Origin of the sequence: Cytobacillus sp. FSL R7-0696, from assembly GCF_038006865.1 — a bacterium.
Lineage (GTDB): Bacteria > Bacillota > Bacilli > Bacillales > Cytobacillaceae > Cytobacillus > Cytobacillus kochii.
Window position 1 is genome coordinate 2,880,637 of the sequence record NZ_JBBOWA010000001.1, and the last position, 57,671, is coordinate 2,938,307.

The window sequence follows — 57,671 nt, forward strand, 5'->3', positions numbered from 1 at the left end:
ATAATTTCTTATATCCATACTAGTCATTATGCGTTCGGTTCGTAATGATCGACCAGCTGCAGCAATAAATACTTTCTGAAGGGGACCATGTTTTTTTTCAAAGGATTGTTTAATAACAATAACTGTTTCTGCAACCGATTGGATATTGTGAATTTGTCCATCCATCATTGCCCTATCATCATGTTCCTTTACAAAATAATCAACACAATTATACTCCCCTTCTTCAAAAAGAATAAAGAGACCAATGACTGACCTTGTTCCTATATCTAAGACAAAAAATTGTTTTTTCTCACCCAAAAGAATCACATCCTTTTGAATCAATTTGCTTTATTGCTTAAAAGCGTCTAATTAATAAAGATAAAATTAGTGACAGAAGCGTATATTTCATATATAATAACAACAATTATAAAAAATGTATTATAATTATCACCAAAACAAATAAGTGATATCTGAATGAAGCAAGAAAGTATTGTACTCATCTTCGCTTTTTCGGAATTGAGCTTTAATGTAATAACAATTGAGAGGATGGGACTATTATGGGTAAAGAACTAGAGCAATTGCGTAACCGAGTGGATGAAATTAACCTTCAGTTGCTTTCTTTAATTAATGAGAGAGCAGAACTTGTACAAGAAATCGGAAGGGTAAAGGAAACACAAGGAGTCTATCGTTATGATCCTGTCCGTGAAAGAGCGATGTTGGATCTAATCAAAGAGAATAATAATGGACCTTTTGAGAACTCAACAATTGAGCATATGTTCAAGGAAATTTTTAAAGCTGGTTTAGAATTACAAAAGGATGACCATCGCAAAGCATTATTAGTATCCCGTAAGAAAAAATCTGAAAATACAATTGTTGATATAAATGGAGAGCAGATCGGTAACGGACAGCCACATCTTGTCTTTGGGCCATGTGCAGTAGAATCATATGAGCAAGTGGCATCAGTTGCTGAAGCTGTGAAAGCTAAAGGCTTGAAGTTGTTACGAGGCGGCGCATTTAAGCCTAGAACTTCTCCTTATGATTTCCAAGGTTTGGGTGTTGAAGGCTTGAAAATCTTAAAACGTGTAGCAGATGAATATGGTTTAGCTGTTATTTCAGAAATCGTAAGCCCAAATGATATGGAAACTGCAGTGCAGTATTTAGACGTTATTCAAATTGGAGCTAGAAATATGCAGAACTTTGAATTGCTAAAAGCGGCAGGACAAATCAATAAGCCTGTACTCTTAAAGCGTGGTATGTCTGCAACGATTGAAGAATTCATTAATGCAGCTGAATACATCATGGCACAAGGAAATGGCCAAATTATTCTTTGTGAACGAGGCATAAGAACATATGAAAAAGCAACAAGAAATACGTTAGATATTACGGCTGTTCCAATTTTAAAACAAGAAACACATTTACCAGTTATGGTTGATGTCACTCATTCAACTGGAAGAAAAGATTTATTACTTCCAGCTGCAAAAGCAGCACTTGCAATTGGTGCTGATGGGGTTATGGCAGAAGTACATCCAGATCCTGCAGTGGCGTTATCTGATTCCGCTCAGCAAATGGATTTAAATCAATTTGATCAATTCATGAACGCACTTAAACTTCCTTCACAAATTCAAGTGTAATGGTATAATAAAGCTGATTTAAGGGGAATGGTAACCTTCCCTCTTGAATCGGCTTTTTTTATATCTTTTTAAAAAAATTTGTAGTAAGCTGGTTGTGGTTTCTAATCTTTATTTTTAAGATTATGTGAGGAATTGAACAATAGGAAAGAACTTTGGGATAACAGTTATGTAGGTTAGATTCTAACTATTTTTTGACTTTTTCATAAATATTTCAGCATGAAGTTGCGAGGGATGAGAAAAGTATCGTATGATTATACATAATTACAATTCTTGCTGAACAAATAAGGTTTGTAGAAGAATGACATACATAAATACATTTTATTAATATAGAAAAAGTAGAAGGAGTGTGTGACATGAATATTACGATTTATGATGTAGCACGCGAAGCAAATGTTTCAATGGCTACTGTTTCAAGGGTTGTCAATGGGAATCCTAATGTCAAACCGACAACAAGAAAAAAAGTATTAGAGGTAATTGAACGTTTAGGCTATCGCCCTAATGCTGTTGCAAGGGGACTTGCTAGTAAAAAAACTACGACAGTAGGGGTGATATTACCCGATGTATCGAGTACTTTTGTCGCGGAATTAGCTAGAGGAATCGAAGATATCGCAACAATGTATAAGTATAATATTATTTTAAGTAACTCAGATCAAAATATGGACAAGGAGTTACATCTATTAAACACGATGTTAGGAAAACAAGTGGACGGGATTGTTTTTATGGGTGGTAATATAGAGGAAGCACATGTGACGGAATTTGAGAAATCTCCTGTACCTATTGTACTTGCTGGTTCTATTGAAAAGTCGCAAACCATCCCTTCTGTTAACATTGATTATGAACAAGCAGCTTATGATGCCACGGAAGCCTTTATTCAAAAAGGTCACGAAAAAATTGCCTTGCTGATTGGCCCTTTAAGAGAACCAATCAATGCAGAGAAAAAATTAGAAGGCTATAAGAGAGCTCTTCAAGACGCGAGTATTCCTTATCATGAAGAATGGGTAATTGAAGGCGACTACACATATGACTCAGGATTGGAAGCATTTGAACGTTTGTTAGAGTTAGATAGCAAGCCAACTGCTATATTTGCTGGTTCAGATGAAATGGCATTAGGCATCGTTCATGGCGCACAAGATAAAGGGTATCACGTACCTCAGGATGTAGAAGTGATTAGCTCTGATAGCACAAGATTAGCTTTAATGGTGAGACCACAACTTACATCTGTTGTACAACCGCTATATGACATAGGTGCAGTTGCAATGAGATTATTGACGAAGTATATGAATAAGGAAGAAGTCACAGATCACACAGTAGTACTTCCGCACCGAATTGAACAGCGTAACTCAACAAAATAATCATCCGACCGATATGAGAAAAAGAGGGAAAGACATGTAAAGTGAGTTTACCGTATTTACAAGGTAATTCTCACTTTTTACATGTTAAGGTAAGAAAAAATGGTCAAGTGAGAAGATAAGTTTCTTTACAGCTAATAAGGAATAACTTGTCTTCACCTCTTGCAAGACTCGCCAATAGGCGAGTTTTCTAATTTCGTCATTAGGGAGAGAGAGAATGAGAAAGTTAGACAAGTTAACACCAGTTGGTTTAATGGTCGGTGTAATCATGATTATCTTTGGAATTGTTGCTTCCGGTGGGTGGACTGGGATTAAGTATTTTTTTGATTTCTCATCCATCTTTATTGTCATTGGTGGGATAGTTGCAGGTCTTTTTATATCCTTCCAAATGAAGGATCTACGAAAGACTTTTATAGTAATGAAAAAAGGCTTTTCTAAAGAAGAGAGGTCAATAGAGAGTCTGATTGAGACTTTTGTTAAGTTAGCAGACCGTGCTAGAAGAGAAGGTATATTATCTTTAGAATTAGAAGTTGTAAATGAACCAAATCCTTTCATCCGTAAAGGTGTGTTGTTGGCGGTTGATGGAATTGAACCAGAAATGATTAGAGATATACTTAATGCCGATATTGATGCAATGGAAGAGCGCCATCGAAAAGGAAGGAATATTATTGAAAAAGCAGGGGATTATGCACCTGCTTGGGGAATGATTGGTACATTAATTGGACTAGTCCTTATGTTGAAAAATATGGACGACCCTTCAGAACTTGGTTCCGGAATGGCAATTGCTCTTTTAACGACTTTATATGGCTCTTTACTAGCAAACCTTTTTTTCAATCCTTTAGCTGCGAAACTTGAATCACAAACGGATGATGAAATTTTTTATAAACAGGTTGTGATTGAAGGGGTAATTGGTGTTCAAACGGGACAGAACCCAACGATTTTACGAGAGAAATTAAGTGTTTACTTGTCCGAAACCGAGAAAAAAGCTATCGAGGAGCGACTAGAGCTAACGGAGGACTTTGAACATGAGGCGCAATAACCGCCGATCTAAAAGAGATAGGAACAATAAAAAGGGTGCTCCCCTTTGGATGGTGACCTATTCAGACCTTGTTACGCTCGTTCTCGTTTTTTTCATCCTTCTGTTTTCGATGTCACAAGTGGATATGACGAAGTTTAAGGCTGTCTCAGATTCATTTAATAAAGTAGGGATATTCCAATCTAGCTCATCAATATTACCTGATGATGGACGTGAATCTGTGCCAGATGAAACAGAGACAGGTACACCACATTCACTTGATTCACTTGTTCAGGAAGTGGAGAGTTATCTAAAATCTAATGGGTTGGAAAATGTGATCACAGCCAATCGAAATGAAAGAGGTGTTGTGCTCGTTCTGCAAGAGCAAGTATTGTTTGAAACGGGCCAAGCCGATCTTATTGAAGATTCATTTGGTTTTCTCGAAAGCTTAGGGGTCATGCTCAAAGAAATGCCTAATCTTATCCGAGTCGAGGGCCATACAGATAATCGCCCAATTGAGACTTATCGCTACCCATCAAATTGGGAGTTATCTTCAGCTCGAGCAAGTAGTGTTATTCGTTATTTAGTGGAGAATAATGAAATAGAACCGTCTCGTTTTACTGCAGTAGGATACGGTGAAACAAGGCCGATTGCCGCAAACAATAGCTCAGAAAATTGGGAGAAAAATCGCAGAGTAGAGGTTATTATTCTTGATCCTGAGTATAAACACAATGAAGCTATGGAATCATCTAATTGATTCTATAGCTTTTTTCACTTTTTTGGTCCCAGAAAAAGCTGTGAATACTCATTATCCTTTAATATTTAACTGATTTTTTCAACCTATAGACTGACTTTTAAACAACGGTCATTTTGTATAATGAAAGAAACGGTAAGGAGGATAAACGTATGCAAATAAAAGAGCTGACAATATATATAGGTAATTACAATGAAACGAGAAAATTTTATGAAGAAGTGATGGGTCTAAATGTATATAAAGAATCTAAACAACAGATTACATTTCAGGTTGGTACAAGTCTGTTAACCATTCAAGAGGAGATTGAACAGGCATCTTTTTATCATTTTGCTATTAATATTCCACCTAACTTACTTCAATCAGCGAAAGTTTGGTTAAGTAATAGAGTTAAATTGGCAATGGAGGAGGGAAAAGATGAGGTAGACTTTAAGGAAGCGAAAGCAAAAGCGATCTATTTCGAGGATCCATCCGGTAATATCGTTGAATTGATTGCAAGAAAAACGTCCGCAGTAGCTAGTGAATCACATTTTCATAAGGCTCATTTTTTAAATATAAGTGAGGTAGGTATCGCTACAAACCATATAATAGAGCTTGCTCAGCAATTACAAGATAAAGGAATACCAGTGAGAAACAACGAATCAATTAAACACGAGAAATATTTAAACTTTTTCGGAGAATATGAAGATGGAGTTTATATTATTGTTGCTCCTGTTGGTAGAAGGTGGATTTTCTCAAATAAATACGCTAAAGAAGCACCAATCGTTATTCGAACAGATAGAGGGACTATTCAATCCTAGGAAATGGAGGTAATTATGAGGAAAGTAGAAGTACTTAATTATGATAGACAATGGTCTACGGCCTTTGAAGTAGAGGCACAGAAGTTAAAACGAGTCTTTAAAGATAATATGATAGTCATTTTTCATATCGGTAGCACCTCAGTACCAGGCCTTAAAGCCAAGCCGATTATTGATATATTACCGGTTGTCAAAGATATTGCAGAGGTTGATGATTACTTAATTGAAATGAATGCATTAGGGTATGAAGCAAGAGGAGAGAATGGTATAAGAGGAAGAAGATATTTTCAAAAAGGACATGATAATCGTACGCATCATCTTCATTTTTTTGCAAAAGACAATAAGGAGATTATTAGACATCTTGCCTTTCGTGATTATTTACGGACTCATCCATTAGAAGCTGAAAGATATGGTGCCTTAAAAGAATCGTTGGCCATCAAGCACTCGACAGATATCCATGCCTATATTGAAGGAAAAAATGCTTATGTGAAAAAAGTTGAACAGAAGGCATTGGTATGGTTTGAACGGTTCGGGAATCTTCACCAACATCGGTTTTGAATATATCTTTCTGGATGGCTTTGTATTTTCACCATCCAGAAGAGACATATTGGTCTGTCACAAATTTTTTAAACGTTTTTGTAATGGGTGACATATAACGGCTTTCTAACCAGGCAATACCAATCATACGGAAGCAATGTGGTCGGCTAATTGGAATTTGTATAATCTTACTTTTGTTGATACCTTTCAAATCAGGTAAAACTGAAACCCCAAGCTCTGCAGCAACTAACCCCGCGACTGTATCTGCCTCATCACCTTCAAACGTAATTTTTGGCGTGATGCCTGCATCTAAAAAGAGCCCCTCAACGGTCTCTCTTAAAGAATATCCTTTCTTTAAATGAATGATTGGTTCATATTTTAGTTCTTCGAGTGTAATAGAGTTTTTCTTTGCTAGCCGATGGTTTTTAGGTACGACAGCAAAAAGTTCTTCTTCCCATAACTTCATCCAGCCTACCTGATCATTTTTTTCATTAGGTGCAATAAAACATAAATCAATTTGCCCATTATAGAGTTGTTCTAACATGACATGTGAAGCTCCCTGACTAAGTCGGAAATGTGTCTCAGGGTAAGAATCACGGAATTGTGAAATCATATCGGGGATAATGTTGGTACTTAATGTGTGGAGAAAGCCAAGAGAAATCGTTCCAGTATGCGGTTGAATAAGGTCTTGAATTTCTTGCTTAGCTTCTACATACTCTTGAATCATTTTCTCTACTCTTCGTAAAAAGATAACCCCATAAGCATTAAGGTGAATAGCACGCCCCTGTCTTTCAAATAATGGCACACCTAATTCATCCTCTAGCCTCGCAATGGAACGACTTAATGCAGACTGAGAAATCAATAGTTTCTCTGCTGATTGTGTCATATGTTCCGTTTCCGCAAGAGTTCGAAAATAAAGCAATTGTTGAATATCCATAGACTCACTCTTTTCCATTACAATAATACATTGTTTTTATTATTATAATGCATTATACAAATCGATTCAAAGGTGGTACGATGTTTAATATTAAAGAATATGTTACAAGACAAGAACTATTCTAAAAGAAAGAAGAGAACATGAATTGATGAACGGCATACAACAAGGTAGCAATCTTTTCAAAAAAGTGAATATCGCATTTTTTGCTGCGGGGTTTAATACTTTTGCCATACTCTATTGCATGCAACCATTACTGCCGGAGTTTTCGAAAATTTTTTCTATTACCCCAGCAGAAGCAAGTCTCTCCCTCTCCCTGACAACAGTAGTTTTAGCGATTAGTATGTTATTTTTTGGGTCTATATCAGAGGTGTGGGGAAGAAAACCGATTATGGTTTATTCCATGTTCATTTCCTCATTTCTGTGTATTTTGACGGCATTTAGTCCTTCTTTTGAGATATTACTTATTTATCGTGTGCTCATTGGTGTGACACTTGCAGGCTTGCCTTCTATTGCAATGGCTTATTTATCTGAGGAAATGAATCCGAAAAGTTTAGGAAAGGCAATGGGCCTTTATATTAGTGGGAATGCCACAGGCGCTGTCTTTGGGCGTGTGTTTACGGGTGTTATTACAGATTACTTCAGCTGGCAAATTGCTATCTTTGGCGTGGGACTGATTGGCTTTATTGCCACAATGTATTTTCAACGAAGTTTACCTGATTCGAAATTCTTTAAGCCGAGATTATTAAACCTTCGTTCATTATCCCATTCTTTAATTGACCATCTTAAAGATCCAATGTTGTTAGCTTTGTTTTTTATCGGTTTTTTACTATTAGGCAGCAATGTGGCATTGTTTAACTATGTTGGTTATTTATTAATGAGCGAGCCATTTTCATATAGTCATGCAACGATTGGCTGGTTATTTCTTATTTATTTAATCGGTGTAGTTAGTTCTACAATTAACGCAAAACTTGTTCGTTCTTACGGTAAAGAGAAGATGTTAGTTAGTTATTTCACCTTGGCCATAGTAGGTACAGTTTGTACGGCTATACCTCATATCATCGGCATTCTTTTAGGTTTATCTATCTTTATATTTGGCTTTTTCGGGGCACACGCCATTGCTTCAAGTTGGGTTGGCCAAAGAGCAACACATGACAAAGCACAAGCCTCTTCGCTCTATTTATTTCTTTATTATTTCGGCTCTAGTGTCGGTGGTACAGTTGCTGGATTCTTTTGGTCGCGCTACGAATGGCATGGAGTCATCGGCATGGTTGTCATTTTTCTTATGATAGGATTTGCGCTTGTTGCAAGTCTACAATATATGCAAAAAAACCATGTAGTGTTGAAACAACAGTGGCATTCTTATAAATAAAAATGATTGATGATTGAGCGCTCAATCAAATATTTTTATGAGAGTAATAGGCGATAGTAAAAACCCAATCTGATCAAATCGGATTGGGTTTTTTCATATAAGGAAATGATGGACAAGAGTGGAAAAGCAGAAGTGAAAGCCGAGCGATGGTGGTGTTAGCCTTTTCATTAGTAAATTTTGTTTCCTTGCGCAAATTTAGATTGTTTGCGTTACAACTTGTTACGACATTATTTCACATAGTGGAGACGATCATTAAATAGTAACTGCCAAGCTATCGATAATAGGATTAACTCTTATTAATAAGAACTAACAGCTTTTTTTCTCTCCTCTTTAAATACGTTTCTAGTTAAATCAATAAATGCTTGTAGTGGTGGTGTCATTTGTTTGTTTTTATGCCAAGCTATTTGTGTATAGAGTTGAATGTGTTCGTTTGGCCAAATAACTTCTTTTAATTGACCGTTGTGAAGCTCTTTATTGACGACCATGGCGGGAAGAAAAGCCACACCTAGTCCAGCTTTTACACATTGTTTAAGGGCCTCTATACTCACAAACTCAATACTGTTATGCAAAAAGACATTTTCCCCCGCTAAAGTCTGCTCCAATAAAGTGCGATAGGCACATCCGATTTCGGTTAAGAGAAATGATTCATTTTGTAAATCTTTTAGGGTAACGCTTGATTTAATTGCATACTCTGGCGCTGCGACCATTTTTAACTCTTCAATTATTAATGTCTCTGTCAGTAAGGTCTCAGGGGTTTTTCTCACATCCATGATAAAGGCAAGGTCGAGTGTACCATCATCTAAAAGTGCTCTTGCTGAATCATCAGAATGGGCAGGTTTAAACGTCAATTTTACATGAGGAAACTGTGATTTAAATAATTGTAAAACTCGTGGAAGACGGTAAGTACATTGACTTTCTTGTGCGCCAATTGTTAAGGAGGCTGTTCTAAACTGTTTGTCACTTATTTTTTGTAGTGCCTCATCATTTAACCTTAACATTTGGTCAACATACTTCTTGTATTCTTTACCGGTAGCGGTCAAGACAAGTTTTTTTCCCAACCTTTCAAAAAGTGGGTGTTGCAGTTCTGCTTCTAATGCTTTTATTTGAGCGGTTACACTTGATTGTGCAAAATTAAGCATTTTTGCAGTTTTTGTAAAATTCAAAGTAGTGGCCGCTGTTTGAAAGGTCTTTAATTGCTTCATATCCATTTTTTCACCTTCTGCATTGATCGTATTTTTCGATTGATGATATCTATATTATCATCTGTATCTATTAATAGAAACAGATTAAACTTAATATGATAGGAAACTAGAGGAGTGAATCGTAATGAATATAGCAGTCATATATGGTGGAACACGTAAAAGCGGGAATACTGAATGGTTGACGAAACAAGTGATAAATGGGGTGAAAGTTAAGGAATTTCATTTATCTAACTATCAAATAAATGCTATAAAGGATCATCGACATAGTGAAGGCGGTTTTCCTCTAGTGGATGATGATTATCAACAATTAATTCAAGAAATAATGACATATGAAACGTTAATATTTGCTACACCTATTTACTGGTATAGTATGTCCGGTATGATGAAGAATTTTATCGATCGTTGGTCCCAAACACTCAGGGATCCCGAAATGAAACACTTTAAGAAGTCCATGGGAAATAAACAAGCTTATGTCATTGCTGTTGGTGGAGATCAGCCAACGATCAAGGGATTACCAATGATTCAACAATTTCAGTACATCTTTGATTTTATAGGAATGAAGTTTTTAGGATATATATTGGGTGAAGGAAACAAACCGGGAGATATCGAAAAAGATACGAGGGCAATAAATGCAGCAAAAGAAATGAATAAAGTTATTTCACAAGGAAATGAGGCATAAAAATGAACAATCAACCCATTAACATTCAAGAAAAACTAACAAAATTTCATACGTTTTGGTCTCCAAAAGTTGTTGCAGAAATGAATAATTATCAATTGAAGGTCGCTAAATTCTCAGGGGAGTTCGTGTGGCACAAGCATGATGATACAGACGAAGTATTTTTGGTAGTTAAAGGTGAATTAACGATTCGCATGAGAGAAGAAGATGTGGTATTAAAGAATGGTGATTTATTCGTTGTCCCTCAGGGAGTAGAACATTGTCCATATGCAAAAGAAGAGTGCCATGTCATATTAATTGAACCGAAAGGAGTGATTAATACAGGAGAGGTGAAATCATCATTGACGGCTGAAAATGATGTTTGGATTTAAGAATGCAAAAGGGGGCAAAGTGATGGAATTAAGGGAGGTATTAAAAGAGCAATTAAATGCATCACATCATGAAAATGGTTGGTTTGTTAGTTTGCTGAATAGCATAGTCAATTTGAGTGACGAAGAGGCAGATTGGAAACCGAACGAAGACGTTCATAGTATCCATGAAATCACAACACATCTTCTTTATTATAATGAAAGATACTTGCATCGCTTCAAAGAAGAATCAGTGGATGAACAATCGAAAGAAGATACTTTTCAGTTGGATGAAGGGGTAACTTTTTCTTATACGAGAGAGAGGATTCATCATTTATATAATGATTGGAAAAAAAACCTAGAAGCAGCGGATGATTTAGTTATGAATCATGCCAGTGAGGCATTGAGTCATCTTTATTTGCATACGGCGTATCATACGGGTCAAATCATCTTGTTGCGCAAATTACAAGGAAAGTGGGATGCATCCCAAGGAGTGGAAGGCTAAGCTTGATTGGGCTTTAAGCTCATATTTTTCTAATTGAAAACTGTCATCGACTTCTTCTTTCATATGAAGGTTGCAATCAGTTGCAGGTTAAATATGGGCATGGTATAATTGGGAAAACTTAAATATCAACTACCTTTTGTCTAAAGGGGAGTAGCAGTTACAGTAAAGTCGTCAGTACAGGGACTCTCCCTCGGCTTTATTGGCAACATTCGTTGTTTGCGAGACCTTTACCAAGTTTCTTTGGTAAGGGTTTTTGTCGTGCTTTTAAAAAAGAAAGACTAACTAACTCATTTATGAAGGAGTGAAGACTAATGGCTGTGAAAAAATTATTAAAGAGACTCATTCAAAAAGAAGGCGTGAAGTTTTTGAAGAAAAAAGCAGTGCCAATCATAAAAGAACAGTTTAAGAAAAGAAAGGGTAGATAAGGGATGAAAACAAAAGTTTACCTTGCTGCTTTTGGTTTGTTGTTAAGCTTGTCTGCGTGTTCGCCAATTGAAGATACAAAAAATACGTTGGCTTACGTAAATGATGTGGAAGATTATATGAATGAGATTACACAGTTTGCCAACGAATTTCCGGAACAAGCAGAGCAAGCGATAACGGATGAGAATGTTGCAGCATCACTGGAAAAAAATGTAGAGGATTTACAAAATGCCATCGATACAATTGAAAACACTGAAGCACCAGAATTAATTGATAGTCTGCATGCTGAATTGGTGCAACAAAATGAAGCATTATCTACGCATTTAGTTAAGCTTGAGGAAGGTTTGGAGAAAGGGACATTATCTGAGGCATTCATCGAGGACCAAGAATTTATGCAAACAATTAATGACATCACATCCATTTACAATGAAATTGAAAATCTTGGAGAATAGACGCCCGTGATCCTATTAAGTTAAAACAAGCAGAGACTGGGACAAAACAGAGTTGAGCGCTTCGCAAAAGGGAATAGCAAGTCACTCAGAAGGAAAACCAGAGCTGAGCGCTTCGCAAAAGGGAATAGCAAGTCACTCAGAAGGGAAACCAGAGCTGAGCGCTTCGCAAAAGGGAATAGCAAATCACTCAGAAGGGAAACCAGAGCTGAGCGCTTCGCAAAAGGGAATAGCAAGTCACTCAGAAGAAAAACCAGAGCTGAGCGCTTGGCAAAAGGGAATAGCAAGTCACTCAGGAACAAAACCAGAGCTGAGCGCTTCGCAAAAGGGAATAGCAAGTCACTCAGAAAGAAAACCAGAGCTGAGCGCTTCGCAAAAGGGAATAGCAAGTCACTCAGAAGGAAAACCAGAGCTGAGCACTTCGCAAAAGGGAATAGCAAGTCACTCAGAAGAAAAACCAGAGCTGAGCGCTTCGCAAAAGATGTTAGCAAGTCACTCAGAAAGAAAACCAGAGCTGAGCGCTTCGCAAAAGGGAATAGCAAGTCACTCAGGAACAAAACCAGAGCTGAGCGCTTGGCAAAAGGGAATAGCAAGTCACTCAGAAGGAAAACCAGAGCTGAGCGCTTCGCAAAAGGGGATAGCAAGTCACTCAGAAGAAAAACCAGAGCTGAGCGCTTCGCAAAAAGGATTAGCAAGTCACTCAGAAGGAAAACCAGAGTTGAGCGCTTCGCAAAAGATGTTAGCAAGTCACTCAGAAAGAAAACCAGAGCTGAGCGCTTCGCAAAAGGGAATAGCAAGTCACTCAGAAGGAAAACCAGAGCTGAGCGCTTCGCAAAAGGGAATAGCAAGTCACTCAGAAGAAAAACCAGAGTTGAGCGCTTCGCAAAAAGGATTAGCAAGTCACTCAGAAAGAAAACCAGAGCTGAGCGCTTGGCAAAAGGGAATAGCAAGTCACTCAGAAGGAAAACCAGAGTTGAGCGCTTCGCAAAAAGGAATAGCAAGTCACTCAGAAGGGAAACCAGAGCTGAGCGCTTCGCAAAAGATGTTAGCAAGTCTCTCAAGAACAAAACCAGAGCTGAGTGCTTCGCAAAAAGGATTAGCAAGTTACTCAAAAGGAAAACAAGATCTGAATGCTTCGCAGGATTTTTTTCTGCGGGAAAAATAAGAATATAACAGTAAATATAAAAGAGTGCGAATCATAATATGTGTTTCTTACTGTCAGCGCCCAGCAAGCTGCTTACACTCTGTTACAATAATGTTTAGCTACTTCTTCATAAAAGAGAAGAGGTTAGGACAAAAGGTTTGCAGCAACTCAACTAAAAAGGCCGAACTATGATTAGACAAGCTCACACATCGGGAACATGCTACAATAGTTCAGCTTTCTATATTGATAATTTAGCTCATAGATCAATAGGTGATGTTAGTTATGTTACCTAACCTTTATCATTACTTAATAACTTCTGTCCCAAAACTTTGCGTCTTACTTCATTTTCATTCATTTTTCCCTCTTATGGGATAAAGCGCTTTTTCCACCGTTTTAGCGTTTTTTTCAGTGATTTCATTTTTTCTTGGAATGGGATTATATATATCCGATGAATCTTCCCAAGTTTGTGGCAGCTTAAATGGAGATTCCTTTTGCCACTTTTCAATCCAATCAGAAGGTAATGGTCCTGTACCGCTTGAATTTTCAATCATTTCTAACCAAATAAGTGACCAAGCTCTCGGAACTACCCGCCAGATATCATATCCGCCCCCACCAACGGCTATCCATCTTCCTTCACAATATTGATGAGCAAGTTGGTGAGCAAGCCTTGGTATTTCTTTATATATTCTCATTGTTGCCGAAAGATGTGTTAACGGATCAAAGTAATGCGCATCAGCACCATTTTGGGTGAAAATAATATCTGGTTTAAAAAACGCTGCTACTTCTTTAAAGGACGTTTCGTACGCATGTAGCCACGAATCATCCTCTGTAAAAGCGTCTAAAGGTATATTAAAAGAATAGCCATATCCATGACTATGACCTCTTTCGTTAATATTCCCTGTTCCGGGAAATAAGTATCTACCGGTTTCATGGATAGATAATGTACATACATTTGGGTCATCATAAAACGCCCATTGTACACCATCACCATGATGAGCATCCGTATCAATATAAAGGACACGAGCATTATATTTTTCTCGTAAATATTTGATTGCTACTGAGCTGTCATTATAGATACAAAATCCAGATGCCTTACCTCTAAAGCCATGATGAAGTCCCCCGCCTAAATGAAGGGCGTGTTCTGCCTTCCCTTGCATGACATAATCAGCAGCAGTCAATGCGCCTCCAACAAGTAAGCTACTGGCCTCGTGCATTTGAGGGAAAATAGGGGTATCCTCGGTTCCAAGCCCGTAACTCTCTGCCTGCTCTTGGGGAAGCTCATTATTACCTGCTAACTTTACAGCACGAACATAACCTGGATCATGAATGAGTAATAATTCTTCTTCTGTTGCTATTCTAGGTGCAATCATGTGTGTGTCTTTTATCGCATGGATAGATTGTAGTAAATCTAAAGTTAATTTTAGGCGTTGCTGATTAAAAGGGTGCTCAGCATTAAAGCGATAGTTAAGTAATGCATCAGAATATAAAAAAACAGAACGGTCCATGATGTTCACTTCCTTGGATCTATAGGCCAGAGTACAGAATGTCCTTCCTCACGTAATTTGTCTACAAGAGAAAGCGGATTCATTGTTTGGACTCTAAGGACTATAATTTTATAATTACTATCCTCTTTATCTGGATAGACGAGGACACTAAGAATATTGGCTTTTAAATTACGAAATACGGAGGTAACTTCAAATAGCTTACCTGTACGATTAGGCACTCTTACTTCGATTTGTGACCCTGGCTGATGGGCACCTGTTAATTCTACATAAGTATGAAGGAGGTCTGTCTGAGTCACAATGCCGACTAATTGGTTTTCGTTGAGAATGGGCATACAACCGATGCGGTGCTCGTAAAGAGTCGCAGCGATATCTTCTACAAAGTCTAATGGGTGTCCAGAAATAATATCCGTCTTCATAATTCGTTTAATTGGTTGTGAGAGGCCTTCTTTTAATTGAACTGTATCTACTAGTATAGAAGGCGTCGCATCTCGTATATCTCGATCTGTTACTAAGCCGATTAGGTGATTGGCTTCATCGATAATGGGCAAATGGCGGATTTTTTGATCACGCATGAGTTGGAGTGCATCAGCAATGAGGTGATTTTCCGTAAGTGTAAAGATTTCCTTCTTCATCATTTCTTCAACAATCATTTAAAATCCCCCTTTTTAAGAAAAACTAATACATAAAGCGATTCATAAATCGAAGTTTATCGAACTGTTGAATGGAATCTGTGCTTACCCGATTACCAATCCGGGCCATTAGACAATTAGCAGGATGGGAGCTGATTTCTGGATCATCGGTAGCAAACCAAACAAGTCCCCCGGCATTCATCATCTTTTCCATGATTTTGCGGTACTCCCATACGTTTAAACCAGTTCCTTTTAAGTCCCAATGCCAATAATATTCGGTAGTAATAACAATATAATCTTCCATCGCATCATCCATCATTGATACGCGTAAGATACTTTTTCCTGTACCCGTTCCACGAAAGGCAGGAATCACTTCTATTGCCCCTAGTTCGATGAGATTATTCATTTTCCCTTCTGACCATCTTTCTAACGGGTCTGGATATAAATAAGTCGCATAGCCTACGATCGTATCTCTAAATCTAGCAATAATGATTCTTCCTTCAGGTAATCCAGCAATCTCAATTAAAGCCTTCCTCTGTTGCTCTGGAGGTCTGAAAGCAACAAGATCATGATGAAAGTCATAGGTTTTTAGAACATCGGCAGAAATCGGTCCTTCAATGATTAATTCTCCGTTTGCCGTATTCAATTTCATCGCATTATACGTTTTCAGATGCTGCAATTCATTCACCGCCTAAAACAAGTAATCTTTCTATCTATTATACATAAACTACTGAAGCGCTTTCATATAAAAAACATCAATTTAATGACAATTTAAAATAATATGTAGATTATATAAAAATTTCAATGGAAATTGAAACCTTTTTATTTCATTTGCCCTCTAATTTGATCAATGGAAAAGGAGATATTAACATAATATTTACGTCAGTCTTTTTAGATTACTCTTAACAGGCAATGTACCAGTGAAGAAAATCATAGCAGCGAAAAAAAGTAAGAGTGTTTGTTAAAGCTATCAGTATAAAGTTAAAAATCCAGAGTAGCTTCAACAGTAGAGGAAGTGAGGGAGGATGTAAAACCTTATTTGTCAGTAGGTAAGTATAAAAAAAAAGCTAGCTGATCGAACTGTTGACATTCTAGCAAAAGTGGCTGCACAAATAAATAAGCATATCTTTAGAGCAGAAAGCAATTGGTAGGTGAGAGCAAATCTAAGTATATTTTAGATTTAGTATTTAGTAGTAAAAATGAAGATGAAACGATAGCAAGACAAGAAGAATTGAAGAAGGATAGCCCATTTTTTAGTTCAGATGCACGAGCAAACCGTGTTTGCTCAGTATCTTTGCCGGTTCTACTATAGTTGTAAGAGCAAATCCCTGTAGCTCAGCTATCATTGCCGATACCACTTCAGTTGTACGAGCAAACCCTTGTAGCTCAGCTATCCTTGCCCATTTCCCTTTAGATGTACGCGGAAATCCCCTTTACTCATCTATCCGTGTTTGGAAAAATCGTATCAATAACACAGAAGGTATCAACTTTTAATGGTTATCCGTTCTTAACTTACAGTTTAATAAGTCTTTATAGATAATTTACTGCCTTATAATTTAAAAAATTGTGAAAAAAAAGTATTTATATTATAATAGTTTAAACAAGTTTAAAGGGGGATAAATAAACATGAAATTGGAAGCGCTGCCAGCAATACAAGGTAACCATAATTTGAAAAATTATGAGGAAGCGTATAATAGTTTTGATTGGACAGAAGCGAAAAAGCAATTTTCTTGGTACGAAACAGGAAAAATGAATTTGGCGTACGAAGCCATTGACCGCCATGCTGAAAGTGATAAGAAAAACAAGGTAGCGCTCTATTATCGTGAAGGTAAGAATAAAGAAAAGTATACCTTTAAAGAGATGAAGGACTTTTCAAACCAAGCGGCTAATGTACTAAAAGCACATGGAGACGTTGAAAAAGGTGATCGCGTATTTGTTTTTATGGGACGGTCACCAGAACTTTACTTCTCAGTTCTTGGCGCAATCAAGCTAGGTGCCATAGTCGGACCACTATTTGAAGCCTTTATGGAGGGAGCAGTAACAGACCGTTTAGAGGATAGCGAAGCAAAAGTCCTTATTACGACTCCTGAACTTTTAGATCGTGTACCCGCTGATAAATTACCAAACTTAAAGCATATTTTTGTTGTTGGTGAGAATGTAGAAGAAAATGGAAAATTATTAGACTTCCGTAAATATATGCAAAATGCTAGTAAAGAATTAGAAATTGAATGGGTAGAACCGACAGACGGTCTAATTTTACATTATACTTCTGGTTCCACTGGTAAACCAAAAGGTGTGCTGCACGTTCACAATGCAATGATTCAACATTATCAAACAGCAAAATGGGTATTGGACTTAAAAGAAGATGATGTTTATTGGTGCACGGCTGACCCAGGTTGGGTAACAGGAACTTCTTATGGTATTTTCGGACCTTGGTTGACAGGAACCTCTAACCTTATTGTCGGAGGCAGATTTAGCCCAGAAACATGGTACCAGGCGATTGAAGATTATGGTGTTACGGTTTGGTATAGTGCACCAACAGCTTTTCGTATGTTAATGGGCGCTGGGGATGAAGTAGTGAAGAAGTTCAACTTAAGCACTCTACGACATGTGTTAAGTGTAGGTGAGCCATTGAATCCTGAAGTTGTGAGATGGGGAGTGAAAGTATTCAATAAGCGTATTCATGATACGTGGTGGATGACTGAAACGGGTGCTCAACTCATTTGTAACTACCCATGCCTAGAAATTAAACCTGGCTCCATGGGTAAACCAATTCCAGGGGTGAAAGCAGCCATTGTCGATGACCAAGGGAATGAACTACCACCAAATCGCATGGGCAATCTGGCCATAAAAAAAGGGTGGCCATCTATGATGCACACGATTTGGAATAATAAAGAAAAATATGATTCTTACTTTATGCCTGGTGATTGGTATGTCTCAGGTGATTCCGCTTATATGGATGAAGATGGCTATTTTTGGTTCCAAGGAAGAGTCGATGATGTAATTATGACGTCCGGCGAACGGGTAGGACCATTTGAGGTAGAAAGTAAGCTCATCGAACATCCAGCTGTTGCTGAAGCTGGTGTCATAGGAAAACCGGACCCGGTCCGTGGCGAGATTATTAAAGCCTTTATTGCGCTAATCGATGGCTATGAAGCAACAGATGAACTGAAAGAAGATATTCGTCAATTCGTTAAAAAGGGGTTAGCTGCACACGCTGCACCTCGTGAAATCGAATTCCGCGACAAACTACCAAAAACACGTAGTGGTAAAATCATGCGCCGTGTATTAAAGGCTTGGGAATTAGATTTACCTACGGGCGACTTATCTACAATGGAAGACTGATCTTACAACCATACACAAGACAAATAGATAGAGTAGTAAGAAAGATTTTTAGGTATTTTGAAATGACGGGTCAATGATAGGAGATTCCTCTCTTATTGACTCGTTTTTTAGTATTTGAGGAAAGTTTTTTAGGAAAACAACATTTTATGCTTTCTATACATAAAAGGGTGGTTAATAGCTATAATGAATTGTTTTCCTTGTTTTAATGGATGATGTTTAAAAGTAGGAATTATTATTTGCATATACGTAAAAATTTGATAAATTAATCTAGCCTCTTTTTTATAACCACAATAGAATGCAAAATAAAATGGCCACAGCCCTATAGAATATAGAGCAATGGCCCCTTACATGTATGTTATTTTCAAGGTCGGCAGTCAATTGTCAGCAATTTTAGAAGTATAAACATCAAATACAATTGCTTCACAATTTTAATTAGTATTTAGAAATTAATTTAAATCATTATTATATTCATTATGCGAAGCTTCATCTTTAATTTCTGAGCGTAAACCGTCAATACTTTTTCTCCGTCTTTCATTTTTATTCACTATTTCATTTTTTTCTTGGGTACTCAACTCTTCTGAGTGAGCTTTAGTGTAGTCCTCAGCTTCATTAATATTCTGAAGAGTATTGTCAATGGTATTTTGAATTTTTCTCACATTATCTGAACGGTTGTCTGGTTTGGCATTCGTCATATTATCCCTCCTAAGATTAATTCTTTCAGTATTTTCTCCTAACACTTCGGAAATATTCTTACTAAGTTTTTTTCGCTACTTTAGGCAATTTATAAATTTCCCCAAATTCCAGTTGATAACTATATGAATTTGAATGGATCATAAATTGATTTATGGTGCCGGTTTTCTAGACTATTTTCGTTAAATATTTAATACAAAAAATTGAATAAGTAGAAATTTGTTTAGAAAAGATAAGATGTAATGTAGTTTGATTTTTAATTGATATGAAGAAGAAAAAATTCTACTTAACTGCTATTACACTCCTCTTAAAAGATTTTGAGAATCCTTTCCGTACATCAAAAGGTACTCTCTCTTTCCATTTCATAACCCACATTTTTGATGGCTGCAGTAACGAATCCCTATTCATCTGCCAACCCTTTAACTTTTAGACCTATTCATATATCTTTTACCCGGTGTTATGTGAAAACTCTCCTATGAATATCTATTAAAACTTTATCCTTTCTTTGCAATAAAAAAATCCCCTCCAAGTAGCATTCTTCCTTCATGGTAAGATGAAGGCTTTTTTGAATATCTACTTTAAGGGGATATTAAACAACTGGTAAACTTTAGTAGTACCACTTCGAGAATGATTTACTTTGTTTAGTTATTTTAGGGTAGTAACAAATGTCATTGTGTTTTTTTCTATAAATTCTTTCTTACATGCCCGATTATCCTGCTCTTTTCGTATTCTTCAGCTTTGATTTTTTGATTTGAAAATGAAATGACCAGATTCCTGCTATTCTTCATCACTCGTATCCGGTTGATCTTCTTCCGCAGGAGGATTTTCTGTTTCACCTTGAGGCTTTTCCTCTTCCGGTTTTTCTTCTGGTTTGCTATCCGTTTCTGTTTCCTTATCTGTTTGTTCCTCTTTAGGCTCGTTTTCTTTTGCTTTTTCTTCTTGTTGTGGCTTCTCTTCTTCCTTCACTTTGCCAACTTGGACTTTGCTTGAAGGTGAAGATTCATTACCGGCAATATCAACTGCTGTAACATGGTATTCACCATTGCCACCTTTATAGCCTAAGGAGTTACCGGCTTTGATACTGGCTACTTTTTTACCGTCTTTATATACACGATAACCAATGACGTCATTTTCAGGATGTTGCCCCCAAGTAATGGAGTTACCTGATGCTTTAGCATTTGGTGCAGCTGGCTTTTTGCCATTTTCACTCATTTTATCGGCTGCAACGAGTACTTTAGCCCATTTATCCCTTTTCGGTAATAAGTCACTTGGATTCGCTCTAATGCCAAATAGTTTTTCAATATAATCGGCATCTATGACCATACCAGGATCAGAAAATTCCGCTGGTGTGGATTCAAGTGCCAAATACTTTTTATCCCCTATATGGACAATTCTACCAGTTCCAAGACTATCATCTGATTTAGACGGAACGTATTTTGCATTAAAGATGTCAGTATCAACAAGTCCTGCTTCAGAGCAAGCTTGAGAAGGGATTAAACCACTAATTGCACAGAATGAGCGACTGACTATACCATCAGGTCGTTTAAAGGTTTTATCTGGCTTCATGAGTTCAGGATTTACATCATAAGCAGCGTTCATCAAATCAGCCCATAAGTAATTATTACGTGCGCTATAAGATAAACTACCACTTGCTTTTAGAGACTTAGGCGTATCGTAGCCACTCCATAGACCAGCGGTTACATTTGGGTTAGACGCGACGAACCATGCATCTTCAAAGTTATTACCTGTCCCTGTTTTTCCTGCCCAATCGGCACTAAATTTTAAACGGTTTTTAACAGCAGTGGCTGTCCCACTATTAATAACCCCACGCATTACATCTATTGTTAAGTATGCTGTTTGTGGAGTAAAGACTTCTACTTCCTTCGTTTCATGTTCGTAGATGACATTGCCTTCTTTATCAGTAATCTTATCAATCATATAAGCATCTACGAATTTACCGTTATTAGCAAATGTTGTAAATGCATTCGTATTTTCCTCAACGGAAACACCATTTGTTAATGAACCTAATGCAGCTGATCTATTCGTTTTATCTTCTGCGGTTAATGTGGTTATACCCATCTTTTCAAGATATTGTGCCGGATTTTGGCTCAAAATATCGGTATAAAGTTTAACGGCAGGGACGTTATAAGATTGTTCAACGGCATACCTTGCTGAAACTAAACCATGGTAGGTAAAAGAATAGTTTTTTGGCCAATAGTCACTTGAACCAGGATTTAAGCGCAGTGGCACATCGGGAAGAATACTTCCTGGTTGTGCTGCACCAAGTTCGAATGCAGGACCATATACAAGTAATGGTTTCATGGTTGAGCCGTTTGGTCTTAAAGTATCGGTTGCATGGTTAAGGTCTTCATTTAAGGATACACCCTTGCCACGACCACCAACAAAGCTCAGAATTTTCCCTGTACTGTTTTCAATAAGTTGTCCCCCAACCTCCACTGGTTCCATTACTTCTTTTTCTTCACCATCGATTACATAGGTTGCACTTTTGGCAGGCCCGTAGTTAGGATAATCTTTAACAACTTTTTGCCAAGCTTCATAAATATCTTTATCAATAGTTGAGTGGACATGATAACCATTCTGTCTTAATGCTCGATCAGCTAAAATAAGATATTCGTTTTTAAGGTCACCAGTTAAATCAGCTTCTTCATATCCATCTTGTTCTGCTAAGATGGATGCTAAAAGTTCTTTGGCACGGTCTTGAATTTCATAAGTTAAATAAGGGTATTTTTCAATCGCATCATCATTTTTCGGTTTTCTAAAGTCAGCAACAATATCATACTCACTAGCTTCTTTATATTCTTTTTCAGTAATTCTTTCATCATCGTACATTCTCTTAAGTACGACTTTCATACGATCAATGCCTGGTTGTAGAGACTCTTCATCCTTCAAGCCACCACCTTGTTGGAATGGTGTATAACCAAAAGGTGACTGAGGCATACCAGCAATGAAAGCTGCTTGCGGAATAGACACATCTTTAGCATCAACACCAAATAAACCTTGGGCAGCAGCCTGAACGCCAGCGATATTTCTACCTTCTGCATTGCGGCCAAAAGTAGAGACATTTAAATAAGCTTCAAGAATCTCCTCTTTATCGAAATAATTCTCTAACCTTAATGCGAGTAAGATTTCTTTTGCTTTTCGATCAAAAGAAACTTCGTTTGTTAAGATCTGGTTTTTTATCAGTTGCTGAGTTAATGTACTTCCTCCAGATTGAGTAGAGGCGTTAGTTACTTCTTGAAACAGTGCACGTAGGATAGCTTTTGGTACCACACCTTCGTGCTCATAAAAGTACTCATCCTCTGTGGCAATTACAGCATCTCTCAAATATGGTGAAACATTTTCTAGTTTCACTTCTTCTCTTTCAAGGTCCGTTCTTACATTCCCTAAATATACATCACCAGCGAAATATAATTTTGAGGTTTCCTCATAATTATAGATATCTTTTTGCATATTTTCATAAGAACGAAGGGGTTCATCTTTAACAAGAGAAGCAAAATAGCCAATACCTGTGGCACCTGCAAATGCCCCACCTAAAATAACGGTAATGGCAAGTATTAATAATAAGTTCCATATAACTTGATATGTAATACGTGCGCCTTTTTTGGTTTTATTATGAGTTAAAAAACCGAACGCGGCTTTTGCTTTTTCTATTATCTTGCTGAAGGTTTCATTCATTCGTTCATCCCTCCTAAAATCAAATACATTATAGCATAACCTAACAGGTAATATGACAAGGTTCGTCATAAAGTACAAAATTCATATTTTTCCTATTATGATAAAAAAAAGTTGAAAAAAACGTCATATTGACATTGGTTATTCTTTTATGATAAAAATGCATTATTACGATTCAATTTAATATTAGCGTTGATGGGTCATAAGTAGTCATTCTATCCCTGTTTTCAGAAAGTCGACGGTTTGCTGTGAGTCGATACAAATAGAAGTGCGAAATACCTCCCGGAGCTTTTACTGCGAATGAATATATCTAGTAGTAGTAAACGGTATTTCCGTTATCAGTGAAGAGTGGAGAATAAGGGTGTTCTCAAACTGGGTGGTACCGCGCAAAGAAATGCGTCCCTGCAATGAGCAGGGGCGTATTTTTTTTTGGATAATAATTTATCTTTTATGAAATAAAGGAGGAAAAGTGAATGAATTTATTAGAAGATTTACAGTGGAGAGGCATTATTTATCAACAAACAGATGAAGAGGGGATGAAGGATCTTTTAGAAAAAGAAAAGATTTCCTTATATTGTGGGATGGATCCGACTGGTGATAGTATGCATATTGGTCATTTATTACCCTTTTTAACATTGAGAAGGTTTCAAAATGCTGGGCATCGTCCGATTGTGTTAGTAGGGGGGGCAACTGGGTTAATTGGTGATCCCAAGGCGACAGAAGAAAGAACACTACAAACGATTGAGAAAGTACAAGAAAATGTTGCTTCTTTATCACAGCAATTAGAACGTATTTTTGATTTTGAAGGAGATAATGGAGCGACATTAGTCAATAATTACGACTGGACATCGAGTATGAATATTGTCACTTTCCTCAGGGATTACGGTAAACATATTGGGGTTAACTATATGTTAGCTAAGGATACGATAGCTAAAAGATTAGAATCAGGCATTTCTTTTACGGAATTCACTTATACGATTTTACAAGGGATGGACTTTAAGCATCTTTATGAAAATCATCAATGTAAAATTCAAATTGGCGGCAGTGATCAGTGGGGTAATATTACAACTGGGCTTGAGCTTATCCGTAAAATGGTTGGAGAAGGTGCAAAAGCATACGGTATGACCATTCCGCTTGTGACAAAAGCTGACGGTACGAAGTTTGGAAAAACAGAAGGTGGAGCCATTTGGTTAGATGCCGAAAAAACATCACCTTATGAGTTTTATCAGTTCTGGATTAATACAGCAGATGCAGATGTCATTAAATACTTGAAATACTTCACCTTCCTATCACGTGAAGACATCGAAGCTTTGGAAGTAGCTGTCCAAGACGAGCCTCATTTACGTAAAGCCCAAAAGGCATTAGCAGAAGAAATGACGAGACAAATACATGGTGAAGCAGCATTGAACCAAGCGTTGAAAATTACTGAAGCCTTATTCAGTGGACAAATTAAAGAGTTAACCGCTGCGGAAGTAAAGGAAGGATTTAAAGATGTTCCTTCTTATCAACATACTGGAGAGGGCAATATTGTTGACTTGCTCGTAGAGGCTAAAATTTCGCCTTCTAAAAGACAAGCGAGAGAAGACGTAACGAACGGTGCAATCTACATTAACGGTGATCGTATGCAACAGGTTGATTATCAGTTGAGTGAGCAAGATAAAATAGAGGGTCAATTTACAGTTATTCGTCGCGGGAAGAAGAAATATACATTAATTCAATATTAAAATGAAGTAGCCTATTTCTAAAAATTAGAGATAGGCTACTTATCTTTAGTAAACAGTTTTTCTGCATTTTTTTAATGCTATTAAGCGTATTAAGCGTGGCCGATTATAGCGTTGTACGATAATAATAGGTAAATTAAATAGTAATGCATAGGCAATCATTACCCAACCTGCCCAAATGGGGTTCCAAATGAAAAATAAACAGGCGGGTGGTATGGATAACCAGTGGGTGAGCTCTGCTCTTCTAGATTCATATAAGAAAACTTCAAGGTCTGACAGAGAAACACCCTGTAAGTGTTGTTTTTCGTATCCTTTAGAAATAATATGCTTACCATCTGGAATTTTATGTTTCCACTGTCTTACCTTCACCAGCCATTGCCAAAGCTCTCCGTTTTTCTCCCATTTTTTTGATTGATAAAGAGGAGAATCATTTTTAAACCAACGGAGTGGTAGAGAAGCTAGTAAAAGAGATAAACTGATGTGAATGAAACCCCATGCAAGAATATTAACTGTTAAAAGAGCGAGTGGTGTAAGGGTGAAAATCGGAAAAATATTCATACTTTTACCTTTCTACCACGCCAGTTCACCCTTTTTTTAATCCGCGTTAAATAAAGAGAATATACAAATGTTAGTGTAAAGAAACAAAATAAAAATGGATAAAGGACAATACTCGCTATATGAAAACGACCGATTTTTTGAGACTGCAATATAAGATGATAGATGTAAAGAAGATAAAATCCTAATGAAATAAGTAATAAGCTAAGACTGCTTTGCCATAGTGATAATAAGACGAATGCAACGGAAGAAAAGGCACCAGCAATCCAAAAACTTATGAGTATGGTAATAAAAGAATGAGTAGCCTTTGAAGCTGTAGCAAAGCTTTTAGTCCAACCTTCAATCAAACCTTTGATTCCCTCTGGGTACATACGAAAGCTGATAAGGTCTTTACCGCTAATACAATGGACTGGGAATCCCTCTTTACTAAAAATTCCTCCTAACACAAGATCATCCATAATCGCTTCCCCGACTTTTTGATGCCCGCCTGTCTGTAGATATTCATGTGTATTACATAAGATACACGGACCGAATGCACCTGCAGTTGGTATTTTATGACGAAAAATGGTAAAGACATTCATGCCTGCAAAAACAATCATATTAAATAGTAAGGATAAGTTTTCATAGGATTTTTTAATACGATGAAAAGGCTGTACAGAGAGAATCCCGGTTTTTCCGTATCGTTCATATGTTTGCATTAAATTCTGCAAGCTATCAGGATGGTCAAAGAATGTATCAGCATCAAGGAATAATAAGAAAGCACCATTCGCTTCGTTCGCGCCAAGCCAGCAGGCCGCTGACTTTCCTTTCCAATTTTCTCTTAATGTATTGGTATTTAAAACCTTTGCACCGTAATGTATAGCAATAGAAGCTGTGCTATCTACCGAACCATCATCGATGACAATGATCTCTCTTGGCTGCATAACTTGTTGCTGTAATGAAGTGAGTAAGTTCGGCAATCGTTTCGCTTCATTTCGTGCGGGTATAATAATAGATACCTGTTTGATAAGCGGTGCAACCAGTTTTGTACTTTTTTTTTCAGCAGTGGGAATATCCCATAACATTAGCTTCCCAGAAAGGAGGCCAAATATAATGAACAAGACAAGTATGGTGAGAATACCGGTCAGAACCATGAATGTTACGCCCTTTCTTTTTCAGCAGTCATTATTTTATCACGCACTTGCATACCGCTAAGTGTGACCATCGGCATACCGCCACCTGGGTTTACGGTTCCGCCTGTGAAAAATAAATTCTTATACTTTTCACTTTGTTTAGGGTGTTTAAAGCCTTTGTTTTTGCTCTTATCAGAAACGGTTCCATAGATAGAACCACGATGAGAGTTGTATTTTTCTTTAATATCTTCAGGTGTCCAAAAATCCTCTGTAACAATGGATTGACGTAAATTAGTCAAGCCCATTTCTTCTAATTTAATGAGTACAGTCGTCCTTAAATGCAAATAATCCTCTTTTGTGAAGGGTTGATCTTGAATATACGGGATATGTGGCAGCACTTTAAGATTTTCATGGCCAACTGGAGCCTGACTTGGGTCTGTTTTATTGACATTGACTAAATAGATCGTTGGATCATCTGGTAGTTGTTTCTTATGAAATATTTTATTCATCTGCATCTTTAAATCTCTTGAGAAAAAGAAATTATGATGACGTAATTGTGGGTATTGATTTTTAACACCAAGATGAATCACTAAACCTGAGCTAGAGGGCTCAAACTTTTTTTCAAGTTTATTAATGTAGCCTATGTTTTCATTCAATAAAAATTGATAGGTTGGAATGACTTCCATATTGGAAATATAATAATCAGCCTTTAAGGTGGTACCATCTGCTAGAATGGCTTCTGTGACTTTATTTTTGCCAGTAGATAATTTTGTCACCTCTTGACCGTGGTAAATATGAACACCAATTTCTTGCGCAAGTTTTGTTAAACCTTCTGCAATTTTGTGCATACCACCAGGTACATACCATACCCCTTGCTTATGCTGCATATAAATCATCATATTAAGTATAGCTGGAGCATCATAAGGTGAAGAGCCAACATATTTGATAAAATAAGAGAGCATTCTCTTGAGATGATGATGACTAATATGATGCTCGATGGCATCATACATCGTGGAAAATAAATCAAACCCTCTAAGTGAGCGGATGATTCCGTGATGTTTGATTACTTCTAATGTTGAATCAAGCCCATGCTTATAGTAACCTTCATTAGTCATCTCATATAACCCTTTACAATAATGAAGGAATTGCTCATATTCTTCTATGTCCTTGGTTGTTAAATCATCATTTTCAGTGAGCATTTGTTCTAAATTTGAGAAGAGATCAAGCATTTTTCCATCTGGAAAGAAAGCACGCCATTGGTGTGCTACTTCCTTTATTGGAATATATTCAGACATCTGTTTACCACTGCCGTTGAATAATCTTTCAAAAATATGCGGCATGGTTAAAATACTTGGCCCAAGGTCAAAACCAAACCCATCTTGCTCAAGCCTATTTAATTTTCCACCGAGATGAGCATTTTTTTCATATAATGAAACTTGAAAACCGCTCTGTGCTAAGGAAATACTAGTGGACAGTCCGCCGAGTCCACCGCCGATGACAATGGCTGTTCGCTTCATTAATTATCCCCCTTAATTAGCTAAATCCATTCTTGTATTATTTAATATATCCGCCACATCATCATAAATCATCGCATGCTTTTCTTTAAAACAGTTATAGTGTTTGTTTCTAATTTGTGCTAAGTAGCTTCTATAAACTCTTGCAGCGGATAACACTTGGAATTGAGAGTCACGATCAAATAGATGATAGCTTGTTTCAAAGCTGTCATATTCGCTTTCAGCCTTTTGGGCAAGTTCCTCCCATATTGAAATAAATGAAGGGTTAATCACACCTCTTGAAAGTTCTCCAGTTGAATATTGATATTTTACTAGCAAATTTTCTGGGATATATATACGTTGATGATTGCGATAATCTTCACCAATGTCTCGTAAAATATTTGTTAATTGCATAGCATTTCCTAATTTAATAGCTATTGGTCTTAGTTGTTGATAATGCGTCTTAGCGATAATAGGTAGCAGCATAAGGCCGACAGTTCCGGCTACATGATAACTGTACTTCAACAACTCATCTATTGTACGAGGGGCTTTGAAGGAAATATCCATTGCTTGTCCTTCTAATTGTTCAAAAAAAGGTTGAATATTCATTTCATAGCGGTTAAATACATCTCGTAATGCTCTCCATAAAGGTAAATCTAGCTCCTTATTATGTTGAAACAGGACAAGTTCATCGTGTAGTTGCTCCAGACGGGTAACTTTTTCCGCCGTACTGTCATGAAGGTCGACCGCATTATCTGCCATTCTACAAAAAGCATAAATGGCATACACTGCATTCGCTTTTTCCTTCGGTAGATGAGAAAAGGTATAGTAAAAACTATTTGAATAGTTTTGGATGATTTTTTCACAATAATAATAATCGGCTAATAGCTGCTGATTCATTACATGCCCCCCTTAAATTTTCTCGTATGCTTTCTCGTCATCTAATATAAGCTCCTCTGAGGCAATTTTTGCTGATAATAAAACAATCGGTACCCCTGCGCCAGGATGTGTACTACTACCGGTAAAGTAAAGATTTTCACAATAAGTAGCTTTACTTTGCGGGCGTAAGTGATTGCTTTGGGTCAAATTTGGTCTTAATCCAAAACACGCTCCATTATAAGCGTTAAATCGATGTTTGAAATCCATTGGAGTGATATGTGTTTCAGAAATAATGTGTTCTTCAATATCTTCGAATCCAGGCATGGTTGATAATTTTTTCATGACTTGCTCGCGGTAGTGTTGCGAGGTTTCATGCGTCCATTCATCCTTAGCTGTAGAGAGCTCAGAAACAGGAACAAGTATATAGAGACCATCTTTATCTTTAGGTGCCATTGTTTCATCAAGTTTTGAGCCGATATAAACATAAAAAGAGGGGTCATTTAATTGATTACCTTCGAATATATCGTCAATGTTTTTCTTTAAAGATTGACTAATATAAAAATTATGGACAGTGTCTAGTTGCTCCACTTTTTTATCCAACCCTATATACATGAGAAAGCAGGAACATGAATATTTCATTTGATCAATCTTTTTATCTGTATATTTCTTTCCTTTAGTGCGCTGATCTTGAATGAGATGTTTCATGGCATGAGGAAAGTCTGCGTTGCACATAACATAATCAGAATGGACAACTTGGTTGTTTGCCTGTATACCATATGCTTTTCCATTTTTTATTAAGATCTGTTGCACGTCGCAGTTGTAATTAATTTTACCTCCTAGTTCTAAGAAAAGTTTTTCCATTGATTTTGCCATCGTATGCATTCCACCTTTTATAAACCAGACCCCATAAAGTATTTCAATCATTGGGATAATCGTATATAAAGAGGGTCCAGTATAAGGCGAAACCCCAATATATAATGTTTGGAAGCTCAGCATACTTTTTATTTTGTCATTTTTGATGTACTTTCCAATAAATGAATCTGCACTATCTAATGTTCTTAATTTGAGCGCTTGCCTCAATACTTTGGGGTTATAAAAATCTTTTCCGTTCCTAAAAGGTTTTTGTAGAAAGTGTTCTTTGGCAACTAAAAACCGTTTGTATATTTTTTCTAAATAGGTGAGGAATCCTTGGGCATCTTTCTCATCAATATCTTCAAGTGTTTTCATTAATTCAACTAAGTTTGAGGATATTTCATAATGATCTTGAGCCTGTTCACTGAAGAAAACAGCGTACATCAGATCGAGTTTTTGCATCGGAATATAATCATCAGGATCTCTTCCGGCAAGCTCAAATATCTCTCTGTATAGTTCGGGCATCATCACGATAGTCGGCCCGAGGTCAAATGTGAAGCCATCTTTTTCGATACGATTCATTTTACCTCCAGGATTACTATCTCTTTCATAAATTTCTACATCATAGCCTGCTTTTTGTAATCGTATCGCACTAGCTAATCCTGCAACACCCGCTCCGATGACTACCACACTTTTTGTCTTTTCCATTGCTTCGCTCCTTTTTTTTCTGTACCTAATGAAAAGGAGAAAGTCTAGAATTTAAGTGACACATATGTCACTTAAGTTAAAAAAAAACCTTTCCTTTTACAATAGATAAATATCCTTAATAGTTTTATTTCAAACCTTTTTTTATAAATTTTTTTATTTAGATCTTTTCTCTTTTATCTCATATCATTTTTAATATTTATTTCTTTATCTATATATGTTGCTGAATAAAAAAATAGTAGAAGAAATTGAGTGGCCCTTTTTGTATAGTAAAAAAGCAAATAGAAGCTATAGCTCTCTATTTGCGCGATATTTCTTTAGCTTCCTAGCAGCAGATGCTTGACTAATTCCTAGTAATTCAGCTACTTTATAGCTTGAGGAATATTGTTTATACGTATGTAAGAGAATATGTTTTTCAATTCTTTCTAGTCTTTCTTTTAAGCTTTCATTATTCTTTAGTAGTGGTAAGTCAATGAGGTCTGGTTCAATTTGCTTGTTTTTAAAGAGTGCTTGGGGTAGGTGACTTGGGTAGATAATGACAGAATCAACTGTTAAGACAAGTCTTTCTATTAAATTCTCAAGCTCGCGCACATTTCCTGGCCAATGATACTCTGTTAAGTATTCGTAAGTCTCATTATGAAGCTCTTTCTCCATATGATATTTATTGTTCATGATGGACAGATAATGACTTACTAAAAAGATGATGTCTTCTTTCCGTTTTTTTAAAGGGGGAATTTCAATGGGAATCACATTGATACGATAGTAAAGATCAAGGCGAAAATCACCTTTATTGACCATTTCCTCTAATGGGCGATTCGTTGCTGTAATCAGTCTGAAATGACTCGTTCGATCTGTATTACTGCCAACTCTTTTAAACGTCTTTTCTACAAGTACTTTTAATAATTTGACTTGTAAAGATAACGATAATTCTCCAATCTCATCTAAAAATAATGTACCATGATGTGCTTGTTCAATTAACCCCTTTTTCCCATGCTTATGTGCCCCAGTGAAGCTCCCTGGTTCATAGCCAAAAAACTCCGTTTCGAATAAACTTTCTGGAATAGTACTGCAGTTTACCTCAATGAATGGTTCGTTTTTTTCTTTACTTAGTTGATGGATTTTTCTTGCCCACATACTTTTTCCAACACCAGATTCACCTAATAATAAGACGGTTGCGTTTGTATTGGCTACCCGATGAATCGTTCGTTTGATTTCTTCCATTTTTTTATTACGATATTGGGCATTTTCCTGTTCTCTAAGTGCTTTTACGACCTGCTGATAATTTTTGATTTGTCGCTCTAGCTCTTTATATTGTAGATGAAGTTTATTTATTTCCGTTTGATCTTGAGCATAGCTCACTACGAATTGTATTTGATTGTTAGTATCAAATATTGGATAGGCGGTAGTCATAATGATTTTTCCTGTTAGCGTTTGCTGCATCAGTTCTACTTGTTGTTTCTTTTTTATTACTAATGCTGTAATTGAAGGGTTAAATACGCCTTTTGCCTCTAATTCATAAACTGTTTTACCTAAGCAATCTTCTTGCTTTACACCATAAACAGACCAATGTTTTGGATTGAAATATAAGATTTCGCCTACGCCATTTGTAATTGTAATATTATTATTGGATGTGAGAACAATCGTTTCTATTATGTGATGAAGTGATGAATTTTCCATATAAAAAACTCCTTTGCATAAAAACGTTTCTTTAATTATACAATAATTCAAAATTTAATTAATAATTAATTTATTAATTAAAAAAGTCAAAAATGAATTATTACATTCATTAATCATAAAGAAGTGGCTTCATTTAATAAGTTTTATAAATTTGGCATAAGAATTGCATTATAAAGTATATTATTCGAAATAATCACATAATGGAGGAATTGACATGACGACATTATTAACAACAGAGTTATCTGAATTAGACAAGAAGCATTTTATCCATCCAACTAGCTCAATTGCACAGCAACAGGCGGAAGGTCCGAGCCATATATTTACAGAGGGTAAGGGCGTATATTTGACAGATACGAACGGACATAAAGTTATTGATGGTATGTCCTCGCTTTGGAATGTCAATATAGGCCATGGTGTGAAGGAAATGGCTGAAGCAGCTTATGAACAAATGTCTAAACTCGCTTTTACATCTAATTTTAGCACTTTTAGTAATGAGCCAGCGATTCGCTTAGCAGAAAAGTTGTCAAAAATACTACCAGGAGATTTGAATGCTGTCTTTTTTACATCAGGGGGTTCCGAATCAAACGATACAGCATTTAAATTAGCAAGACATTATTGGATATTAAAGGGTCAACCAGAGCGCCAAAAAATTATTTCCCGGAAAATGTCGTATCATGGTGTTGCAATGGGGGCTACAAGTGCTACAGGGTTAAAACCGTTTCGTGATTTTACAAATGCTAATGCACCCCATTTTCACTATGTAAATTCGAGCGTAGAAGAATTCCGTACATTAGTAGAGAAGGAAGGACCTGAAACGATAGCCGCTTTTATTGCTGAGATTGTTCAAGGCGCAGGCGGAGTCAATCTCCCACCAGAAGGTTACTTTAAAGAGATAAGAAAAATATGTGATGAATATGGCATCTTAATGATTATCGATGAAGTCATTACTGGCTTTGGAAGAACAGGAAAATACTTTGCCATTGAACATGAAGCGATTCAACCAGATATGCTTTGTTTTGCCAAAGGTGTAACAAGTGGATATGCCCAATTAGGTGGTGTCGCGCTTAATGATCGCCTACACAATGATTTCAAGACGCTCTCAAAGGGCACTCTGTTGCATGGTTATACGTATAGCGGTCATCCAGTCGCTTGTAATGTTGCTTTGAAAAATATTGAAATTATTGAGAGGAATGGTCTTATTGAGAACGCGAAAAAAATGGGAGAGGAATTGTATAAAGGGCTAAAGTACTTAGAAGAAAAACATGAAATCGTGACACATGCAAGAGGGTTTGGTTTACTCGGTGGCATTGACATTGTCAAAGATAGTCAATCTGGTGAGCGTTTTGATGAATATTTAAGTCCACTCATTGTAAAGGAAGCTGCGAAGCTAGGGTTGATTTTGCGAACAGTTACGTATGATCATGACTCGATTGTTTTCTCACCGCCGCTCATCATAAACAAAGCAGAAGTAGAGCAGATGGTTAATATCCTTGACCAGGCGATTTCGAATATAAAGAGAGAGGTGTTAGAAGGTTGAAGATTGAAACAAATAAAAAAAAGTATATGCGCTACAACCCTGCTAATACTGATGAATTGATTGGAAAAGTAGAAGAATCATCCCTAGCGGAAGTAGACTTAGCGGCTACTTCTGCTAGGCAAGCCTTTTTAAAATGGAAAAACAAGCCTTCAATTGAACGTGGGGATATTTTACGTGTAGCTGCAGATTTATTAGAAGCAAATATAGAAGAACTGGCTATACTTGCGACAAAAGAAACAGGAAAGATTATAAGAGAGACGAGAGGTGAAATAGGAAGAGCAGCAGCGATTCTTCGATATTATGGGCAAGAAGGATGGCGACAAATTGGAGAGTGTCTTCCTTCTGCGTATATTGGAAAAACCCTCTACTCTTCTAGAGTGCCGATTGGGCCGATTGCTGTTATTTCTCCATGGAATTTTCCCATCGCCATCCCAATCTGGAAAATGGCCCCTGCATTAGTTTTCGGAAATACAGTTGTTTGGAAACCATCAGAGGAATCTACATTAACAGCAATAAAAGTAGCAGAAATTCTGTGGCAAGCAGGGTTACCTAAAGATGTGCTACAAATGGTTAATGGTTCAGGAGCAACGATTGGTGAGGCATTAGTTCGTCATAAAGACATAACTGCAGTTACATTTACAGGGTCAAACCACGTGGGCAATCAAATTGCTGTTACTGCTGCATCTCAGCAAAAGAAGTATCAACTTGAGTTAGGCGGGAAAAACCCTGCGATTGTAATGGCTGATTGTGATTTATCTTTTGCTGCACAATCCTGTATAGACGGTGCAATGAAACAATCTGGGCAACGCTGTACAGCAACGGGCATCGTTTATGTTGAGGAAGCAGTCTATGATTCTTTCAGAACGATATTGGAGGATAGAATCAATGAATTGAAAATAGGAGATCCATTATCAGAGATGACAGATATTGGTCCGGTGGTATCAAAGAGACAATATGAAAAAGTACAATCCTATATCCAAAAAGGATTGGAAGAAGGTGCAGAGCTTGTTTGCGGAAGTAAGTCGCTTGCTGATACATATTGGCATAATGGTTACTATATTCAACCGACAATTTTTGAAAATGTGAAAGAAAACATGACGATTGTTAAGGAAGAAATCTTTGGCCCGGTACTTTGTTTAAGGAAAGTAGCGAATTACAAGGAGGCATTAGAAGCAACGAATTCCTCTAAATATGGCCTAAGCGCTTCTATTTTCACGAATAATCTTCACCAAGCATTTCATTTTATTCAACATGCTGAAGCTGGTATGGTTCAAGTCAATGGAGAGACTGGAGGTGCAGAACCCCAAGCACCATTTGGGGGGATGAAGGCATCAAGCTCAGGTAGCAGAGAACAGGGACAAGCAGCAATTGAGTTTTTTACAGAGATAAAAACAGTATCTATACAAACTTTTGAAACATTAGATGGCAATTAAATCTGAAAGGGTTGAATTTTATTAACAAGAATAAAGTCCTGTCTCGATTCGATGTGTTGTTTTTGTCTTTTGGTGCAATGATTGGCTGGGGTTGGGTTGTGCTTTCAGGCAACTGGGTTCATACTGCCGGTTCTGTTGGAGCAACGATTGCCTTTATTGTTGGCGGTATTTTAGTTTCTTTTGTCGGACTTGCTTATGCAGAATTATCATCAGCGATGCCGACAAATGGGGGAACGATGATTTTTGCAGAAAGAGGGATTGGACGTAAGTCCGCTTTTATTGCTGCTTGGGGGTTAGCACTTTGCTATATTTCAGTCGTCGCTTTTGAAGCAGTTGCCCTGCCGACCGTTGTAGAATATTTGTTTCCTAATTACAAAGTTGGTTATATGTACACCATCAATGATTATGATGTCTATTTATCCTGGGTTTTAGTAGGAGTAGCAGGTGCCCTATTTGTTACCATTTTTAACTTCTTTGGTGTGAAATCAGCTGCCTTTTTACAGATGGTATTAACGATTGTGATTTCTTTAATTGGTGTCATGCTCATTGCAGGTGCCGGTGTGACTGGAAGCTTAGCAGATGCTGAACCACTTTTTGTAGGGGGCGTTTCAGGTATTATTGTTGTTCTAGTGATGACTCCATTTATGTTTGTCGGTTTTGATGTTATCCCACAAACGGCTGAGGAAATGAATATACCTCCAAAATCGATTGGACGCCTTTTAATAATGTCAGTCGCCTTTGCTGTTATATTTTATATTGGAGTAGTCATAGCAGTAGGAATAGCAGTAGATAAAACAATTCTTTCGACATCGGTTTTACCAACCGCGGATGCGATGGCAATCATATATGGTTCTGATCATTTTGCTACCATTTTGATTCTTGGAGGAATTGCTGGGATACTGACGAGTTGGAATGCCTTTATTATTGGGGGTAGTCGTATTCTTTGCTCAATGGCAGAGAAGGAAATGATTCCCGCTTGGTTTGGTCGCTTACATCCCAAAAATAAAACGCCAACGAATGCGATTCTTTTTATTGGTGGACTATCAATGTTAGCGCCACTCTTAGGTCGTCCAATGCTTGTATGGTTAGTAGACGCTGGTGGGTTGGCCGTTCTCTTTGCTTATTTAATCGTCTCTATTGCCTTTTTGCAATTACGTAAAAATGAACCAGATATGCTTCGACCATTCAAAGCAGGTAATTCTAATATTGTCGGATGGTTAGCGGTTCTATTAAGTATTGGCTTTATTGTCCTCTTCTTCCCGGGAATGCCTGCTGCATTAATCTGGCCATATGAATGGGTCATCTTTGCAGGCTGGTGGGTTATAGGTGGTCTATTAATCTATCTTAAACGTGAAACTTATATGAAGAGTAGCAAAGATATATCTAGTTCAAAAACAATGTAACCATTCTATATGTTTCCGAATGTAGCAAGGAGTTTTTTCGAAGAAAGAAAAGTCTAAAGGAGTTCAATTTTGTTAACATATGAGTGATAAAAGTATTTTGCACCCTAATAGGGTGTTTTTTTTGTGCCTATTTTCCTATATTCTAGTAAAAATTTTATTAATCATCCGATATTATTATAGTAGACTAATAGTTTTATATAGTCTTATAACTCGTTTGTGGGTGTAAAGACCTATATGCGAGTAAAAAATAATAAGGAGTTATATGAAAATGAAAAAAGCAACGATTCATGTGAATGAAGCAAGTAAAATAGTAAATATGTCTGTAGCAGGGCAGATGACGATGGAGGATGCAAAGCTTTTTGTTGAGGAATATGTGGCAAAAATCGGTCCGATCAATGGACCGGATTATGACCTTTTTGTTGATTGTACGGAAATGAAGCTTTTATCTCAAGAGCTGTCTGATAATTTGACAGAAGTGATGAAAATGTACAAAGAGACAGGCTTCAAGAAAGTCATCTATACGATTAAGGAAAATGTAGTCCTCAAAATGCAATTGGCAAGAGTGGCGAGAAACGCGGGTCTTTTACAAGCAAGTGTTGAAGAGGCTTAAATAAGTATGAAGAGCTATTCTATTTGGGTAGCTCTTCATACTTATTTATATGGAAAAGAAATCATATCAAGAGGAGAATCGAAAGTGACAGAACAAAATATTAAAATGCGTGCAATAGCTATCTATCATCCGGAGAATGTTGTGACAAATGATTTTTATATTGAACATTTTAAGAAACAAGGGAGGGATATTACCCATTTCCTTGAAATCATGGGAAGAAAAGAGCGATACATCATTGATAACAGTAAGGAGAATAGCTTATCAATGGGAATAGAAGCAGCGAAAAAGGTATTAACTAAGGCTGAAATGGCTGGAGGGGATATAGATCTAATCGTCTTTTCCACACAGGTACCTGAAAGGACGTTTCCAAGTCATGCGATGTATGTACATGAGGCCATTGGTGCCAAGAATCATACAATGATATATGATAGTAATGCAAATTGCGCAGGTATGACTTTAACAGTGGAAAATGTGTCACGTTACATGATGGCCAATCCACGTGTGCAGAAAGCATTGGTGATTGGATCGGATGCGAATAGCCTCATTTCTCACCCTCAGCAAGAGATAACCTTTGCCAACTTTGCTGATGGAGCAGCAGCTCTTATTTTAGAAAAAACAACAGAAGAAACAGGTTTTATTGATGCCATATTCGAAGTGGATTCTGCGAATAAAGATAATATTGTCTATCCGCAGGCAGGTTTTTCTCAAACGAGAGGACAAGCAGAAAATATTGTATTCCTACCTTTTGATGGAGCAATGGCCATTCCAGTAGCTTGTGATATGATCGAAGAATTGCTTGAAAGAAATAACCTAACAATAGGAGACGTAGATGCTTACTGTTTCTCACAATTTGCTTTATCAAACATTAAGAAAATACAATCACATTTTGAAATCAACCAGGAGAAGATCATCTACATAGGTGATAAGTATGGGTATACCACTACAAGTAGTCCTTTTATTTGTTTATATGAAGGTATTGAAACAGGAAGAATTAAAAGAGGCGATACGGTGTTATTTTGGACTATTGGTGCGGGGCATGAGATGGTTGCCATGTTGTTTAAGTATTAAGCAAGGAGGTATATCATTATTAAATAAAGAAAAACCAACATATAGTAGTGACTCCTAAAAGTTAGAGCTTTATATTAAGCAACGATTTGGCTGGCATGAACATGGTATAGAACCACTCATGTCTGCCATTTTTTTCTTTATGCGCTTATTTATATAATAAATGATCTATTCTCTTTTAATTTTCTCAAATGAGCAGCGTGTTTTCTGAAATACATTTCCTGATTTAGTAATCCAAAAAAGTTTTCCATAGGTGAATTGTCTAAGCAGTTTCCTTTTCGGGAAATACTCCGGAACTCAAGTATTAGATGAAGTTTATGGCATGGTTAGGTATAAAAAGAATAAAAGTATTGATTGAGCTCCAAATAACAGTATAATCTTTTGGTTAACCGAAACATGGGGGGATTGAATGAGTTGGAAGGATTTAGAAATAGAGAAAATTAATACAATTGAAAAGTTAGTGGCTGAGTTTGAAGTATCTGCTTTAACTTTTTTTGAAGAAGTATATGAAGGTGACCAAATTCCTTTTGGTTCCTTTAAAGTGAGAATCTATGAACAAAAAGAATCTAATACCTTTATTGGTTATACAAATCTAAAACTAAAAGATCCTTTAGGTGGTTTTGAGGGAGCAGTAGGATATGGCTTGAAAATTGAGGATGCCTTAGTAGACATTATAAAAAACTTCAAGAATAATGTTTGTTCTTACATGGATAATTGTAAAAGGAAATTAAATAAGGATGACTTTTCTTTAGTAAGTTATGACGAGTTTTAATAAAGCCCCTTCTCAATCGAGAGGGGTTCTTTACTTAAACAGCTGTTTGTTTAAAAAACATCTTTTCACAAATTAATTACTAATTAAGTAAATTCACCTTTAGCCAGTTTGCCTTAAAAAACAAATTGCTTTAGCGAAATCTCCTTGGTTCAAACCTCGCTCTTTTCTAAATTCGGAGTATCACTATTATGTGATTTTAGCTTGATTCTGCATATAAACTTATACCTTGACTTAGAGTTAACTATAGGGGTTATTCTAGTTTTGTAAGAAACAAACAGGTCAATTCTCTTTGAAAATCAAATTATTGGAGGTTTAAACAAATGATAACAGCTAAAGCAAGAGCAGTAGACGGTCCAGACAAACCATTTAGAGTTGCAGAAATTAAAAGACGTGATCTTGATTCACAAGATGTTCTGATAGAAATTAAATATGCGGGCATATGTCATTCTGATATTCATACTGCTCATGGTGAATGGGGTCCAGTGAACTATCCACTTGTACCCGGACACGAGATTGCGGGAATCGTCACAGATGTTGGAGCCGAGGTGACAAAGTATAAGGTTGGGGATCGAGTAGGAGTCGGATGTATGGTTGATTCCTGTGGTGAGTGTGAGAACTGCCGTAAAGGAGAAGAGCAATATTGTTTAAAAGGAAAAGTCGATACTTATGCAGGTGTTGATAAATACGGGGAACCCACTCAAGGTGGCTATTCAACCCACATTGTCGTATCGGAAGATTTCGTACTCAGAATACCTGATAATATTGAATTTGACGTAGCAGCACCATTACTTTGTGCGGGTATTACAACATATTCTCCATTAAACCATTGGGGAGCAGGTCCTAACAAGAAAGTAGCAATTGTTGGTATGGGGGGGCTTGGACATATGGCGGTTCAAATTGCACATGCAATGGGTGCTGAAGTCACTGTTCTGTCTCGAACATTGAAGAAAATGGACGATGGTCTGAAGTTAGGTGCAGATCATTACTATGCAACAAGTGACACAGAAACATTCGAGAAACTTGCCGGATCCTATGACTTAATTATTAATACGGTAAGTGCAAAGATTAATCTGGATGCCTATTTAGGACTACTCAATCTTGATGGAGCGCTAGTAAACGTAGGTGCGCCTGCAGAACCACTGTCACTAAACGTGTTCAATTTAATCGGTCATCGTCGTTCATTTGCTGGTTCAATGATTGGAGGCATCCGGGAGACACAGGAAATGTTGGATTTTTGTGCTAAACATAATATTACTCCTAAAATTGAAGTGATTTCAGCTGATCAAATTGACGAGGCTTATGAACGTGTAGTAGCTTCCGATGTGAAGTATAGATTTGTAATTGACATCAGTACAATGTGAATGACGTAAGTGATATTTATGGGGGACAGCCAATGGCGGTACCCCTATAAAAATTAAATATTAGTAACTAAAAAGACGAACGATAACAAGATATCTTGATGTCGTTCGTCTTTATTTGTTCGCTAAAACCTATGCCCTGAATTTTTCTTTATAAATCCCGATTTTTGCTTTTCATCATTTTACTGTATACTTCAAAATATATCTTTTCTGAATCTGACGCTCTATTATATGAGTTTGAATTTATCGCACGATGCCATAATGGATAGATAGGCTCAAGTGCCGTTAAGTCCGTGATTTGTCTAATATCGTCATCCGTTAATTTTAAATTATACGATACAATATTTTCATGCAGCTGGTCTTTATTTCTCGCAGCTAATACGATTGAATCTACATTTGGTCTGTAGCCGTAGCATAAGTTATAATCCTGCCCTTTAGGATAGGCACTGATGACTTCAATATACTTCAAACGCTTGTGATCAAATCCCCTGGCTACAATGAGAACCTCGTGAGAGTTACTGTGATAATTAGCAACAACCCCGCGCCATGCACCAAATCAGTTATTTTGTGCTAAAAAAATGTATTGACCGATCTTCGTGACCCAATCCATTTTATATAACACTTAAACCAGATTAAACTAAGAACTCATGTTAAAATAGCTTCTATTCATTTCAATCCTTGCTTTTTCTCCTCTTACATAATCCAGTTTAAATCTTATAGTTAACTCTAGGTCAAATGGTACGTTTATTCTTTTTACCCCAAATTTCTAATTAACAGATGACTTTGCCAATCAACAAATATCGTGATATAATTTCCTTCATTTCTAGAGTTAACTCGAAGTCTATATCGTAAAAAAAGAAAAGGGGAGTAATAATGAAGACATATTCTATCAGCGAGGTTGCTAAAGAATTAAATCTAACCGCATATACCCTGCGCTACTATGACAAAGAAGGACTTATGCCATTTATAGAACGTACTGCTAGGGGAACAAGGCTTTTTAAAGAATCCGATATCGACGCTTTAAAAATAATTGAATGTTTAAAAGCCACCGGAATGCCTATTAAAGAATTTATTGATTGGTGTTCTGAAGGAGATTCCACCTTGCAACAAAGATTTGACATGTTTATGGAACGAAAAGCTATAGTGGAATCACAACTAGAGGAATTAAACAAGACAATGGAACTCATCAAGCATAAATGTTGGTATTACAAAACAGCTTTGGATTCCGGAACTGAAGATATTCATAAAAATAATAAAATAGAAATTCCTTTTAACTAAATATAGTTCTAAGACAAAGTCATTCTGTAAGTTCTTTTATTCCTTGTGAACCGTCAAGTACGATGTTCGGGGATTTGAAGAATGAGTAATAATATGAAGCAAACGGGCCTTTTTCTATTCATATTTTTGGGACCAAGTTGGTCCCAAATCAGTGCATTTATCTTGGCCTGTATTGCAAAGTAAATAAAAACGAAAAAACCCCTGAAATGTTGATTTAACAACATTTCAAGGGTTTTATTAGCATTAAAATGCTTAATGCTAATATTAACGAGAGTAGAACTCAACGATAAGAGATTCGTTAATTTCTGCTGGAAGTTCAGAACGCTCTGGTAAACGAGTGAAAGAACCTTCAAGTTTATCTGCATCGAAAGATACGAAATCAGGAACAAAGTTGCTAACTTCAACTGCTTCTTTCACGATATCTAGGTTACGAGATTTTTCGCGAAGAGTAATTGTTTGACCTGGTTGCATGCGGTAAGAAGGGATATCTACACGCTTGCCATCAACTAAGATGTGACCATGGTTCACAAGTTGACGAGCTTGACGACGAGTACGAGATAAACCTAGACGATAAACAACGTTGTCTAAACGAGATTCTAAAAGAATCATGAAGTTTTCACCGTGTTTACCAGTCATTTTACCAGCTTTATCGAATAAGTTACGGAATTGGCGTTCGTTTACACCATACATGTGACGAAGCTTTTGCTTCTCTTGTAATTGTAATCCGTACTCAGATAATTTTTTACGTTGGTTAGGACCATGTTGTCCAGGAGCGTAAGGACGCTTTTCTAATTCTTTACCAGTGCCGCTTAGAGAAATACCAAGACGACGAGATAATTTCCAGCTTGGGCCAGTATAACGAGCCATAATATGACTCCTCCTTTTTGTTTTTATTTGGGTAAAATAAAAACAGTTGTGGTCATCTTTACGCACATTTTGTTTTCAAGTATCTTCGCCCTCGCAGCAGAGGGTTACACAATACCCCATCAACAAAGATTGTTAGAGGAACAAAATGAAACATTAAAGTACACACAAAAGCTGCGATATTTTACACAAAGACTATTATACAATCTTTATTGATTAGAAGTCAATGTTTTGCTGAGTGTAATATGTAGTCAATCAGTGATCTTTGATGTCGAGGTTGTAAGTTGAAAACAATTAATGAAAATGAGTCAATTCCTTATGAATATAGTAAAAACTATAATAAAGATTGATTGATATTGTAAAATATATGATATAATATAGTTCTAAAGTATCTGTTTTGAAGTAGGTTAAAAGAACTATAGTATAGAAAAAAATAGCTAAGTGTAATAATAAATATATTTAAGTGCGATTATCTTTTTATGTCATTTGTTAAGTCATAAAAATGATAATCCCCATACCATTTAAGAGACGATTAATTATGTCTGTTTTATACATCTGGATTTAGTACATATTCTATCTAAAATGTGGGTGATAAACAAACCACTTTTGAATATAGGTGATATAACTATGGATAAGGAAAAAGAAGTAAAAGCGTTACTAGAAATAAAAAGTAAAATATTAGACCTTATATATAAAGGAAACACTTCTAAGAATCAATTTGATGATTTTGTTAAAGAAGTTGCTACTAGTTTAGGATGTATAGCAGCGGGATTTTATTTCGTAAATGAGTGGAGAAAGGCATATGTCATTGGAGGGGAATACCATGCTGAGTTATTGTCTTTACCTGCTATTATTCCTATAGATGAGGTTTATCGTGAAAATCATCCATTGTATGTTAATAAAAAACAGGGAGCTTATTCGAGTAAAGATGGACGCTTACTCATCTTCTTCCTTCAGCGGTTAAATGGCTTACCAGAGTATTTGGTTTTGCTAAGGGAGGATCAACAATTTATGTTGAGCCAACCATTTATGAATGAGCTTACAGATGTCTTAAGTTCCTATATGTTATTTAAAGGTAAAATAAATGAGCTTTACGATGAAAAACTGCATTATACGGAATTGTTCGCATTTGTCGAACGTTTTAGTTTTCATAGAATATTAAAATTGGATGTATTATTAAGTGAAATGTTAAAAATTCTGGATAGGCTCTATCCTTCATTTCAATATTATTTATTGTTGACACATGATTATGAAGAAATCAATCAATTACCAGTGAGGGATCTAGATTATCAGGAGGAAAACAGTCTCGCACTTGAAGCGTATGTATCAGGGGAAGTGACAATAGAACAAACATCAACCGACATTGTTCTATATGCTCCTTTTTTAGGAAGCCAGGGGGTATATGGTGTTCTCCAAGTGATTACTAAAGGGATATATGCCATTCCTAAAGCAGATCAAAAGTATTTTGGTTTAATTGCGAAAATGACAGGGGCAATTATTGAAAATATTCAATTACATCAACAATCACAACAATTAATTGGTGATTTGCAATTTATAAACGAAACATCACAGCAATTAAATGCTGATCTGCGTTTTACAGAGACGATTCATTTTATGACAGAACAAATAAAGAAATCATTTCACGCAGAAGAAGTGGGTTTTTTCTTGTCTCAAGATGGTGAAAAATGGACTCCATTAAGTGGTAGCACCAGTTTCTTCTTTGCAAAAAAATCGAAAGCCTTTGTAACATATGTGCAAAAACTGATGTTAGAGAAGAAAGATGCGCTCTTTATTGGCGATTTAACGATTCCCCATATGAAAGCTAGTTACCGTTCTCTTATGGCCGTACCTATGGGAAACTTAGGGGATATGTGGGGGTTTGTCGTGATTTTGCACCCTATGCCTTATTACTTTCCGTTTGATTCATTTAAATTACTCCAAGCATTAATTCATCATACAACGCTTGCATTTAAGAATTCGTTATTAAGAGAGGAATTAGAAAAGTTAGTCGTAACCGATCACTTAACGCAACTTTTTTCACGAAGTTATTTGGATAATCAAGTGGAACAATCACTAAAAAGTGATGAAAAAGGTGTTTTAATATTAATCGATATTGATGATTTTAAAATGATTAATGATGAATATGGTCATCAAGTCGGTGACGATATCCTTATTCAAGTGGCAGATATCATCATTCATCATATTAGAGTGGGTGATGTGGGCGCAAGATGGGGAGGAGAGGAACTGGCGATTTATCTTCCAAATGTAGATGCGAAGATCGGTGTTTCAATCGCTAGAAGATTAAAGGAAAAAGTGAGTCGATTAACGAGTCCAAATGTGAGTATTTCATGTGGTGTTTCACATTGGAAAGCTAATGAAGATGAGAGCTATGCAACCTTATTTCACCGTGCTGATGTAGCATTATATGAAGCGAAAAATGCAGGGAAAAATAAAGTTGTTTTTTTAGAAAAAGATATAGACTAAGAGGTTGGTTAGTTTAGTTGGATAGAAATTAAATAGATGGGTTTTAGAATGAGAACTTTTAAGTCCAAATTGGCTACTTATCGTTCACAAACGCCCAATCCTATTTAGTTAATGCCACTTATACCAGCCTCTTTGTTTAATTAGACGACCATAAATAATAATAATCGTTGAAAATTCTTGCGTTGTATCATATTCTGAATTATATAAATGTTTTTGATATTTCTACGGTGATACGATAATGTTTTTTTGTTTTTATTATTGTAAGCGTTTTCAATTTATAATTCTGGAGGAGATATCCTTGGAAGGTAAAGAGAAAAGAATAGAGACCAAATGTATTCACTCTGGTTATGATAGTCAAGTATATAACGGCAGTTTAATACCACCTTTATTTCAAACAGCTACATTTACATTTTCAAGTGCAGAGGAAGGTGCTCGCAGGTTTGCCTCTGAAGAAGCAGGGTATGTTTATTCACGTTTAGGTAACCCGACTGTTGAGATCTTAGAAAAACGAATGGCAGAATTAGAAGGGGCAGAAGTGGCATTAGCATTTGGATCTGGAATGGCAGCTGTTTCATCTGTGTTAATGACATTAACGAAAGCGGGAGACCATATTTTATGCTCACAAGGAGTATATGGATGCACATATGGTCTATTGCATTTATTAGAAGAAAAGTACCAGATTTCACATCAGTTTTCTACTATGAGCTCTAGAGAAGAGTTAATGAGTTGTATTACACCAGAAACCACTTGTATTTACATTGAAACACCGATTAATCCCACGCTTGATATTGTTGATCTTGAAATGGTCGCAGCAATAGGTAAAGAAAAACAAATCCCTGTTGTAGTAGATAACACCTTTTGTTCCCCTTATTTGCAAAACCCAATTTCATTTGGGTGTGATATTGTTATCCATAGTGCAACAAAGTATTTATGTGGACATGGAGATGTCATTGCTGGCATTGTGGCTGGTAAAAAAGTGTGGATGGACGACATCGCGAGACAAACAAGAAAGGATATAGGTGGTATTATATCTCCCTTTGATGCTTGGCTCTTATTAAGAGGTATCAAGACATTAGCTATTCGATTAGACCGACACAGCCAACAAGCTGCTATTCTTGCCGAATTTTTACGAAATCATGAAAAAATTGAGCAGGTTTATTACCCAGGTTTTGCTGATCACCCACAAGCTAAGATTATCGCAAAACAAATGAAGCAACCCGGGGGGCTTATTTCTTTTAAAATTAAAGGAGGACAAAAAGAAGCACAGGCATTGATGAATCATCTAAGTCTTATTAAAGTGGCTGTGAGTTTAGGTGATGCAGAAACTTTAATTCAACATCCGGCAACGATGACACATGCTGTCGTACCTAAAGAAGAGAGAGAAAAAATGGGGATTGAAGATAATTTATTACGGCTTTCAGTGGGATTAGAAGCATTCGAAGATATTAAAGCAGATCTCTCTGAAGCGTTATATCAATTGAAATAACATCATCTAATCAAAATGCGAACAAATTTTATAGATCTCCATTTGTTCGCATTTCTTGAAATTATAAGAACTTCACTAATTCTTTAACAAACGCTTCTAGCATTTTTTCATCTATTTCATCGAAGCGGTTTTTTTCAGGAGAATCAATATCTAAGACACCTAATAATGTTCCATCTTTTACGATAGGAATGACAATTTCCGATTGAGAAGCCGCATCACATGCGATATGGCCAGGAAAAGCATGGACATCTGCAATTCTTTGCGTTTCTTGTTTAGAAGCAGCAGTGCCGCAAACACCTCTACCGACTGGAATCCTTACACATGCAGGCAATCCTTGAAATGGTCCGAGAACAAGTTCTCCCTCTTCCATTAAATAAAAGCCAACCCAATTTGTACGGTCTAAAAATTGATTTAATAAGGCAGAAGCATTACTTAAGTTGGCGATTGTATTTTTTTCACCTTCTAATAGTGCAGCAAGTTGCTTAATTACTAATTGATAATTTTCTTCTTTATTTCCTTGATAATTTTCGACGTTAAACATCATGCATCACCATGCTTTCTTTAAGTATTTAAGGTATTATGCCATAAAATAGGTTAAAAGGGGAGACTTTGTCGACAATTAATAAAAGGAAAATCTCTTTTATGCAAGAATAGATTTATTATAACAAGAACAGTGGATATTTGAACAAAAATCTTGTTATAGGGAGGCGAAAGAGCGCATGAAAGAAAATGCTAAAGTGGCAATAATTGATGCAGCTATCTATCTCTTCAACCATAAAGGGTTTAATGGAACATCTGTTAGGGATATCGCCAGTAAAGCAAAAACAAATGTTGCTAATATATCCTATTATTTTGGTAATAAGAATGGTTTGCTAGAGCAATGTTTAACGGAATATTATGAAGCATATATTCAAGAAATTGAGAAAGGGTTTAATCTCTTAGACCGAGGATCGACACATTCCCTAAAGGCCGTTGCTGAAAATATCCTTTATTTCCAATTTGAAAATGTGCAATTAACGAGACTGATTATTAGAGAAATGTCGATCGATTCGCAAATGGTTCGAGAAATTATGTCCACTTATTTAACAAAGGAGAAGTATTATCTCAATAGAATCTTTGAACAAGGATTCAAGACGAAAGAATTCTACTTAAACACGACGGCGTATTTAATCCTACAATGGAAGAGTCTGCTTACTATGCCATTTCTTAATACTCATTACTTAACAGAAGTAATTTACCTTGTTCCTCATGAAACTTATTTTGTGGAGAAATATGTACGTGAGACTCATGCTTGGATTGATCATGTTGTTTGTAGAAAAGAGCCAAAAGAGCAGCAGGTGACATTATTAAATGTTTTGTAACTGGGAATTTAACTTATTCCAACCGCATCCCACAAGCTTTGCTTGATGAGCGTCGGAGCCGTATATAAGGGGAATGCCCATACTCATGGCTTTTTGTGCGACTGATGCCGGAGGATAACTTTCAAGACATAGCGGCTTAATGAGCCCAGCAGCATTATAGTCCAGTTCGTAGTGCTTATCTTTAACAGCATTCAAAATATCACTAAGTTCCTTTTCAAATTCCTGTTCAACGGGAAATTTTTTTTGGAATTTTTTAACTAAAGTAATATGTCCAATTCTAGTTGGTTTATACTGACCAAGGTCGCTTAAGATGGACTTTTGAACTGTACGAAAATAATGTTGATATACGGCATCGATAGATCCATATTCATTAATCATTTCTTGGAAGACATCAGGACTGTAATCTAAACAATGATAACCAGTTTCTCCTTTTAGGAAATGAACAGACAAGATGGCGTCATCGATACTTGGGCCGATTTCATTCAAAAATGCCGTTATTTCGTCTTCATACCCTTCAATATAATCCACTTCTAGTCCGATATGAATATTGAGTTCCTTTTTATATTGTTGTTTTAACTGCTCAACTTCATCTATATAATTGGCAATATCACCATTTTTCATTGCACTATCTTTGGCTGGTGCAGGATCAATAAAATGAGTGGGTAAAGGGGCATGCTCAGTAAAAGTGATATCAGTAAAACCTTGCGCTATTGCTCTATTAATATAATGTTTCATTTGATCCTTTGTTCCATGAGGGCAATAAGGCGTATGAATATGACCATCTTTTTTCACGTGAAAGCTCCTTTTTATAGCGAAATAATTGTTATTTAGTGCGATATATGAGATAAATAAAAATAATCATTTATACGTGTAGATTTAACATTATTCGGTTATCTTTACAGGGAAATAGAAGTTTTACTGTCAATTTAAGATGTAAAAAGATTGATTATACGAATTTTGCCCAATTATTTCTATAAAATCTTAAAATAATAGTCAAAAAATGTCGTTTACATGGTATCATAAAAGCATTGAAATGAACAAGAAAATGATTTATTTAAAGTATATATTTGGTTCGGTAACAGAACAGGGGGCTTTACAGATGGGATATGTAATTGGTGTACTCATAGTTTTCATATGCATTTATTTTACAGGGTATTTTTTTAAGAAGAAATACTTCAAGGAAGTGGATCGACTAGAGACATGGAAGCTTGAAATTATGGATCGCCCTGTTTTGGATGAATTATCGAAGGTGAAGGCACTAAATATGACAGGTCAAACGGAAAAATTATTTGAAAAATGGCGAAGTGCTTGGGACGAAATCGTCACATCACAGCTTCCTGAGGTTGAAACGACATTATTTGATGCGGAAGAATACATAGATAAATATCGGTTCAATAAAGCTAAGGAAAGCTTAAATAAAATTGAAGCAGAATTGAACCTAGTAGAGGAACAAATCGACCAGATTTTAATAGAGCTAAAAGAGTTAGTGGGAAGTGAAGAAAAGAACCGCCTCGAAATGGAAGCGTTAAAAGATACATATCGCAATTATAAAAAACGATTACTAACACAACGTCATGCCTTTGGCAAGCCGGGGGAACAACTCGAAAACAGGTTAGGTGAAATGCATAATGAATTCGAGTTATTTACTCAAAAAACAAATGAAGGAAACTATCTTGAGGCAAGGGAAATCGTTCTCGCTTTAAATCAAAAGATGGAAGAAATGAACGATCATGTAGATCAAATTCCTGTATTATTAGTTGAGGTAAATACTAAATTGCCTAATCAGTTAGCAGAATTAAAGGATGGATTTGAGGAGATGAAGGAGCAAGGTTATCTACTCGAACACCTCCAAGTAGAAAAGAATATAAGTGAAATAGAAGAAGAAGTTAAAAAAATAATTGGGTTAGTTGAAGAGGTAAACGTGAAAGCTGCTTCTGAACTCCAAGATGAAATTAAGGAACGAATTGATAGTTTATATGAACAGCTAGAAAAGGAAGTAATGGCGAAACATTTCGTTTCTAAAGAAGAAAGCAAGGCGAAAGATCTCTTGATTGATAGCAGTGAAAGACATATGGATTTAATAGAAGAAATGCGAATGATTTCCGATACATATCATGTACCAGACACGGAAAGTGATACACAGGAAAGACTTCAGAAGCTATTAACTAATGCCATCAAAAGGTATGAAGTATTAGAAGATAAAATCAAGGAACAAAAAGTCCCTCATACAATTTTAAAAGAAGAATTGACAGCTGTAAAAGAAGAACTAGATATTATAAAAGAAGAACAAACTCGTTTTAGTGAAAAATTAGAAGCACTACGTAAAGACGAAATGGTAGCAAGGGAAAAAATTAATGATTTAAAAAAGCAGATTAGTGACCTAGCTCGCTTAGTTTCAAAAAGTAATATTCCGGGTTTACCAGAAGAATATAAATTTGTAATGAAAGAAGCAAACGATCAGATTAAAGAGGTTATCTTACGACTTGAAGAAAAGCCACTAAATATTTCATCTGTTAACGATTATATGGAAATAGCCTTTATATCAGTAGAGAAAGCAGTTGAATATACGGAGGATATGATAGAGACATATTCGTTAACTGAGAAAGTCATTCAGTATGGTAATAGATATCGTAGTCGTCATCTAGGGTTAAAGGAAAAATTTACAAATGCTGAGCTTGCCTTTAGGAATTATGAATACAAAGCAGCGCTTGAACTGGCAGCAACCGCGATTGAAGAAGTTGAACCAGGAGCATTAGAGAAGATTAAGGATTGGATAAATGAAGAGGAAAAAAACTGATGTAGTTACATCAGTTTTTTTCGTTTGAATTCGCTTGCTATAGTTGTTTCATTCGGTTAATAAGTGATTTGCGACCTTAATTTAGTGCGACCGTCTGACCAAAAGCTCAAAAGAAATGATTACCATATAACAAAAAGCGAAGGCCCCTTTTCCTTCGCTTTTCTTAGTGACTATTTCTTTTTTTAATCTTCTTGAGTTTGTAACTGTTCTTTCGGGTTTGTATTGAAAGCGATAATAAAACCAACAATTGCACCAATGATAGCAGGTACAAGCCATCCAATACCTACACTAAATAACGGTAAGATAGAAAGTGTGTTATTTAGTCCTTCGCTTCCAAGACCAGCTGCATTTAATCCATCGATTATGCTAATTATTCCTGTTGGAATGAGCGCACAAATATAAACAATAGCTGCTCCTTTAAATACATTGTTTATTAGTGAGAGAAGAATAAGCACAATAGCTAATGGATAAAGGAATGTTAGCACTGGTACTGAGAAATTAATTAATTGTGTCAATCCGACATTTGCAATCGCCATACTAAAAATGGAGAATATAATAACGAACTTTTTATATGAAATACTTGGTACAATTTTATTAAAGTAAGTTGCGCAAGATGAGGTTAATCCCACAGATGTTGTTAAACAAGCGAAAATGATCGCAAATCCGAGAATATAACCGCCTGCAGAACCAAATAAAAATTGTGCAGCTACTGATAATAACGCACCACCATTTGGTTGTACACCTAATGTACTTGGAGATGTAGAACCAATATAAGCAAGTGATACATAAATAATAGCTAGACCAGCTGCGGCAATAAGTCCAGCGGCGATACAAATTTTTGTAATTGAAGCTTTTTTTGTAACACCAAAGCCTTTGATTGATCCGATAACGATAATACCAAATACTAGAGCGGCGATCGTATCCATTGTCAAGTACCCTTCAATAAATCCTTTAAAGAAGGCACTATCTACATAAGCGCCTGTTGGAGCTTGAGGGTCTCCTATTGGTGAGATAATCGCTTTTATTACAATTACAGCTAGAATAATTAATAGCAGTGGCGTTAGAATGTTACCGATTACATCTACAAGCTTACCTGGATTCATAGCTAATAAAGTCGTAAGCGCGAAGAAAACAATTGAGAATATTAAAAGTGGCCAAATTGAATTGGCAGCGTTTTCAGATAAAAACGGCAATATCCCAATCTCATAAGAAACTGTTCCTGTACGAGGAATGGCAAATAGTGGACCAATGACTAAATACATTACCACAGTAAAGATTAATCCATACAATGGGTGAACTCGGTTTGCCATTGTTTGTACATCACCAGATTTTGCAATGGCAATAACAGCAATGAGTGGTAGTCCGACACCAGTAATTAGGAAACCAATAATTGCTACCCATACAGAAGTACCAGCTTCTTGTCCCAAAAATGGTGGAAATATCATATTCCCTGCTCCGAAGAATAGAGCAAAGAGCATTAAACCTATTGAAAAGATTTGTTTGAACGAAAGTGTGTTATTATTCATACAATTTACCCCCTAAGTCGCTCGTCAATAGTCACTATAAAATTTTCAACAGAAACTATAGTACCATGGTTTTGACGAAATGTGTCGAATTATAAAAATGTTGTAATTTTGGGTATATTGAAATAACGGTGGCAAACTTTGAAAGGAATAGATTTTCGGAGTTTTTTTAAACCAATTATTTTCATTATAAATTAAAAACCCAAAATTATAAAGCAAAACCTGTATTAATACACAAAATTTTTTTTGATTGTGTATCGTAATAATTTGTTTTTACAAAATAGTAAAATTACATTTCGTCTTTATACAAATAACATTTCTATCTAAGCGAAAATTATGCTATGATTAAAAATTGCATAAGTGTTCTTCAAGGAGGAGCCGTAATGATTTATCTAGATAATAGTGCAACTACTCAACCATATAAAGAAGTAATTGATGCGTTTGTAAAAGTTTCTTCTACCTTTTTTGGTAATCCATCATCCCTCCATGGAGTTGGTGAGAAAGCTGAAAAACTATTGCAACAAGCGAGGAGACAGATAGCACAATTGCTTAAAGTAAAAGAAAAAGAATTACTGTTTACTTCAGGTGGTACGGAAGGTAATAATATGGCAATTAAAGGAATTGCTAAACAATATCAGCATCGTGGCAATCATTTAATTACAACAACCATTGAACACCCTTCTGTTATTGAGACAATGAAGCAGTTAGAAAAAGACGGATTTGAAGTGACCTATCTACCTGTAGATGGGGATGGAAGAATTTCTCTAGATGATTTACAAGTAGCTATAAAGGAAGAGACGATTCTTGTCTCTGTTATGCATGTCAATAATGAAATAGGTACCATTCAACCAATTAAAGCTATTGGAACTTTATTAAAAGAATATCCTAAGGTTTTCTTTCATGTCGATGCTGTTCAATCAGTAGGCAAAGTCCCACTTGAGTTATATGAATTTGGTATTGATGCTTGTACAATGTCAAGCCATAAATTTCATGGCCTAAAGGGTTCGGGTATTTTATATTTACGACAAGGAGTATCCTTAACGCCCCTTCTTGCAGGTGGTAACCAAGAAAGTGAATTAAGGAGCGGCACAGAAAATACAGGTGGAATTGTCGCGATGGCTAAAGCGTTGAGGATGACAAATGATTATTTCAACTCTAGCTCTAAACTTTCTCATTTAATGAATGAAATTAGAATAGCATTAAGTGAAATAGAAGATGTCATTATCCATACGCCAATAAAAGAGACAGCTCCACATATTCTTAATTTCTCTGTTAAAGGCTTTAAGTCAGAGGTTTTTGTTCATGCCTTAGAAGAGAATGATATTTATATTTCTACCACGAGTGCTTGTTCATCTAAACATGCTCAAGCGAGTAGTACATTACTTGCTATGGGTATAAAAGAAGAAATTGCCTTGAGTGCCGTTAGAGTGAGTTTAAGTTATCATACAACGGCTGATGAGGTAGAAAAGTTTATTCATGAAGTGAAACACACTATATTTCAACTGAGAAAGGTAATGAAAGCTTAATGAAATACGATAGAATATTAATTCGTTATGGAGAAATTTCAACTAAAGGAAGAAATCGTAAGAATTTTATAGATAAATTAAGAAAAAGCGTAAAGAGAGTCCTACATGATTTTCCTGAAATCAAGGTCGAGGGGCAAAGAGATCGCATGTTTGTTCTGCTTAATGACCAACCACATGAAGAGATTATTGAGAGATTAAAGGGTGTCTTTGGTATCCAGTCTTTTAGTCCGGTTTTGAAGGTGGAAAAAGATTTAGATACAATGAAGGAAAAGGCATTACAATTAATTCAAAAGGTTTATCAAGAAGGCGATACGTTTAAAATCACAGCGAAAAGAGCAGATAAAAGTTTTGCATTAGATACGTTTGGTATTAACCAAGCATTTGGTGCACATATTTTAACAAATATGCCTTCTATCTCAGTTGATGTGAAAAAACCAAGTATAAACTTAGTCATTGAAGTGAGAAAAGAAGCAAGCTATATTTCATGTGAGAATATTAAAGGAGCTGTTGGCTTACCAGCTGGTTCAAGTGGGAAAGGTATGCTCATGTTATCTGGTGGGATTGATAGCCCTGTTGCAGGATATTTATCCATGAAAAGAGGAATTGAAGTCGAGGCTGTTCATTTTTATAGCCCTCCATTTACAAGTGAAAGATCAAAACAAAAAGTCATTGATCTTGCGGAAAAGCTTTCTCGAATTAATGGTGGCGTGGCGCTTCATATTGTTCCTTTTACTGAAATACAACAGCTGATACAGAAACAAATTCCTGATAACTATACAATGACAACGACAAGAAGGTTAATGCTTAGAATAACAGACGCGCTTCGAGAAAAATATCAAGGATTATCCATTATTACTGGTGAGAGTCTTGGGCAAGTTGCCAGTCAGACGATGGAAAGTATGTATGCTATTAATGAGGTGGTTAGCACACCCATTTTAAGACCTCTGATTATGATGGATAAAGCGGATATAATCGATATAGCCCAAACTATTGATACGCACGATATTTCTATTCGTCCATTTGAGGATTGTTGTACTGTATTTGTACCTTCTTCACCTAAAACGAAGCCGAAGCTTGAAAAGGTTCAACATTTTGAAAGCTATACAGACTTCGAGCCGTATATTCAAAAAGCAGTTGAAAATACCGAAAAACTTGTTATTATGCCGAATTCAAACATAGAAAAAGAGATGGAAGATCTTTTTTAAACGGTCTTTATTACAAAAAGATTACAAAAGGAAATATAAATGCAACAATTACCAAATATTTATTGCATAGTGCCATGTGATTCTACACATTCTATACTCACAAGGAGGTGAAATCACATGGCAAACAACAGCTCAAATAATCTTGTAGTACCTGGTGTACAACAAGCTCTTGATCAAATGAAATACGAAATCGCAACTGAATTTGGTGTAAACCTTGGTGGAGAAACTACTTCTCGTGCTAACGGTTCAGTTGGTGGAGAAATCACTAAACGTTTAGTTCAAATGGCTGAACAACAATTAGGTGGTTACCAAAAATAATTTAATATGATGGCTACAAAAGGGCGGAGTAATCACTTCGCCCTTTTTTATATTTAAAAAACTTCAAATTGACGTATTTTGCTTAAAAGTTTTTGAATGGCAGGCGTCATTGATCTGTCTTTCAAATAAGCAAGGTAAACAGTTCTATTAAGAAAAATAGAAGTGATTGGCAAGCCAATAATATGAGGTGTAGGATTATAATCTAAATAGCTTTTAGGCAAAATAGTCACGCCTAAACCTTCTTCAACCATTTTACAAGCAGTTTCTAAGCGCTCGATTTCATATTCAATTTTTGGATAAAGCTGTTCCTTCATAAAAGCTTGCAGCACATCTCCTCTCGTTTGGAACCCCTCACGGCTAATTATAAAAGCCTGATTAGCAATATCAGTGAGCTCTACAGAAGTTTTACGAGCAAGTGGGTGTGTTTCGTAAACTGCTAACATAAAAGGCTCATGATAAAGCGGGTGTGAAGTAATTAATTGATTATGCATAGGCTGATTGGTAATCGTAAAATGAACATCGCCTTCCAATATGGAAGAAATAACTTCTTTTTGGCCAAGTACTTCATTGAATTGAAAGTGTATATCAGGATAGGTATTTTTAAATTCCTTTATGACTTTGAATAGCCAAAACTTGGCAGATTCAATTATGCCTATATTAATATGACCATCACCGGTTTCGGCCATCTCTGCAACTTCTAGTTGGAAATGTTCGAATTGTCTTACTATATGTAGAGCTCTTTGATAAAAAACCTCTCCGATATCTGTCAAATAAATGCTTCTTGTATCTCGTTTAAATAGCTCCATCTTTAAATCATTTTCCAATTTCATAATGGCATTACTTAATGATGGCTGTGATATATGTAAAATTTGTGCTGCCTTAGAAAAACTCTGTTCATCAGCTACCGTAATAAAATACTTTAATTTCCTTATTTCCATTTTTTCACCTGCTTATAGTTAAAAGCTATAGATATATATATATTTGGTATTGGTCATTATAGCATAACTCTTTATATACTTTTTTTATACGAAACGTTTTAAATGAATCTAATCAAAAAGTTCAGAAATTTAATAAAAATGAGGGAGTTCGCAATGTACAGTCAAGGAAGGAAAGATCAATGGATAGGCAGAATAGACTCTTTAGAAGATCGAAAGAGTTTTAGATACCATCAGGTTATTAAAATGGAAAACCTTCTCACGCCGAGTGGTAAAACGCAAATATCTAGCTATGGACTTATAGGTTTTGAAAGTGAAGAAGGAGTAAGAAGAAACAACGGTAGACTAGGAGCGAAAGAGGGACCAAATGCTATAAAACAAGCAGTTGCTAAATTACCTTTTCCATATGATGTTGATACCAATATTTATGATTTTGGTAATGTGGCTTGTGATAGTGAGCAGTTGGAAGAAGCACAAGTAGAATTAGGGGATTTTGTTAGCTTAATTCTTAATAAAAAATCTACACCTATCATATTAGGCGGTGGTCATGAGACACTTTACGGTCATTATTTAGGTGTTAGGAAGTCGATAGGTAAACAAAAGAAACTAGGTATCATTAATATTGACGCACATTTTGATTTGCGATCATATGATGAAGCGCCGTCATCGGGTACGATGTTTAAACAAATATTAGATCAAGACGAAAATGCAAATTATTTATGCCTTGGTATACAAAAACAAGGGAATACTGCTTCTCTTTTCGAGACTGCCTCCAAACTGGGTGTAACCTATATTTTAGAAGAAACCATTCATGCAGAAGGTTTAAATCAAACAAAACAAGTAATAAATAATTTTATTAAAGAATGTGATGTGTGCTTGTTAACACTGTGCATGGATGCAGTTAATTCTGCCTACGCACCAGGTGTAAGTGCACCATCTCCATTTGGCTTAACTCCATTTGAGGTAAGGGAACTTGTTCGATTGGTTACAAATAATGATAAGACGATTTCGTTTGATATATCCGAAGTTAATCCTTCATTAGACAGAGATGGACAAACAGCAGCAGTTGCAGCTCAATTAGTGAGTGAAGCAATCAGCGCATTTCACAGGAGGACAAAGAGATGAACATCACTTTAGATTCAATTTCAACATTGTTTCTTGCTGTCGCCCTTTTGTTAATCGGTAGCATATTAATAAAAAAGGTGACATGGTTAAATCGTTATTGTATACCTGCACCAGTTGTGGGCGGATTATTATTTGCTCTACTTATTTTAATTTTAAAACAAACAGGGCTAATGAACATTGAATTAGATACATCACTACAAAGCATTTTTATGCTTACCTTTTTTACAACGGTTGGTTTAGGGGCTAGTTTTAAATTAGTGAAGCTAGGTGGCAAGCTACTTATCTTCTACTGGATTGCCTGTGGCGTACTTGCCTTGTGTCAGAGTGCAATTGGTATTTCTCTAGCAACCGCTCTTGGTCTGGAACCGTTACTAGGTGTTATGATGGGGGCAGTTTCTATGGAAGGTGGACATGGTGCTGCAACGGCATTTGGCGGAACCATTGAGGAATTAGGAATAGAGTCTGCACTATCCACTGGATTAGCTGCTGCTACGTTTGGTTTAATAGCTGGTGGTTTAGTTGGGGGGCCGACAGTTAAGTATTTAATAAATAAATACAAATTAACACCTAAACAATCAAGTGATTCAGCCAGTGAAATTGCTCCAACATTAGAAGAGGAAAAAG

51 protein-coding genes and 1 other annotated feature (2 of these 52 only partly in view) are annotated in these 57,671 nt (G+C 36.3%); of the genes, 31 read left to right on the top strand and 20 right to left on the bottom strand.

All coding sequences use genetic code 11. The annotated features are described in order from the left end of the window. A protein-coding gene (locus MKX29_RS15045; protein ID WP_341106343.1) for a cell division protein FtsA crosses the window boundary here: on the bottom strand, positions 1-297 show its start. 1,938 nt of this gene lie to the left of the window's left edge; the window shows 297 of its 2,235 coding nt (coding positions 1-297); the start codon lies at positions 295-297; the stop codon falls past the left edge of the window. 239 nt (positions 298-536) lie between these two features. Between MKX29_RS15045 and MKX29_RS15050 the strand changes: the two genes are divergently transcribed. From MKX29_RS15050 to MKX29_RS15075, 6 genes are all read left to right on the top strand, one after another. Then, complete coding sequence (locus tag MKX29_RS15050; protein WP_285840908.1) at positions 537-1,610, top strand: bifunctional 3-deoxy-7-phosphoheptulonate synthase/chorismate mutase; 1,074 nt, start codon at positions 537-539, stop codon at positions 1,608-1,610. A gap of 353 nt (positions 1,611-1,963) precedes the next feature. Next, positions 1,964-2,962, top strand: a complete 999-nt coding sequence (gene ccpA, locus MKX29_RS15055) for a catabolite control protein A (RefSeq protein ID WP_224938773.1) — start codon at positions 1,964-1,966, stop codon at positions 2,960-2,962. A 214-nt stretch (positions 2,963-3,176) separates the two neighbouring features. Next, a complete protein-coding gene (motP, locus tag MKX29_RS15060) occupies positions 3,177-3,998 on the top strand; it encodes a flagellar motor protein MotP (protein WP_341106346.1) in 822 nt (273 codons plus the stop codon). Continuing rightward, entirely contained in the window at positions 3,985-4,731 is a 747-nt protein-coding gene (gene motS / locus MKX29_RS15065; RefSeq protein WP_251162541.1) for a flagellar motor protein MotS, read from the top strand. Before motP ends, motS begins: the two co-directional genes overlap by 14 nt. Before the next feature lie 149 nt (positions 4,732-4,880). After that, entirely contained in the window at positions 4,881-5,525 is a 645-nt protein-coding gene (locus MKX29_RS15070) for a hypothetical protein (RefSeq protein WP_341106347.1), read from the top strand. A gap of 15 nt (positions 5,526-5,540) precedes the next feature. Further along, positions 5,541-6,080, top strand: a complete 540-nt coding sequence (locus MKX29_RS15075; protein ID WP_341106348.1) for a GrpB family protein — start codon at positions 5,541-5,543, stop codon at positions 6,078-6,080. Between the two features lie 28 nt (positions 6,081-6,108). On the opposite strand, the gene MKX29_RS15080 is transcribed toward MKX29_RS15075, so the two are convergent. Further along, complete coding sequence (locus tag MKX29_RS15080) at positions 6,109-6,996, bottom strand: LysR family transcriptional regulator (RefSeq protein WP_224938768.1); 888 nt, start codon at positions 6,994-6,996, stop codon at positions 6,109-6,111. 148 nt (positions 6,997-7,144) lie between these two features. On the opposite strand from MKX29_RS15080, the gene MKX29_RS15085 reads away from it, so the two are divergent. Further along, positions 7,145-8,365 (top strand): MFS transporter, encoded by a 1,221-nt coding sequence (locus MKX29_RS15085; RefSeq protein ID WP_341108287.1) that lies wholly within the window; start codon positions 7,145-7,147, stop codon positions 8,363-8,365. A gap of 296 nt (positions 8,366-8,661) precedes the next feature. Here MKX29_RS15085 and MKX29_RS15090 read toward each other — a convergent pair whose 3' ends face one another. Next, positions 8,662-9,573, bottom strand: a complete 912-nt coding sequence (locus tag MKX29_RS15090; RefSeq protein WP_341106349.1) for a LysR family transcriptional regulator — start codon at positions 9,571-9,573, stop codon at positions 8,662-8,664. 118 nt (positions 9,574-9,691) lie between these two features. On the opposite strand from MKX29_RS15090, the gene MKX29_RS15095 reads away from it, so the two are divergent. From MKX29_RS15095 to MKX29_RS15115, 5 genes are all read left to right on the top strand, one after another. Then, positions 9,692-10,246, top strand: coding sequence for a flavodoxin family protein (locus tag MKX29_RS15095; RefSeq protein ID WP_251162544.1), 555 nt, complete (start codon positions 9,692-9,694; stop codon positions 10,244-10,246). A gap of 2 nt (positions 10,247-10,248) precedes the next feature. Then, positions 10,249-10,614: a cupin domain-containing protein gene (locus tag MKX29_RS15100; protein ID WP_095372238.1), complete on the top strand. Its 366-nt coding sequence runs from the start codon at positions 10,249-10,251 to the stop codon at positions 10,612-10,614. Positions 10,615-10,636: 22 nt separating this feature from the next. Further along, the gene (locus MKX29_RS15105) at positions 10,637-11,095 is read left to right on the top strand and encodes a DinB family protein (protein WP_341106350.1); all 459 of its coding nucleotides are present in this window, start codon (positions 10,637-10,639) and stop codon (positions 11,093-11,095) included. A gap of 428 nt (positions 11,096-11,523) precedes the next feature. After that, a complete protein-coding gene (locus tag MKX29_RS15110; protein WP_341106351.1) occupies positions 11,524-11,970 on the top strand; it encodes a DUF6376 family protein in 447 nt (148 codons plus the stop codon). 52 nt (positions 11,971-12,022) lie between these two features. Next, complete coding sequence (locus tag MKX29_RS15115) at positions 12,023-13,132, top strand: hypothetical protein (RefSeq protein ID WP_341106352.1); 1,110 nt, start codon at positions 12,023-12,025, stop codon at positions 13,130-13,132. A gap of 326 nt (positions 13,133-13,458) precedes the next feature. On the opposite strand, the gene MKX29_RS15120 is transcribed toward MKX29_RS15115, so the two are convergent. The 3 genes from MKX29_RS15120 to MKX29_RS15130 are packed head-to-tail and all read right to left on the bottom strand — an operon-like array spanning position 13,459 to position 15,924. Further along, on the bottom strand, positions 13,459-14,616 hold the full coding sequence (locus MKX29_RS15120) for an acetoin utilization protein AcuC (protein ID WP_341106353.1): 1,158 nt from the start codon (positions 14,614-14,616) through the stop codon (positions 13,459-13,461). 5 nt (positions 14,617-14,621) lie between these two features. After that, positions 14,622-15,266 (bottom strand): acetoin utilization AcuB family protein, encoded by a 645-nt coding sequence (locus MKX29_RS15125; protein WP_341106354.1) that lies wholly within the window; start codon positions 15,264-15,266, stop codon positions 14,622-14,624. A gap of 25 nt (positions 15,267-15,291) precedes the next feature. Beyond that, positions 15,292-15,924, bottom strand: coding sequence for a GNAT family N-acetyltransferase (locus MKX29_RS15130; RefSeq protein WP_095372243.1), 633 nt, complete (start codon positions 15,922-15,924; stop codon positions 15,292-15,294). Between the two features lie 947 nt (positions 15,925-16,871). Between MKX29_RS15130 and acsA the strand changes: the two genes are divergently transcribed. After that, complete coding sequence (gene acsA, locus MKX29_RS15135; RefSeq protein WP_341106355.1) at positions 16,872-18,590, top strand: acetate--CoA ligase; 1,719 nt, start codon at positions 16,872-16,874, stop codon at positions 18,588-18,590. A 446-nt stretch (positions 18,591-19,036) separates the two neighbouring features. Here acsA and tlp read toward each other — a convergent pair whose 3' ends face one another. Beyond that, on the bottom strand, positions 19,037-19,282 hold the full coding sequence (gene tlp / locus MKX29_RS15140; RefSeq protein ID WP_224938757.1) for a small acid-soluble spore protein Tlp: 246 nt from the start codon (positions 19,280-19,282) through the stop codon (positions 19,037-19,039). A gap of 775 nt (positions 19,283-20,057) precedes the next feature. Next, positions 20,058-22,976, bottom strand: coding sequence for a transglycosylase domain-containing protein (locus MKX29_RS15145; RefSeq protein ID WP_341106356.1), 2,919 nt, complete (start codon positions 22,974-22,976; stop codon positions 20,058-20,060). A 180-nt stretch (positions 22,977-23,156) separates the two neighbouring features. Continuing rightward, positions 23,157-23,380: a binding site (T-box leader), on the top strand. A 66-nt stretch (positions 23,381-23,446) separates the two neighbouring features. Here MKX29_RS15145 and tyrS point away from each other — a divergent pair. After that, the gene (gene tyrS, locus MKX29_RS15150; protein WP_341106357.1) at positions 23,447-24,697 is read left to right on the top strand and encodes a tyrosine--tRNA ligase; all 1,251 of its coding nucleotides are present in this window, start codon (positions 23,447-23,449) and stop codon (positions 24,695-24,697) included. A gap of 45 nt (positions 24,698-24,742) precedes the next feature. Here the strand turns inward: tyrS and MKX29_RS15155 are convergent, their stop codons facing one another. The 6 genes from MKX29_RS15155 to MKX29_RS15180 form a co-directional block, all read right to left on the bottom strand. After that, positions 24,743-25,252 (bottom strand): glycosyl-4,4'-diaponeurosporenoate acyltransferase CrtO family protein, encoded by a 510-nt coding sequence (locus MKX29_RS15155; RefSeq protein ID WP_341106358.1) that lies wholly within the window; start codon positions 25,250-25,252, stop codon positions 24,743-24,745. Further along, positions 25,249-26,382 carry a glycosyltransferase family A protein gene (locus MKX29_RS15160; RefSeq protein ID WP_341106359.1) on the bottom strand — a complete coding sequence of 378 codons (1,134 nt, stop codon included), beginning with the start codon at positions 26,380-26,382 and terminating at the stop codon, positions 25,249-25,251. The genes MKX29_RS15155 and MKX29_RS15160 overlap by 4 nt, the downstream gene beginning before the upstream one ends. Positions 26,383-26,387: 5 nt before the next feature. After that, positions 26,388-27,878: a phytoene desaturase family protein gene (locus MKX29_RS15165; protein ID WP_341106360.1), complete on the bottom strand. Its 1,491-nt coding sequence runs from the start codon at positions 27,876-27,878 to the stop codon at positions 26,388-26,390. Between the two features lie 12 nt (positions 27,879-27,890). Continuing rightward, positions 27,891-28,754 carry a phytoene/squalene synthase family protein gene (locus MKX29_RS15170; RefSeq protein WP_341106361.1) on the bottom strand — a complete coding sequence of 288 codons (864 nt, stop codon included), beginning with the start codon at positions 28,752-28,754 and terminating at the stop codon, positions 27,891-27,893. A 12-nt stretch (positions 28,755-28,766) separates the two neighbouring features. Then, complete coding sequence (locus MKX29_RS15175; RefSeq protein ID WP_341106363.1) at positions 28,767-30,293, bottom strand: phytoene desaturase family protein; 1,527 nt, start codon at positions 30,291-30,293, stop codon at positions 28,767-28,769. 285 nt (positions 30,294-30,578) lie between these two features. After that, on the bottom strand, positions 30,579-31,967 hold the full coding sequence (locus MKX29_RS15180; protein WP_341106365.1) for a sigma-54 interaction domain-containing protein: 1,389 nt from the start codon (positions 31,965-31,967) through the stop codon (positions 30,579-30,581). 214 nt (positions 31,968-32,181) lie between these two features. Here MKX29_RS15180 and MKX29_RS15185 point away from each other — a divergent pair, with 214 nt between their 5' ends. From MKX29_RS15185 to MKX29_RS15215, 7 genes are all read left to right on the top strand, one after another. After that, a complete protein-coding gene (locus MKX29_RS15185; RefSeq protein ID WP_341106367.1) occupies positions 32,182-33,504 on the top strand; it encodes an aminotransferase family protein in 1,323 nt (440 codons plus the stop codon). Then, a complete protein-coding gene (locus tag MKX29_RS15190) occupies positions 33,501-34,937 on the top strand; it encodes an aldehyde dehydrogenase family protein (protein ID WP_224935736.1) in 1,437 nt (478 codons plus the stop codon). The genes MKX29_RS15185 and MKX29_RS15190 overlap by 4 nt, the downstream gene beginning before the upstream one ends. Positions 34,938-34,948: 11 nt before the next feature. After that, positions 34,949-36,340 (top strand): APC family permease, encoded by a 1,392-nt coding sequence (locus tag MKX29_RS15195; protein ID WP_224935737.1) that lies wholly within the window; start codon positions 34,949-34,951, stop codon positions 36,338-36,340. Between the two features lie 268 nt (positions 36,341-36,608). Continuing rightward, on the top strand, positions 36,609-36,950 hold the full coding sequence (locus MKX29_RS15200) for a hypothetical protein (RefSeq protein WP_095372256.1): 342 nt from the start codon (positions 36,609-36,611) through the stop codon (positions 36,948-36,950). A 105-nt stretch (positions 36,951-37,055) separates the two neighbouring features. Next, the gene (locus MKX29_RS15205) at positions 37,056-38,018 is read left to right on the top strand and encodes a ketoacyl-ACP synthase III (RefSeq protein WP_224936188.1); all 963 of its coding nucleotides are present in this window, start codon (positions 37,056-37,058) and stop codon (positions 38,016-38,018) included. 406 nt (positions 38,019-38,424) lie between these two features. After that, entirely contained in the window at positions 38,425-38,787 is a 363-nt protein-coding gene (locus MKX29_RS15210; RefSeq protein ID WP_341106372.1) for a hypothetical protein, read from the top strand. 320 nt (positions 38,788-39,107) lie between these two features. Continuing rightward, a complete protein-coding gene (locus tag MKX29_RS15215; protein ID WP_341106375.1) occupies positions 39,108-40,148 on the top strand; it encodes an NAD(P)-dependent alcohol dehydrogenase in 1,041 nt (346 codons plus the stop codon). 148 nt (positions 40,149-40,296) lie between these two features. Here MKX29_RS15215 and MKX29_RS15220 read toward each other — a convergent pair whose 3' ends face one another. Continuing rightward, positions 40,297-40,614, bottom strand: a complete 318-nt coding sequence (locus MKX29_RS15220; RefSeq protein WP_341106377.1) for a hypothetical protein — start codon at positions 40,612-40,614, stop codon at positions 40,297-40,299. 404 nt (positions 40,615-41,018) lie between these two features. Between MKX29_RS15220 and MKX29_RS15225 the strand changes: the two genes are divergently transcribed. Continuing rightward, positions 41,019-41,423, top strand: coding sequence for a MerR family transcriptional regulator (locus MKX29_RS15225; RefSeq protein ID WP_341106379.1), 405 nt, complete (start codon positions 41,019-41,021; stop codon positions 41,421-41,423). 264 nt (positions 41,424-41,687) lie between these two features. Here MKX29_RS15225 and rpsD read toward each other — a convergent pair whose 3' ends face one another. Next, a complete protein-coding gene (gene rpsD, locus MKX29_RS15230; RefSeq protein WP_095372261.1) occupies positions 41,688-42,290 on the bottom strand; it encodes a 30S ribosomal protein S4 in 603 nt (200 codons plus the stop codon). Positions 42,291-42,914: 624 nt separating this feature from the next. Here rpsD and MKX29_RS15235 point away from each other — a divergent pair. Both MKX29_RS15235 and megL read left to right on the top strand, forming a co-directional pair. After that, positions 42,915-44,771, top strand: coding sequence for a sensor domain-containing diguanylate cyclase (locus MKX29_RS15235; protein WP_341106381.1), 1,857 nt, complete (start codon positions 42,915-42,917; stop codon positions 44,769-44,771). 298 nt (positions 44,772-45,069) lie between these two features. Next, entirely contained in the window at positions 45,070-46,257 is a 1,188-nt protein-coding gene (gene megL, locus MKX29_RS15240; RefSeq protein ID WP_251162563.1) for a methionine gamma-lyase, read from the top strand. Positions 46,258-46,318: 61 nt separating this feature from the next. Here the strand turns inward: megL and MKX29_RS15245 are convergent, their stop codons facing one another. Further along, the gene (locus MKX29_RS15245) at positions 46,319-46,798 is read right to left on the bottom strand and encodes a GAF domain-containing protein (protein WP_224935744.1); all 480 of its coding nucleotides are present in this window, start codon (positions 46,796-46,798) and stop codon (positions 46,319-46,321) included. Positions 46,799-46,976: 178 nt separating this feature from the next. On the opposite strand from MKX29_RS15245, the gene refZ reads away from it, so the two are divergent. Further along, entirely contained in the window at positions 46,977-47,618 is a 642-nt protein-coding gene (gene refZ, locus MKX29_RS15250; RefSeq protein WP_341106386.1) for a forespore capture DNA-binding protein RefZ, read from the top strand. Here refZ and hisJ read toward each other — a convergent pair. Beyond that, positions 47,604-48,410, bottom strand: a complete 807-nt coding sequence (hisJ, locus tag MKX29_RS15255) for a histidinol-phosphatase HisJ (RefSeq protein ID WP_341106388.1) — start codon at positions 48,408-48,410, stop codon at positions 47,604-47,606. The two genes, refZ and hisJ, sit on opposite strands and share 15 nt — an antisense overlap. Positions 48,411-48,717: 307 nt before the next feature. On the opposite strand from hisJ, the gene ezrA reads away from it, so the two are divergent. After that, positions 48,718-50,415 carry a septation ring formation regulator EzrA gene (ezrA, locus tag MKX29_RS15260; RefSeq protein ID WP_341106389.1) on the top strand — a complete coding sequence of 566 codons (1,698 nt, stop codon included), beginning with the start codon at positions 48,718-48,720 and terminating at the stop codon, positions 50,413-50,415. Positions 50,416-50,597: 182 nt separating this feature from the next. Here ezrA and brnQ read toward each other — a convergent pair whose 3' ends face one another. Further along, positions 50,598-51,941, bottom strand: coding sequence for a branched-chain amino acid transport system II carrier protein (gene brnQ / locus MKX29_RS15265; protein WP_224935748.1), 1,344 nt, complete (start codon positions 51,939-51,941; stop codon positions 50,598-50,600). A 380-nt stretch (positions 51,942-52,321) separates the two neighbouring features. On the opposite strand from brnQ, the gene MKX29_RS15270 reads away from it, so the two are divergent. The 3 genes from MKX29_RS15270 to MKX29_RS15280 all read left to right on the top strand — a co-directional run bounded on the left by MKX29_RS15270 (position 52,322) and on the right by MKX29_RS15280 (position 54,987). Further along, positions 52,322-53,464, top strand: coding sequence for a cysteine desulfurase family protein (locus MKX29_RS15270; RefSeq protein ID WP_341106393.1), 1,143 nt, complete (start codon positions 52,322-52,324; stop codon positions 53,462-53,464). Beyond that, entirely contained in the window at positions 53,464-54,669 is a 1,206-nt protein-coding gene (gene thiI / locus MKX29_RS15275) for a tRNA uracil 4-sulfurtransferase ThiI (protein ID WP_224935750.1), read from the top strand. Before MKX29_RS15270 ends, thiI begins: the two co-directional genes overlap by 1 nt. A 117-nt stretch (positions 54,670-54,786) precedes the next feature. Beyond that, complete coding sequence (locus tag MKX29_RS15280; RefSeq protein ID WP_066191274.1) at positions 54,787-54,987, top strand: alpha/beta-type small acid-soluble spore protein; 201 nt, start codon at positions 54,787-54,789, stop codon at positions 54,985-54,987. Positions 54,988-55,040: 53 nt separating this feature from the next. Here the strand turns inward: MKX29_RS15280 and MKX29_RS15285 are convergent, their stop codons facing one another. Further along, positions 55,041-55,925 (bottom strand): LysR family transcriptional regulator, encoded by an 885-nt coding sequence (locus MKX29_RS15285; RefSeq protein WP_289434296.1) that lies wholly within the window; start codon positions 55,923-55,925, stop codon positions 55,041-55,043. 153 nt (positions 55,926-56,078) lie between these two features. Between MKX29_RS15285 and hutG the strand changes: the two genes are divergently transcribed. Both hutG and gltS read left to right on the top strand, forming a co-directional pair. Continuing rightward, the gene (hutG, locus tag MKX29_RS15290; protein WP_341106397.1) at positions 56,079-57,047 is read left to right on the top strand and encodes a formimidoylglutamase; all 969 of its coding nucleotides are present in this window, start codon (positions 56,079-56,081) and stop codon (positions 57,045-57,047) included. Continuing rightward, positions 57,044-57,671 carry the 5' portion of a sodium/glutamate symporter gene (gene gltS, locus MKX29_RS15295; RefSeq protein ID WP_251162569.1) on the top strand. Its footprint extends 578 nt past the window's final position, so only the first 628 of its 1,206 coding nucleotides appear in the window; the start codon lies at positions 57,044-57,046; the stop codon falls past the right edge of the window. Before hutG ends, gltS begins: the two co-directional genes overlap by 4 nt.

What these genes read in the sequence shown, in the direction of transcription:
- MKX29_RS15050 (WP_285840908.1), top strand. Translation starts at nt 537, where the DNA reads ATGGGTAAAGAACTAGAGCAATTGCGTAACCGAGTGGATGAAATTAAC.
- ccpA (WP_224938773.1), top strand. Translation starts at nt 1,964, where the DNA reads ATGAATATTACGATTTATGATGTAGCACGCGAAGCAAATGTTTCAATG.
- motP (WP_341106346.1), top strand. Translation starts at nt 3,177, where the DNA reads ATGAGAAAGTTAGACAAGTTAACACCAGTTGGTTTAATGGTCGGTGTA.
- motS (WP_251162541.1), top strand. Translation starts at nt 3,985, where the DNA reads ATGAGGCGCAATAACCGCCGATCTAAAAGAGATAGGAACAATAAAAAG.
- MKX29_RS15070 (WP_341106347.1), top strand. Translation starts at nt 4,881, where the DNA reads ATGCAAATAAAAGAGCTGACAATATATATAGGTAATTACAATGAAACG.
- MKX29_RS15075 (WP_341106348.1), top strand. Translation starts at nt 5,541, where the DNA reads ATGAGGAAAGTAGAAGTACTTAATTATGATAGACAATGGTCTACGGCC.
- MKX29_RS15080 (WP_224938768.1), bottom strand. Translation starts at nt 6,996, where the DNA reads ATGGATATTCAACAATTGCTTTATTTTCGAACTCTTGCGGAAACGGAA.
- MKX29_RS15085 (WP_341108287.1), top strand. Translation starts at nt 7,145, where the DNA reads ATGAACGGCATACAACAAGGTAGCAATCTTTTCAAAAAAGTGAATATC.
- MKX29_RS15090 (WP_341106349.1), bottom strand. Translation starts at nt 9,573, where the DNA reads ATGGATATGAAGCAATTAAAGACCTTTCAAACAGCGGCCACTACTTTG.
- MKX29_RS15095 (WP_251162544.1), top strand. Translation starts at nt 9,692, where the DNA reads ATGAATATAGCAGTCATATATGGTGGAACACGTAAAAGCGGGAATACT.
- MKX29_RS15100 (WP_095372238.1), top strand. Translation starts at nt 10,249, where the DNA reads ATGAACAATCAACCCATTAACATTCAAGAAAAACTAACAAAATTTCAT.
- MKX29_RS15105 (WP_341106350.1), top strand. Translation starts at nt 10,637, where the DNA reads ATGGAATTAAGGGAGGTATTAAAAGAGCAATTAAATGCATCACATCAT.
- MKX29_RS15110 (WP_341106351.1), top strand. Translation starts at nt 11,524, where the DNA reads ATGAAAACAAAAGTTTACCTTGCTGCTTTTGGTTTGTTGTTAAGCTTG.
- MKX29_RS15120 (WP_341106353.1), bottom strand. Translation starts at nt 14,616, where the DNA reads ATGGACCGTTCTGTTTTTTTATATTCTGATGCATTACTTAACTATCGC.
- MKX29_RS15125 (WP_341106354.1), bottom strand. Translation starts at nt 15,266, where the DNA reads ATGATTGTTGAAGAAATGATGAAGAAGGAAATCTTTACACTTACGGAA.
- acsA (WP_341106355.1), top strand. Translation starts at nt 16,872, where the DNA reads ATGAAATTGGAAGCGCTGCCAGCAATACAAGGTAACCATAATTTGAAA.
- tlp (WP_224938757.1), bottom strand. Translation starts at nt 19,282, where the DNA reads ATGACGAATGCCAAACCAGACAACCGTTCAGATAATGTGAGAAAAATT.
- MKX29_RS15145 (WP_341106356.1), bottom strand. Translation starts at nt 22,976, where the DNA reads ATGAATGAAACCTTCAGCAAGATAATAGAAAAAGCAAAAGCCGCGTTC.
- tyrS (WP_341106357.1), top strand. Translation starts at nt 23,447, where the DNA reads ATGAATTTATTAGAAGATTTACAGTGGAGAGGCATTATTTATCAACAA.
- MKX29_RS15155 (WP_341106358.1), bottom strand. Translation starts at nt 25,252, where the DNA reads ATGAATATTTTTCCGATTTTCACCCTTACACCACTCGCTCTTTTAACA.
- MKX29_RS15160 (WP_341106359.1), bottom strand. Translation starts at nt 26,382, where the DNA reads ATGGTTCTGACCGGTATTCTCACCATACTTGTCTTGTTCATTATATTT.
- MKX29_RS15165 (WP_341106360.1), bottom strand. Translation starts at nt 27,878, where the DNA reads ATGAAGCGAACAGCCATTGTCATCGGCGGTGGACTCGGCGGACTGTCC.
- MKX29_RS15170 (WP_341106361.1), bottom strand. Translation starts at nt 28,754, where the DNA reads ATGAATCAGCAGCTATTAGCCGATTATTATTATTGTGAAAAAATCATC.
- MKX29_RS15175 (WP_341106363.1), bottom strand. Translation starts at nt 30,293, where the DNA reads ATGGAAAAGACAAAAAGTGTGGTAGTCATCGGAGCGGGTGTTGCAGGA.
- MKX29_RS15180 (WP_341106365.1), bottom strand. Translation starts at nt 31,967, where the DNA reads ATGGAAAATTCATCACTTCATCACATAATAGAAACGATTGTTCTCACA.
- MKX29_RS15185 (WP_341106367.1), top strand. Translation starts at nt 32,182, where the DNA reads ATGACGACATTATTAACAACAGAGTTATCTGAATTAGACAAGAAGCAT.
- MKX29_RS15200 (WP_095372256.1), top strand. Translation starts at nt 36,609, where the DNA reads ATGAAAAAAGCAACGATTCATGTGAATGAAGCAAGTAAAATAGTAAAT.
- MKX29_RS15205 (WP_224936188.1), top strand. Translation starts at nt 37,056, where the DNA reads ATGCGTGCAATAGCTATCTATCATCCGGAGAATGTTGTGACAAATGAT.
- MKX29_RS15210 (WP_341106372.1), top strand. Translation starts at nt 38,425, where the DNA reads ATGAGTTGGAAGGATTTAGAAATAGAGAAAATTAATACAATTGAAAAG.
- MKX29_RS15215 (WP_341106375.1), top strand. Translation starts at nt 39,108, where the DNA reads ATGATAACAGCTAAAGCAAGAGCAGTAGACGGTCCAGACAAACCATTT.
- MKX29_RS15225 (WP_341106379.1), top strand. Translation starts at nt 41,019, where the DNA reads ATGAAGACATATTCTATCAGCGAGGTTGCTAAAGAATTAAATCTAACC.
- rpsD (WP_095372261.1), bottom strand. Translation starts at nt 42,290, where the DNA reads ATGGCTCGTTATACTGGCCCAAGCTGGAAATTATCTCGTCGTCTTGGT.
- MKX29_RS15235 (WP_341106381.1), top strand. Translation starts at nt 42,915, where the DNA reads ATGGATAAGGAAAAAGAAGTAAAAGCGTTACTAGAAATAAAAAGTAAA.
- MKX29_RS15245 (WP_224935744.1), bottom strand. Translation starts at nt 46,798, where the DNA reads ATGTTTAACGTCGAAAATTATCAAGGAAATAAAGAAGAAAATTATCAA.
- refZ (WP_341106386.1), top strand. Translation starts at nt 46,977, where the DNA reads ATGAAAGAAAATGCTAAAGTGGCAATAATTGATGCAGCTATCTATCTC.
- ezrA (WP_341106389.1), top strand. Translation starts at nt 48,718, where the DNA reads ATGGGATATGTAATTGGTGTACTCATAGTTTTCATATGCATTTATTTT.
- brnQ (WP_224935748.1), bottom strand. Translation starts at nt 51,941, where the DNA reads ATGAATAATAACACACTTTCGTTCAAACAAATCTTTTCAATAGGTTTA.
- MKX29_RS15270 (WP_341106393.1), top strand. Translation starts at nt 52,322, where the DNA reads ATGATTTATCTAGATAATAGTGCAACTACTCAACCATATAAAGAAGTA.
- thiI (WP_224935750.1), top strand. Translation starts at nt 53,464, where the DNA reads ATGAAATACGATAGAATATTAATTCGTTATGGAGAAATTTCAACTAAA.
- MKX29_RS15280 (WP_066191274.1), top strand. Translation starts at nt 54,787, where the DNA reads ATGGCAAACAACAGCTCAAATAATCTTGTAGTACCTGGTGTACAACAA.
- MKX29_RS15285 (WP_289434296.1), bottom strand. Translation starts at nt 55,925, where the DNA reads ATGGAAATAAGGAAATTAAAGTATTTTATTACGGTAGCTGATGAACAG.
- hutG (WP_341106397.1), top strand. Translation starts at nt 56,079, where the DNA reads ATGTACAGTCAAGGAAGGAAAGATCAATGGATAGGCAGAATAGACTCT.